We start from the raw sequence: 56,813 nt of genomic DNA on the forward strand, positions 1-56,813 counted from the left end.
GATCGGGGTCGGGGTTTGGTATCCCACCGCCGCCACCGCCTCCTGAATCCGCGGGTCCAACTTAAAATCTACAAATTGCACTGATACTCCTGATAGGTGTTGATGGCACACAAAGACCCCAAAGGCGCGAAAGGCCCGTGGGGTCCTTGACGTAAACTGGCCTCACTGTAGCACAGTCTGACCGGACAGTGACAGTTTTATTTACCGCTCCGCGGTCCCGGCGGCTCTCTCAACGCGGCAATTTCCCGTGCAAACTGTGTCATAACCTTGTAAAAAGCAAGGAATTGGCGGGGTTGCCCACCTCTTTGATGGCGGTTTTTCTTCAGCTGTGCTAATAACAGGAAAGACCGCTCCGACCTTCTTGAGGGCCCTGTGAAGATAATGATCAAGTACCGCCTTTTCATCGCCATGCTCGCCGCCACCGGCGCCGCCGTCATCTGCATGTTCCTGATCATGCAATGGAGCATCGGGCGCGGCTTTCTCGCCTACGTGAACACCATGGAAAAGGAGCGGATGGACCGCCTCGCCGAGATCCTGGTGCATAGTTACACCGAGCACGGCAACTGGCAGTTTTTGAAGGATTCTCCCGAGACCTGGTTCCGGATCGTTGCGGGCACCCGGGGAGTCATCGAAATGGAGCGGCTGGGGCAGCGGGACCGGACCGTCGAGCGGGACCGGGACGCAGATCGCACCGGGGCCGCCGAACGCGAGGAGTTCCTCATTCGGCAGGCGCGCCGTTTCGCCAACCACAGCGGTGCCTTCCCGCAGCGGCTCGCGCACCGTTTCGAGATGCGGGTGATCCTGCTCGACGCGCAGCATCAGAAGGTAATGGGCCCCCCCGAACAGGCGAGGCCGTACCGGGACGCGGCCTTCCAAAAGCTCCTGGTGGGGGGAAAGGTGGTCGGCTACCTCGGCATGCTGCCGCGCCTGCACCTCACCGACCAGCACCAGCTCCTCTTCGTGAAGCGGCAAAAGGTCGCCATGGGGATGATCGCGGCGGTGATGCTCCTCGTGTCGGCGGCGCTTTCCATGCCGCTGGCGAACCGGCTGGTCTCCCCGATCAAGCTCCTGGCCTCCTCGATGCACCGGCTCGCCTCCGGGAAGTTCGACACCCGGGTCGAGATAAATTCCGCCGACGAACTGGGGCAACTCGGGGCCGACTTCAACACCCTGGCCCTCACCCTGGAGAAAAACGAAGCGGCGCGCCGCCACTGGGTCGCCGACATCTCCCACGAGCTGCGCACCCCGCTGGCGGTCCTGCGCGGCGAGATCGAGGCGATCCAGGACGGGATCCGCCTGCCGACCGCGGATTCGATGCGCTCCCTCCACGGCGAGGTGATGCAGCTGAGCCGCCTGGTCGACGACCTCTACCAGCTCTCCCTGCATGACATCGGGGGGCTCAACTACCGCAAGGTGGACATGGACCTGAAGGAGGCGCTTTGCGACGCGCTGGACCTGTTCCGGTCCGAATTCGCCCAGAAGGGGATCCGGCTCTCCGAGAGTTTCTCCGACAGCTGCCATTTCCCGCTCTTCGCCGATCCGGAAAGGCTGCACCAGCTCTTCGACAACCTCCTGGAGAACTCGTTGAAGTACACCGACCCCCAAGGGGAGCTCGCGGTGCGCCTGGAGCGGCACGGGCAAAGGGCCACGCTCCATCTGGAGGACACCGCACCCGGCGTCCCGGAGGCGGACCTGGAGCGGCTCTTCGACCGGCTCTACCGCGTGGAGAATTCCCGGAACCGGGCCCTGGGCGGAGCCGGGCTGGGACTCTCCCTGTGCAAGAACATCGTGGAAGCCCACGAAGGAACCATTACCGCGCATCCCTCTCCGCTGGGAGGGGTGCAGATCCGCATCGATCTGCCATTGAGAAGGAGCTGATATGGGCGCCAACGTACTTATCGTAGAAGACGAGGAAAAACTTGCCGCAGTGCTCGGGGAATACCTGACCCAGGCCGGGTTCGACTGGACCAGCCTTACCGACGGGACCCAGGTCCTGTCCCAGGTCAGGGAGCGGATGCCCGACCTCATCCTGCTCGACCTGATGCTCCCGGGACGCAACGGCCTGGACATCTGCAAGGAGATCCGGACCTTCTCCCAGGTCCCGATCATCATGATCACCGCGCGGGTCGAAGAGATCGACCGGCTGCTCGGCCTGGAGCTCGGTGCCGACGATTACATCTGCAAACCGTTCAGCCCGCGCGAGGTGGTGGCCCGGGTGAAGACCGTGCTGCGCCGGGCCGTCGACAAGCAGGAAGGGGCCACGGGGGGGCTGACGCTCGACCCGGACCGCTATCGGGCCGTCCTGAACGGGCAGGAACTGGACCTGACCGCGGTGGAATTCAACCTGCTCCTCTTTTTGTTCCGCAACCCGGGAAGGATCTACTCCCGGGCCCAGCTGATGGACCGGATCTACCCGGACCAGCGGGTGGTGAGCGACCGTACCATCGACAGCCACATCAAGAAGCTGCGCAAGAAGATCGCCGCAGTCGCCCCGGATGTGGAGCTGATCCATTCCATCTACGGGGTCGGCTACAAGTTCGAAGCCCCCTGACGTTCCCAGAAACGGCAGCTTCCCCCTCGGCAGGGGCCGCGGCTTGACCGCAGCGGCCCCTGCGCCTTTTCCGGCCCAGCGGCGCGCGACCGCTTGGGCCCGGCCCGGCCCCGCCCCACCCCGCCACAGAAGTGTGACAAAATCCGTATTTTCTAAAGTACCCTCTTCCCCCCTCCGAAGACGAGCCATAACGCACATGCACGAAACGTGACTTTCAACGGGGGTTTTCATGCTTAAGAATTTGAGGATCGGCACGAGGTTGACCCTGGCCAACGGGCTATTGCTGCTCATCATGATCGCGCTCATCGGGACCGGGATCTCCGCCATGGGGAGAATCCAGGAACACCTGGAGCGGATCGTCTCGGTGAACAACGCACGCGCCTTCCACGGCACCGAAATGCAGACCTGCGTCTCGGAAGTGTCGATCAACCTGCGCAACATCCTGATCGACACCGATCCGCACAAGCGCGAGGAGTACGTGAAGCGCATCGCCGATTTTCGCGAGAAGTACGGGGAACACCTGAAGAAGATCGTCGAGCTGACCCCGAAGGATGACACCAAGGGACTGGAACTTCTGGCCAAGGTGGGCACCGCCGCCGAGACGGCGCGGCCGCTCAACACCAAGGTGATGGAACTGGCCCTGCAACACAAAGATGGCGAAGCTATCGCCCTTTTGAACCGGGACGCCCGCCCCGCGGTCCGGAGCTGGCTGACCGGCATCGCACAGCTGAACGCCTACCAGGAAGAGCGCTCCAAGGCGCGCTACGTGGAAGCCGAAGGTGACTACCGGCACGCCCGCGACCTCATGCTCGGCCTCGGCGCACTCTCCATCGCGCTGGCGGTCGGGATCACCCTCTTTCTCACCCGGAGCATCACGGTACCGCTCGCCAAGGCGGTGGACGCCGCCAACAGCCTGGCCCAGGGGGATCTGACCATCGAGGTCCGCGCCGAGAGCACCGACGAGACCGGGCTTTTGCTGTCGGCGATGGAGGCAATGATCTCCCAGCTCCGCGCCATCGTAACCGAGGTGACGGCGGCGGCGGACAACGTGGCGACCGGCGCGACCGAGCTTTCGGCAAGTGCCGAGACGATGTCGCAGGGGGCAACCGAGCAGGCCGCTGCGGCCGAGGAAGCCTCGTCATCCATGGAAGAGATGACCGCCAACATCCGCCAGAACGCCGACAACGCCCTGCAGACCGAAAAGACCGCGGTGCAGACGGCTACCGACGCCAAGGAGGGGGGTGATTCGGTGGAGCAGACGGTTGCCGCGATGAAGGAGATCGCGGTCAAGATCAACATCATCGAGGAGATCGCCCGGCAGACCAACCTCCTCGCCTTGAACGCGGCCATCGAGGCGGCCCGCGCCGGGGAGCACGGCAAAGGCTTTGCGGTGGTGGCAAGCGAGGTGCGCAAGCTCGCCGAGCGGAGCCAGCAGGCGGCGGCCGGGATTCTGCAGCTTTCCCGGTCCAGCGTCGACATCGCCGAGACCGCGGGGAGGATGTTATCCAAGATGGTCCCGGACATCCAGAAGACCGCGGGACTGGTACAGGAGATCAGCGCCTCCAGCCGCGAACAGGATGCCGGGGCGGAACAGATCAACAAGGCGATCCAGCAGTTGGACCAGGTAATCCAGCAAAACGCCTCGGCCGCCGAGGAGATGGCCTCCACCGCCGAGGAGCTTTCCAGCCAGTCCGAGCAGTTGCAGGCGACGGTGGCCTTCTTCAAGGTGGGCAACCTCCGCAGAGGTTCGGTTGCGGTCCGCACGCCGGCGGCGAAGGGGAAGCCGAAGACCATTCCGCACCAGGTCAAGCCCCGGCAAGCTCAATCCGCCGGCGTCGAGATGGACCTCGGTGCGGGGGGCGCGGACCTCACCGACGACAGTTTCACCCGGTACTGACCGCGCGGGTCGCTGGCCGGCGTTATGAAAAGAGAAAGGGCGCCTTTCCCATCAGGAAGCGGCGCCCTTTCTTTTTGATCTCTATGTATCGAGGAGTGACACACCGGTCGCGATGCAGGACAGATGACGGCGGGATACCGGGCGCCCCCCTGCTTTCCATTCTCCCAACGCACCTCTCCAATCGCTCCGCGGCCGCGTCGTTTCACGCCGAGTTTATTCATTTTTTATAATAAAAAAATTACTTTATATCGTTCCACTTGCGCCGATAAGAACCTCGCGCGCATCGGGATTTTCCTATTCCGTCACCACCTGGGTCTGCTTCCTTCGCTTCTCCACGACAAGTAAACCGTCATGAAAAAAACTGGCAGTTGGTAGGGGGTGTCCGATGAACTGGTTCAATGATCTCAAAGTCAGGACGAGGCTTCTCTCCGCGTTTCTGGTCATGTCGATCATCACTGCGGTGGTCGGCTTGGTCGGCATCAGGAACATGGCGACCATGAACGAACGGGCGGACGACATGTTCCGGAAGGAGCTCATGGGGGTCGCCCACATCAAGGAGGCGAGCATCAACCTCCTGCGCATGGTGCGGGCGGAAAAGAACCTCCTTCTGGCGGCAACCGACGCCGAAAGGAAGAAGTTCGTGGAAGATCACGAGCAAGCCGAAAAGGCGGTGAACGAGGATATCGGGAAAGCCTCCCCGCTCTTTTACTCCGAGAAGGGTAAGGAGCTGATTGGTCACGTGAACAGCTCCTGGCACCAGTACCAGCCGATCGGCAAGAACATCATGGAAGTGGCTCTTTCCGAGGAGCTCCAGCAAGCCAGGAAATCCGTGGCGCTTTCCACCGGGATCGGCCGGGAAAAGGTGACGGAGTTAAACAAAATCATTCAGGAAGCTACCGAGCTGAAGGAATCAAACGCCAAGAAAATCGCCGAGGAGAACCTGGCGTTGTACCATCAGGGGCGGCTGTTCATGATCCTCCTCATCGTCGGAAGCGTCTGTTTCGGGATCACCATCGGGGTCCTGATCACCGCAGGCCTCACCAGGCAGATCGGCGGCGAGCCCGGCCAGATTGCCGACATCGCCGAGAAGGTCGCCAACGGCGACCTCACCATGAAGTTCGAGTCGAACGGCAAGGCCGAAACCGGCATCTATGCGGCACTGAAGTCGATGGTGGCCAAGCTGCAGGATGTGGTGGGAGAAGTCACGAGCGCGGCTGAAAACGTGGCAGCCGGCAGTGAGGAACTTTCGGCGACGACCGAGACCATGTCCCAGGGGGCTACCGAACAAGCGGCTGCTGCCGAGGAGGCGTCCTCCTCCATGGAGGAGATGTCCTCCAATATCAGGCAGAACGCCGATAACGCCCTGCAGACGGAGAAGACGGCCGCCAAAGCCGCCAACAACGCAATCGAAGGCGGAAAAGCGGTCGCCCAGACCGTTGCTGCGATGAAGGAGATCGCGGGGAAAATCAATATCATCGAAGAAATCTCCCGGCAGACCAACCTCCTCGCCCTGAACGCCGCCATCGAGGCGGCACGGGCCGGCGAGCACGGCAAGGGATTTGCGGTGGTGGCAAGCGAGGTGAGAAAGCTCGCCGAACGGAGCCAGCTCGCGGCTTCCGAGATCTCCAAGCTCTCCACGAGCAGTGTCGAGGTCGCAGAGGCCGCCGGGGAAATGCTGACCCTGATGGTTCCCGACATCCAAAAGACCTCCGAACTGGTACAGGAGATCAGTGCCGCCTGCCGGGAGCAGGACACCGGCGCGGAACAGATCAACAAGGCAATGCAGCAGTTGGACCAGGTGATCCAGCAGAACGCCTCGGCCGCCGAAGAGATGTCATCTACGGCAGAGGAGCTTTCCAGCCAGGCTGAGCAATTGCAGGCGAGCATCGCTTTTTTCAAGGTGGGAGGGGTCCATGGGCAGAATCGTGCCCTGCAGTACCAACCGGTAAAAACCCAAGTTAGAAAGCCCGCCTTGGCAAAGGTGAACCCAATCCCCCAGGGGGCCGGTGCAGGGGTATCCCTCGAGATGGCCCACGCGAGCGACGACTTGTTTGAGCGTTTCTGAGGGAGAACAAGGGAAGATGTGAGGTTATCCTGCCTGAACAGTAAAAAAGGACTCATCCGGTAACGGTTGAGTCCTTTTTTTAAACCTGGATCCCAAGCCCGTCATGCCACCTCGGCACGGGGCGCCCCACCCGTCATAGAAGCTGCACCTCGCTTACCCGCACGATCAGCACTTCCTGCCGAAAGGTCGCCGCGAGCTCGCTGCGATAGGCGCCCCACCATTCCCGGTCCAGCTCATCGCACATGATCTCGAAGATCACGATATCGTCGGAAACCGTGGAGGTGCTGGTTTCCTTCCAGAGCCCCCGGGCCGGGGAACGCATGTAGGTCGTGATGCCGCCGAAACGCTCGGAGAGCTCGTCCCGCAGGCGGTTGTACTCCTCGTAGGGAAACGGGTTCCCGAGGTTGTCGTAGAGCGGCAGCAGTATCTGGATCAGGTACATGGTGCAACCCTCAGGCGGGGCTATTTCGCCGCTCCCCGCGTCTCTTCCAGCGCCGAGCTTTCCCGCGCGTTGGCCTTCTTGAACATCCCCAGGACCTTTTGCTTCATCCCCAGGGTCCCCTCGACCAGGTGCTCCGCATAGCTTTTGTACAGAAACACCGATACCCCGAGGAAAAATACCAGGTAGATCACCTTGGCCAGTTGCGCCGAGACGAGGTTGCGCGTCAGGCGCAGCACGATGAAAAATCCCGCCGCCAGACCGACCAGCACCAATACCGGCGTCACCCAGCCGCGCCGCCCCGCGTCGGCCGTTGCCTTGGGTGGCGCGGCAGACGGTGCGGCCTCCTGGGCGGCCCCCATTTCCACGCTCGATGCCGTGGGGAGCTGAGGCGCCGCTTTCGGCTCCTCCCGCGTCACCTTCATGGTCGCGCGGTATTTCTTCGGGACGGAATCGAGCTTGTCGGTGACCGTGACCACGCCGTTGCGGTCGGTGTACTGGTAAAGGTCGGCGAAAGCGGTACTCCCGGCAAGCAGGAGCAACCCCGCCAGGAGCAAAAAGATGAGAGCGCTGCCGGAAACTTTGGTCATGGGACCTCCCCAACATTCATGCCGATCAGGGTCAATTCTCAGTGAGACCATTACCCTCCTCTCCTTCAAGGAGAGGGCCGGGGTGAGGATGGGGTTAGGTCGCCGATTCAGACCCCTCCATCCCCCACCTCGTTGCACGCCGCGCTTACCGCGCCCCCTTGAAGGGGAAAGGAGTAGTTTACTGAAGATTGACGCTCGTCGCCATATTCATTAACAGCGGAAAAAGAAGACTCAATGATAGTGGAGCGCTGCAGAAAAGCAACGGGATGGCAACGGAGGAGCGCCCTGCCGGGCGCGATTTTTTGGCCGGCAGGGCGCCTCTTCTCTATCGGGTGGCGAAGCGGTGCGCCCGGCCCCCTATGCGTGGTTCCGTAGCGCGAGTTCCTCGGGAACCGGCGAAAGGTACAGCTGCCGGCTCAGGTACGTGTTCTCGAACTTCAGGCAGTAATGCCTGAGCATGGTAACCGGCACGATGTGGGGGACGAGGTGGTTGTGATACTTCCGGATCAGATCCAGGAGCTCCTCCTTCTCCTCCCGGGTGAGCACCGATTTGAAGTACCCCATGATGTGCATCAGGACGTCGGTGTGCTTCTTCACCGTCGCGCACATCGACATCGCCATCATGAGCAGTTCACCGTAGCGGAGGAACAGCTCCCCTTCCGGAAGTTCCGCCCCCTTCCCCACCAGGGCTCCCAGTTCCCGGTAGAGAGTCGGGCTGTGGGCCATGATCAGCAGTTTGTGGGCGGCGTGGAATTCCACGAGGTCGCCAAGGGTCGGCTCGGCGCGGAGAAAAGCCTTCCATCGGGAGTAGGTAAAGACCCGCTCGATGAAGTTTTCCCGGTGGATCGGGTCGTGCAGCCGGCTGTCTTCCTCCACGGGGAGAAAGGGGAACCGTTTGCATACCGCGTCGGCAAAAAGCCCCCTCCCCTTGTGTACCGTGACATGGCTTTTGGAGATCCCGTCCTTGGCCGGAACCGAGGTATAGACCTTGACCCGGTAGAGGCCGGAGCTGGGGGAATCCTTCTTGAAGATGAAGCCGCAGAGCTCCTCCCGCTCGAGCGCCTCGACCTTCTCCCAGCAAAACGACTCCATCTGTTCGGTCAGGTCGACGCGGCTTTTGATCGTCATCAGCCGGGGCTGTTCCGGATCTCCTTCCAGGCGCATCGGTTCGCGGGGGATCGGCATCCCGCTCCCCACCTCCGGGCAGACCGGGACGAAACGGAAGTACTTGCCCAGGGTATCGGTAATGTAGTGGTCGTGGCGGTGCCCGCCGTCGTAGCGGACCGCCTCTCCCAAAAGGCAGGAGCTGACGCCGAGGGCGATCTGGGAACTGCTCATGAAATCTCCTTGGTTGCGGTTCAGGCGGTTGCGGCGGGAAGGAGCCCGTCGACCAATTCGAGTATGGCCTCATCGCGGTTGAGCGTGTAGATGTGGACCCCGGGAACGCCGGCGGCCAAAAGTTCCTGCACCTGGCGCCGGGCGTAGGCGATGCCCAATTTCTGCACCGCGGCCGCCCCGCCCCGCGCATCGGCTGCCTCCAGCTCGGCGAGATACGCCGGGGGGAGATCGGAACCGCACAGCGACACGATGCGGCGGATCACCTTGAGGCTCACCACCGGGAGGATTCCCGGGATGATCGGTTTTATGACCCCGATCTTACGGGCGCGGGCAACGAAGTCGAAATAGCGTTGGTTTTCGAAGAAAAGCTGCGTGATGGCGAACTCGCCGCCCAGGTCGAGCTTGAGCTTCAGGTAGTCCAGATCCGACTCCGGCGAGACCGCCTCCGGGTGGGTCTCCGGGTATCCCGCGACGCCGAGACCGATCTCGGGGTGGGCGGCCCGAATGAAGCTGACCAGGTCCGAGGCGTGGCGCAGCGGTCGGCACTCGGGAAGCTGGGGAGTGTCCTGGGGAAGATCCCCCCGCAGGGCCAGGACGTTGTGCACCCCGGCACCGGAAAGTTCCGCGAGGAAGCGTTCCAGCTCGTTCGGGTCGGAACCGACGCAGGTAAGGTGCGCCATCGTTTCCAGGCCGTAATCCTTCTTGAGACGGGTCACGATTTCCAGCGTATCGCCACGGGTGCTTCCCCCGGCCCCGTAGGTAACCGAGGCGAAGAGCGGATTGAGCCGCGACAGCCTTTCGGCGACGGCAAAGAAGGCCGGCCATTCCGTTTTTTCCTTGGGGGGAAAGAACTCCAGGGAAACGAACTGTTCACCCCGGCTCATCAAATCTGCAATTTTCACAAAACCTCCTCAACGCCCGTCACCGGGCGCGCATAGCCCTTATCGGCAAGACCTCACCTTGCCATAAGCCCAAACGAAATAAAACTACTTTTTGTAAACAAAACGGAGGGTTCCCCCTGTTCAAAAGAGGCTTGAGTGCTGGACGAGGGGGAGGGAGAGGAAGCGCTGCTCGAGGCAGGCTCGCATCGTCAAGAGCCAGCAGCTTCCTACCCTGTGGGAGCGCCTTTCCAGGCGTGAATAATCGAACCAGTCGTCGCCGCCTGCGGCGGTTCGCGCCAGAAATGGCGCTCCCACAGGAGGGCGGGGGATTTTACCGGCCCGCCGCGTCATCCGTACCCGGCAAAAATGTTCGAGGTACCCTTCGAAACATTTATGACCGGAGAAGAATGTCTGAGGCTGCGGCAAACGGGCATGGGATAGGCGAGAATTGCGTGAGGTCGCGACAAAAATGCTGGAAAGAGGACAGAAATGCATTTTGTCGAGGCAAAAATGTTTTCGAGGCGGGAATAATCCGCGAGGTCGCTCTAAAAAGATTGGGAAGGCGGCAAAATTGCACGAGGTCGCGGCAAAAAGTTTAACAAGAGGGCAACCTGCCATTATGTCGCTATAAAAAAGAAAACAAGGCGGCAAAAATCCGCAAGGTCGCGGCCAACACGAAAAGACGAAGGCAAAATGTTTTAGAAGACTCCCAAAACGTAAAAAAAGGCGGCAATGTTGTCTGAGGGGGTTCCCCAAACGCACCGAAGACGGCAAAGTTGTTTGGGAAGCCCCCCAAAACGGCACGGGGGGGGCAACACGGCAGAGAAGAGACCAATACGGCAAAAGGCAGATCGCACACCGTCCGAGCGGCGTCAAGATTGCTTGTCAAAGGTGTACACGGGTCTTCAAAGGAGCACCTACCCTGTGGGAGCGCCTTTCCAGGCGCGAATAAATCCAACCAGTCGTCGCCGCCTGCGGCGGTTCGCGGGTCTTCAAAGGAGCACCGGGGTTGCCGCTTTATCCATAGGGGCGCGGCATGCTGGCAAGTTCGAGTCCCCCCTGAGCGAAGAGCCGCGACCGCCGCAAGCAACTTAACGGTTGCCGCGGGATCGCTAAACATGCTATACAGAGTAGTTCTTCGGAAACCACAGGCCGCGCCCTGTGGTTTTTTCATTTTTTTCGCACAGGAGCAGCTTCATGATCAGCGCATCAAACGTCACCCTCGGCTACGGCAAGAGGGTTCTCTTCAAGGACGTCAACATAAAGTTCACCCCGGGGAACTGCTACGGTCTCATCGGCGCCAACGGCGCCGGGAAATCGACCTTCCTCAAGATCCTCGCCGGCGAGATCGACCCGGACAAGGGGGAGATCAACGTCGGGCCCCGCGAACGGATCGCGGTCCTCAAGCAGGACCAGTTCGCCTTTGACGAACACACCGTCTTCAACACCGTCATCATGGGGCACAAGAAGCTCTACGAGATCATGGCGGAGCGCGAGGCGATCTACTCCAAGGCGGAATTCAGCGAGGAAGACGGGATCCGTTCCGCCGAGCTCGAGGCGGAGTTCGCCGAGATGAACGGCTACGAGGCCGAATCCGAGGCGGCGGTCCTGCTGAACGGGCTCGGGATTCCGGAAGAGATGCGCAGCATGCAGATGAAGGAGCTCGAAGGGGGCGACAAGGTCCGCGTCCTGCTCGCCCAGGCGCTCTTCGGCAACCCGGACGTCCTGCTCCTCGACGAGCCGACCAACCACCTGGACCTGAAATCGATCACCTGGCTGGAGGATTTCCTCTACCGGTTCCAGAACACGGTGATCGTCGTCTCCCACGACCGTCACTTCCTGAACCAGGTCTGCACCCACATCGCCGACATCGATTTCAGCCGCATCCAGGTCTACGTCGGCAACTACGATTTCTGGTACCAGGCGAGCCAGCTCAATGTGAAGCAGCGCCAGGACGAAAACCGGAAGGTGGCGGACAAGGCCGCCGAACTGAAGGAATTCATCCAGCGCTTCAGCTCCAACGCATCCAAGGCGCGCCAGGCGACCTCGCGCAAGAAGCTTCTGGAAAAGCTCACCGTCGAGGAGATGCCGGTCTCTTCCCGCAAGTACCCGTGGATCGTTTTCAAGCCGGAACGCCCCTGCGGCGACGTGATCCTGGAAGTGCAGGGGCTCTGCAAGACGGTGGACGGGGTCCAGGTGCTGAAGGACTTCGACCTGATCATGCGCAAAGGGGACAAGATCGCCTTCGTGGGCGGTAACTCGCTGGCGAAGACCACCCTTTTCCAGATCCTGGCAGGAGAACTGGAGCCGGACGCGGGAACCTTCCGCTGGGGAATTACCATCACCACCGCCTACTTCCCCAAAGAAAACGGCGACTACTTCAAGAACGACTACAACCTGATCGAGTGGCTGCTCCAGTACTCCCCGCCGACCGAGGGGGAAAGCTTCGCGCGCGGCTTCCTGGGGCGGATGCTCTTCTCCGGCGACGAGGCGACCAAGAAGACGAAGGTCCTTTCCGGAGGCGAGCGGGTTCGCTGCATGCTGTCCCGGATGATGCTCACCGGCGCGAACGCGCTGATCTTCGACGAGCCGACCAACCACCTCGACCTGGAGTCGATCACCGCCCTCAACAACGGGCTGATCGCCTACCCGGAGGTGGTGCTTTTCACCTCGCACGACCACGAGTTCGTATCCACCGTGGCGAACCGGATCATCGAGATCACCCCGGGTGGTACCATCGACCGGGTCATGAGCTTCGACGAGTACCTGGAAGCCGACGATGTGAATGCGGAAAGGGAGAAGCTCTGCAACGGACAGGTCGCACTGACCCTGTAGCGGCGGGACTGGAGCCGGGGGCTGGGAAACAAGGCCCTTAGTTTCGCGAAGAGAAAATAAAAAGGGCGCCTTCCATGTAATTGGAGGCGCCCTTTTCTTTATTCAACTGATCGTTCCCCAGCTGGAGCTTGGGATTGAGGAGTGAGAAGATCGAGGATTTCCCTAGCCCCTCGTCCCCAGCCCCTAGCCCCTGCCGTTACATCGTCATGACGATCTTGCCGAAGTGCTTGTCGGCTTCCATCATGCCATGGGCATCGACCACCTGGTCGAGGGTGAACGACTTCTCGATGATCGGGACGATGGTACGGTCGGCGAACTTGGGGAGGGCGCGTCTGGTGAACTCGGCCACGATCTCGCCCTTCTCGGAAACCGGACGGGAGCGGAGCACGCTGCCGATGATCTGCTGCCGCTTGACCATCATGAGGGCCAGGTTCAGCTCGGCCTTGATGCCGGAAATGACGCCGATGATGACCAGCCGCCCCTTGTAACCGAGGGAGTTCATGTTGGGTGCCAGGTACTTCGCCCCCACGTGATCCAGGATCACGTCGACCCCTTTCTTGTTGGTGAACTCCTTGACGGCCTCGCTGAAGTCCGGGGTCTCCTTGAAGTTGATCACCAGGTCCGCACCCAGCTCCTTCACGCGGTCCATCTTCTCCGGAGAAGCGGTGACGATCAGCTTGGTGTTCGGGGTAAGCGCCTTGCAGAGCTGGATCGCCGCGGTGTTGACCCCGCCGCCGCCACCGTGCAGGATAGCGGTCTGACCGTCCTGCAGCCCGCCGATCATGAAGACGTTCAAAAACGCGGTGATGTAGGATTCGCAGACGCAGGCCGCTTCCTCGAAGCTCATCGACTCGGGGATCTTCATCAGGTGGTTCGCGTAGGCCACGGCGTACTCGGCGTAGCCGCCCCCGCCGACCAGCGACATGACACGGTCGCCCTTCTGCCAGCCGGTCACTGCCGAGCCGACCTCTTCGATGACACCGGCCACCTCGAGGCCGAGAATTTCCGAATCACCCGGCGGGGGGGGATATTTCCCTTCGCGCTGCACCAGGTCCGGGCGGTTGATCGAGGTGGCATGCACCCGCACCAGAACCTCGTTCTCCTTGGGAGAAGGACGCTCCACTTCGCCTACCTTCAAAACATCCAGCCCACCGAAACCATCCAGCAATACAGCCTTCATCGATCAACCTCCTATGGTTTGATATCATTCCATCCTTTTTCTTAACCGATTGACCAACACTCTCGCCCCAGCGTCCCCTCTCCTTCAGGGGGTGCGTGCGCAAGCACGGCTTGCAACGGACAGGGTGAGGATGGGGGGCCGCTGCACGCATCACAACGAGAGAACTGGTCCACGCACGAGCCTTCCCTCACCCCAACGGAGGGAGTTGGAGCTGCGACACGAAAAAGCCCCGCCTCCTGCGATTGTGTATACGGACGCACACTATCGCAGAAATGCGGGGCAATTATCAACGTAATTCTTATAAAGACGTTATAAACGGCTAACGGCGAGGGGCCGAGTTCAGATCCAGGGGCTATGGATTTTAATGCATCGGCCAGGAACGGAAAGGGGCCAGGAGAGTGGCCTGGCGAAATACCTTTCCCTAGCCCCCAGTCCCCAGCCCCTAGCCCCGGTTTACGTGTGCTCGCCTACCGGAACTTGATCGCCACCCCTTTGGCCTTCATTTCGCTGGAGGGGAACAGGATGTAATGCTCGGTCTCCACCGACAGCTGGGGGAACATCACCGCGTCGGCTCCGATGCGGGCGGCCTCGCGGCGCAGCGCGTCGTACCCCCAGGCGTAGTCTTCCGGTGAGATGTCGGAGGGAGCGCCCATCCGCTCGCGCCGGACTTCCAGGTCCGCCACCTTCTGGTAAGGACGCAGCAGCTCGTCCTGGGCCAGGATCGGCGGGAGATCGCCGGTATAGGTCTTGGTGGTGGCACAGCCGCCGGCCAGAAGCAGCGCGCCCAGCAGCGTCAGGGGCAGGATGACCCGCAAAAGTCGGTAACTACTTTTTATCATTGATCCTCCCAGGAATGGAACGTTCGCGGTGTTGGAATTCGGCATAGTTTAGCTGTCATTTTCTGACTTTACAATACTCTTTTGGCCGTGATAGTATTCGGCATTTTTGTAGCAACAATCACGACCCGTTGAAAGGATGGATCTATGTCAGGTCATAATAAATGGAGCACCATTAAGCACAAGAAGGGCGCCGCTGACGCCAAGCGCGGCAAGGTATTCACCAAGCTCATCAAAGAGATCACCGTCGCCGCCAAACTGGGCGGAGGGGACCCGGACGGCAACCCCCGTTTGAGGACGGCTATCGATAAAGCAAAAGCAGAGAACATGCCCAAGGACAACGTCGAGCGCGCCATCAAGAAAGGGGTCGGCGGTCTGGAAGGGGTCAACTACGAGGAGATCACCTACGAGGGGTACGGCCCCGGCGGCACCGCGGTCCTGGTCGAGGTCATGACCGACAACCGCAACCGCACCGTCTCCGACGTTCGCAGCATCTTCAGCAAGTGCAACGGCAACATGGGCGAGACCGGCTGCGTCTCCTGGCTCTTCAACCAGAGAGGGCTCCTCGTTTTCCCGGAAGGGACCGATTTCGACAAGCTCTTTGAAGCCGCGATCGAAGCCGGCGCCGATGACGTCACCGACGAAGGGGACCAGATCGAAGTCCAGACCGAGCCCTCCTCTTTCAACGACGTTAAAACCGCCCTCGAAGCGGCCGGCTTCAAGGCCGAGTCCGCCGAGGTCACCATGATTCCGCAGACCATGGTGAAGCTCGAAGGGAAGCAGGCCGAGCAGATGCTGCGCCTGATGGACCGCATGGAAGACAACGACGACGTCCAGAACGTCTACGCAAACTTCGACATCTCCGAAGACGAGATGGAGAAGATGATGTAATCAGTACCGAGCGTCGCGCGGCACCGTGCGACAGTCGGCTTAGAGGCACCGGCGCGGAGGCGCGGAAGTCAGCAACCCAGCTTCCGCCCCTCCGCGCTTTCTTTTTTAACACCTGCCGGTTATACCCTCTCTTTTCGGGAGAGGATGGCCGAAGGCCGGGTGAGGGTAGCTGCAATCTGCGTGGATGCTTCCCTCACCCCAGCCCTCTCCCGAAGGGAGAGGGGGTAAAACGAGGCACCATGGTAATTCTCGGCATCGACCCCGGCTCCCGGATCACCGGTTACGGCATCATCTCCAAGCAGGGCAACCGGTTGATCCACATCGACAACGGAGCGATCTTCACCCAGAGCGCAAAGGACTTCCCGCAGCGCCTGGACAAGATCTACCGCGGCCTGTCCGACATCATCGCCGAGTTCCGCCCCCAGGCGATTGCCGTGGAAAACGTCTTTCTTGCCAAGAACGCGCAGAGTGCGCTTAAGCTGGGCCAGGCGCGCGGCGCCGCGATCGTCGCGGCGGTAAGCGTGGGACTGCCGGTCTTCGAATACACCGCGCTCCAGGTCAAGCAGGCCGTCGTCGGCACCGGCCGCGCCGAAAAGACCCAGGTGCAGCAGATGATCAAGGCGCTCCTGAACCTTCCCGAAGTCGCCCAGGAAGACGCCTCCGACGCCCTGGCCGTCGCCGTCTGCCATGCGCATTCAGCTAATCTAAAGGCCGTTCTAGGTTCAATGTTCAACGTTCAACGCTAAAACCCAGCGGTCCTTAACTAACGTTCAACGCTAAAACCCAGCGGTCCTTAACTAACGTTGAACGTAGAACGTTGAACGTTGAACCGAGGTCTTATGATCGCCCTTCTCACCGGAAAGCTCGCCCACAAGTCTCCCGATTACATCATCGTCGACGTCAACGGCGTCGGATACCGGGTCCAGATCCCCTTCTCGACCTACTACGTCCTCCCCGCCGAAGGAACAACGGTCTCGCTGCAGATCTACACCTCCGTCAAGGAAGACGCCATCAACCTCTATGGCTTCACCACCCCCGAGGAGAAGGAACTGTTCCAGCTCCTGATCGGCGTTTCCGGGGTGGGCCCCAAGCTCGCCAACAGCATCCTCTCCAACAGCGCCCCGGAGGAACTCTCCCAATCGCTGGTCCGCGGCGACATCGCCCGCCTCTCCGCCATCCCCGGTATCGGCAAGAAGACTGCCGAGCGCCTGGTCCTGGAACTCAAGGAAAAGGTGAAGAAGCTCTCCATCGCCCCGTCCGAGCAGGCCGCCGCCCCGGCGCCGAGCGACGACGTGATGCGCGACGACGTCGTCTCCGCACTCATCAACCTCGGCTACAAGGAGTCCGTGGTTCAGAAGGCCGTGGCAGAAATTTCCTTCGCCAAAGAGACCACCGTCGAGGCCGCCCTCAAGCAAGCACTCAAAATCCTGATGAAGTAAGCAGCATCGCCCCGCCCTGCGACCGTGGACTTGGACAGCGCAAAGAGACCCTTGTATAATGGGGTGTCTGAAAAAAGGGGAGCAATTATGAGCATCTACCTGACTGCCATCTACAAAAAGGTCGTCCACGGCTATATCGGCTTCATCGAAGAGCTTCCAGGTGCCAATTCCCAGGGCGCAACGATTGAAGAGGTAAGGTCGAATCTTGCCGAAGCTGCGGCGCTCATCATCGAAGCAAACAGAGCTCTCGCACAGGAGGAGGTCGTCGGACAAGACGTCATTCGCGAACCTATTCAAATCGAAATAGCGCCGTGAACCGGAAAAAGCTCATCCGACACCTTGAGCAGAACCAATGGTGTACTCCTCCGCGAGGGTGCCAACCACACCATCTATCTGAACCCCACGAAAAGACGTGTCTCCACCGTTCCCCGCCCCCCGCGAGATCGATGACTTTCTCGCCCGAAAGATCTGTCGAGACCTGGAAATTCCCGAACCGTAACCTCGGCATCACCATGCCGGAGGGCGGCCACCCTCTCCTCGCCAGCGGCCCGCCTGGGCACGGCGCGCCGCCCCTGCACGACCCCAGGAAACGCCTTTCCGAAGGCGGAGAAATCCCCCCTTCCCTCCCTGCTTGACCTTTGTCCCCAACTGTTATAACGTGGCTCACTCTTTGGATTTGAGAGCTGCATTACGGAGAAGTATGACCCGCACCATCGCCCCGGAAAAAACGGATGAGGATCTCTTTGAAGCCAGCCTGCGCCCCCGCGCCCTGAAGGATTACGTCGGCCAGGAAAAAGCGAAAGGCAACCTCGGGCTGTTCATCGACGCGGCCCGCGGCCGCAGCGAGGCGCTGGACCACGTCCTGCTCTACGGCCCCCCGGGCCTCGGCAAGACGACCCTCGCCAACATCATCGCCTGCGAGATGGGGGTGAACATCAAGTCGACCTCCGGGCCGGTCATCGAACGCCCCGGCGACCTCGCCGCCATCCTCACCAACCTGGAGCAGCACGACGTCCTCTTCATCGACGAGATCCACCGGCTCTCCCACGTGGTGGAAGAGATCCTCTATCCGGCGATGGAGGACTTCCAGCTCGACATCATCATCGGCCAAGGCCCCAGCGCCCGCACCATCAAGCTCGACCTCCCCAAGTTCACCCTGGTGGGCGCCACCACCCGCGCCGGCCTGCTTTCCTCTCCGCTGCGCGACCGCTTCGGCGTCATCTCGCGCCTGGAGTTCTATTCCCACGAAGAGCTCGCCTTCATCGTCACCCGCTCGGCCCGCATCCTCGGGATGGAGATCGAGGAGAACGGGGCGATGGAACTCGCCCGCCGCAGCCGCGGAACCCCCAGGATCGCGAACCGCCTGCTGCGCCGGGTCCGGGATTTCGCCCAGGTGCGCGCCGATGGCATCATCACCCAGAAGGTCGCCGACGAGGCGCTTTCCCTTTTGGAAATCGACGAAATGGGTTTCGACCACATGGACCGGATGATCCTTTTGACCATCATCGACAAGTTCGGCGGCGGCCCGGTCGGCCTCGACACCATCGCCGCGGCGATCAGCGAGGAGAGCGACACCATCGAGGACGTCTACGAACCCTTCCTGATCCAAAACGGCTTTCTCAACCGCACCCCGCGCGGCCGCGTGGCCACCCCTGCCGCTTACCGGCACTTCAACAGGATCGCGCCGGAACCGCCCCAGGGCAGGCTCTTCTGAGCCCAGCGGACGCCATCCCATGCAACTCATCTTCGACTTTCCCGTAGTATCCCGCTACAGCTTTGAAAACTTCGTCGTCTGCGGCGGGAACCGCACCGCCTACCACTTCGCCACCCGACTTGCGTCCGAAGACGGAACGGAGAACCTCCTTTACATTTACGGGCCGGAAGGGTGCGGAAAAACCCACCTCCTCACCGCCATCTGCGACCGGATCGGGGCGAACTACTTCTCCTTCCGGGACGCGAAGGAACTCTACGCCGCGGACGTTGCCACCGAAGGATCGATGTCCCTGGCGGAAAGGGTCGGCGACGCCACCGCCCTGGTCCTCGACGACCTCCACCTCCTCCCGGACCGGCAGGATTTCCGCGTCGAGCTGTGGGAGCTTTTCAACCGCTTCTATACCGCGGGGAAAAAGATCGTGATGGCGGGTCTCATGCATCCCAAGGAGCTGCCGCACCTGGACGGGCACCTGACCAGCCGCCTTTTGTGGGGACTGGTCGCGGGGATGGACGTCTCCGACGACGAGTCGCGCCGGATGATCCTGAAAAAGCTCGCCGAGGACCGGCACATGCTGCTGTCCGACGAGGTGGTGGACCAGATGCTTTTGCGGGTGCGGCGGGACATTCCTTCGCTTTTGTATGCGCTGGAAGGAATCAACCGCCTCGCGATCGCAACCAAACGGAAAATCACCCTGAAGCTGGCGAAAGAAGCGCTGGATCAGTAGTCAGTGCGCAGACTCACGGTGCAGTAATCAGTCGCAAGAACATACTATTTACGGCAGTCCTGACTCCCCCTTTTGAGAAGGGGGCTGCGGGTTTGCCGTTCGAGGATATCAACCATGCCCAAAGCATGTATCGTAGGTTCCGAATCGGTACGGATGATCGAACTGGGGCATCCCTGGATCATCGCCGATGCCTATACCAAGCGCTGGCCGGCCGGCGAAGCGGGCGAGCTGGTAGATTTAACCGATGCCTCCGGGCGCTTTCTCGCCACGGCGCTTCTCGATCCGAAGGAGCGCATCGTGGCGCGGGTGCTTTCCCGCGAACGGGTGCAGCTCGACCGGAACTGGCTCAAGAAAAGGCTGGAGCGGGCGATCGCCCTGAGAAACGACCATGCCGATCTGGCGGACTCCAACGCCTATCGGCTGGTGAACGCCGAGGGTGACGGTCTTCCCGGGCTGACCGTGGATCGCTACGGCGACTTCCTGATGGTCCAGATCTATTGCAACGGATGGAAACGTCATCTGAAACTCGTGACGCAGGCGCTGGACGAGCTCCTTTCCCCGGTCGGGATCTACGAGAAGGGGCGGCCGCAAAAAACGAGGGAGCTGGAGGCCGAGAGCGACTCCAAGAAGTACGGGCGGCTCTTGACCGGACGCCCGGCGCCCGATCCGCTCATCGTGCGGGAAAACGGCCTGGACTTCGAGGTAAGTCTGGAGCGGGGACTTAATACCGGGCTGTTCCTGGATCAGCGCAAAAACCGGCGCGACCTCATGAATCGGGTCAAGGGGAAGCGCTTTTTGAACCTGTTTTCCTATACTGGGGCGTTCTCCGTCGCCGCGGCGGCGGCCGGAGCGAGTCTCGTCACCAGCGTGGATGCCTCCCCTTCCTACATGGAGATCGCCCGCGCCAATTTCCGCGCCAATAAGCTGGACGCCAAGCGGCACGAATTCCTCAACGGCGACTGCTTTGCGGTCCTGGAGGAGATGGGGCGGCAGCGGAAAAGCTACGACATCATCCTGATGGACCCGCCTTCCTTCTCGACCACCGCGAAAAGCCGCTTCACCACCCGCGGGGGGACTTCGGACCTGGTCGCCGCGGCAGTGAAGCTCCTCAAGGCAGGCGGGCTCTTGATCACCTCCTCCAACCACCAGAAGGTCGACGTGGCCGAGTACCTGAAGGAGCTGCGCCGCGGGGCGCTGCAGGCGGAAAGCTCGCTGCAGGTGATCTCTCTGGGCGGACAGCCGGAAGATTTCCCCTACCCGGTCACCTTCCCGGAAGGGCGCTACCTGAAGTACGCGATCTGCGTCAAAGGGTGACGGGACGGCGCGCCGCCCCTCGATACCGTAGGAACGCAACGAAAAAAGCCCCTTGTTGAAGGGGCTTTTTTCGTTTTACCCGCCCGGAGGGGGTGACCCGGCTACCGCTGGGAACCTACTGGAAGTTGTTATGACAGCTGTTGCACGCCGGCCCGCTTAAGAAGACCCCCTTGAGATCGGTCCCGTGGCATACCGCCGTGGCGCAGGCGCTGGATTGGTAGTTGGCGCCGTAACCGGCATGGAGCGAGACGATGTCGCTGTTCCAGGCTTGGGGATGGGCCGAAGTCGGGCCGCCAAGATGACAGCTGGAGCACGAAGGTCCGCTGCCGGAGACACCGTTGAGATCGGTGCCGTGGCACGAGGCGACGGCGCAGCTCGCCGTCCCGTTTTGTTTGACGAATTGGCTGTGCAGGGCATAGGCATAGGCCCCCCACTGCGCCGGGTGGATCTGGCGCTCGCTCCCGAGGTGGCAGTTGGTGCAGGCAACCCGGGAAATGCCGCCCCCCAGGTCCTCACCGTGACACTCGGTGCAACTGGCACCGTGGTCCTGGGCCGCGACGGTGTGCCCGCCCGGGAGCCACCCCGGGGCATGCTTTCCGGTAGCCGGATCGAGGTCCGCCTGGGAGTTGCGATCGCCGCACCCCGTGAGCACCGCCACCGGCGCCAAGAGAAGAACTGCCAGCAATGCTCGTATTATCTGTGGCATCGTTTGCACCCCTCATTGTTTTGCCTTCCGTGGCACGCGACGCAGGAAGCGGGATCGACCCGGCCGTCGATCTTGTGCTGGGCCAGATAGTCGCCGCGGTGCGGCAGGAAGCGCTCCGGAGCGTCCTTGTACTTGTCGCTCGGCTTGATCTCTTCCTTGTGGGCGTGACAGTCGGCGCAGAACGCCTCCGCGTGGCACGACGCACAGGCCTGCCGGGAGTTCGCGAAGACCTTGTGCTTCAGCATGAAGTCGGGGGCCTTGTGGTTGAAGGCGCCCCAGGAGTCCTGATGGCACTCGGTGCAGTCCGGCATGCCGGTCACCGCTTCCGGGTGGACCCGCGCCACCGTCGTGGTGCCGGCGCAGGCAACGAGGCTCCCCGCGGTCGCCAGGGCAGCCAGTAAGATGAGCAGCTTGCTATTTTTCACTCTTTCCCCTCCCTTCCAAAGCGGCGTCGAAGCTGACCACCGCCTTCAGCATCCCTTTCACCTCGTTGTCGAAGTCGGGGTTCTTCGAGTAGTCGACGTCCGCGGCGAGGGTCACGCTGCGGGTGACGCGGTAGGCCCCCGCGGCGGTCACCACGAAGACGTTCCGGACGTTGTTGGTGCTCAGCGTGCTGTCGTAGTTCACGTCGATGAAATCGAGGGTGAGATCCGCCGGTCCGAACGACTTGGAGGCATAGACGCGGTACTCCAGGTACCGCAGCGGGTCGCTCCCCCCGTCCATCCGGTGCACCGATCCGCCGGCGGCGAACTTCTCCGGAAAGGAAAGGGCGACCTTGCCGCCGTAATAGTGCGCCTCGCGGGCGATCTCGTAGTCGTGGTGGCGGTAGTCGGCCGTCAGGGTGACCCCCTTCACGGGGGTGAAGCCGATTCCGCCCCCCAGCGCCAGATCGCGCTCGCCAGGGTCGATGAGCCGGTCCTGGAAGGTCAGCGCCGTGGTGGTCACGCGGTAGAAGAAGTCGCGGTAGTTGACCTGCCGGAGATCGGCGAAAAGCTGCAACTTGTCGGTGGGGCGCAACGACATGGTATAGGCGTGTTCCATCCACCCCTCGGTGACCGAGTTGTAGGAGGAACGTCCGGTCACGTCCAACTGGCGCACCGGGCTGAGCCACAGATCCACCCCTTCCTCTTCCCGGTAGCGCGTGCTCCCGGCATTGGAGCGCAGGGCACTCACGCCCAGGGTGTAGTACTTCGCTGCGCTGTGGGTGACCCGCCCGCCGAAGACGAAGTCGTCGGCCTTGACGTTGGGCTCGGTGTTCACCGGGGAACCGACGAATGCCGCGGCGGCAAAGCCGGCCCCGAGGTCGCTGCGCAGGTAGAGGCCGTCCAGCCGCTGCGTCGCCACCCCTTCGGTGACGAACTGCCTCCCGGCGTTGGCGACGGCGTTGTTGCGCCCCCAGCGGTAGCTCAGGAAGCCGTACTGCAGGTCGCCGTCCGTGTAGCGGTCGTTGAACGACTTGTCGCCCAGATCCCCCCTCCCCCAGCCGCCGAAGTACAGCGACAGAGAATTCCCCTTCGTTTCGGCGCCGGTGAGGGAGAGATGCAGGTACTCGTACAGGGGGTAAAGGTCCTTGCTGCCGGGGAAATCGGTGTTCCCCAGGCGCAGGATGGTGGTCGACTCCGCCGAAACCTCCGGAGCCGCCCAGGCTCCCGCGGGAAATGAAATCAGGAGGGCGCCGGCGGCAAGACCTCCGGCCCAGGCAAGAACCCGGCCGGCGGCCGCACGCAGCGACCTACACGAGTGATGGCTATTCAAGATGGCCTCCTCTCTACAACTTCTCTATTTTTGCCTCGCGCTTGAGCTGTTCCTCGAATTGGCGGTAAGCCTCCGCGACCTTCTGTTCCCGTAGCCGATTGCGGATGGTCCCCGCTACGCTTTCCAGGTCGCTGTGGGCATTCTTGCGGGCCTCGTACCTTTTGAAGAGGTAGAACCCGGTCTCCTTCATGGAGAGCACTCCGCTCACCTCGCCCGGGCGCAACCGGTAGACCGCGTCCACGAAGTCGAAGGGGATCTGGTCCCAGGCGGTGTACCCGATGTCCCAAGGTTTGGCCGCAATCGGAGCGCTGTGCGCCCCGGGAAGCGGAACGGTGCTCGCCACCGTCTCGAAGCTCGCTCCGGAGCGAACCTTTTGCAGCGCTTCCTCGGCCGCCTGCCGGGTGGTGAAGGTCACCATGCCCAGGTGCAGCTCGGTGCCCACCTTCTCCGCGTTGCGGTCGTAGTAGGCCTTCACCTCCTGCGAGGTTACGTCGATCTTGGAGGTGATCTGGGTATTGAAGACCCGGCGCGTCATCTCGATCCGCTTCAGGTTGGCCAGCTGCCGTTCCAGCTTTTCGATCTGGGTACGGTAGCCCGGGTCGTTGCCGAGCCCGAGTTGCATCCCCTTCTGGTACAAAAGCTCTTCCTTGATGACGTCGTCGAGGGTCCGGGAGACGTCCTCCCCCGCCATACCGTGGGTCTTGCTGATCCGGAAGGCCACGTCCTGGTCGGTGATGGGGACCCCGTTGACCTTGGCGAGCACCTTCACGCCCTCGGCATTCCCTTGGGCCGGCGCTTTCTTGGCCTCCTGGCAGCCGGCCAGCAGGCAGGTGAGCAGCAAAGTGGCGATTACGCCACGAGATTCGCATCGCATGATCGATCCTTCTTTGTGAGTTTGAGGCCTCGGGCCCCGTAGGCCGGCGGGCCGTTGCCGGCCCGCCGGGTTTCAGGTGAAAGGTTACGGAGTCCAGGTCCCTACGTGAGCGTAGGTGTTGTCGAGGACTTCAAAGGCGAAGGCCGGGTTGTGCACCCCGCGGCTGGCGTCGTCCTGCACCAGGACGGTGTTCCAAAGGGCCTTGGCGAGGATGCCGTTCACGCCGGTGGCGGTCACGGCCGCGTTGGCGTTGAAGGTCACGGACAGGGCGCCGGAGAGGTAGCCGGTGCAGTTGGCGGTGCCGTCCGTGTTGGCGACGCACCCCTGGACCAGGGCGTTGCCGTTGTTCGGGTCTTCCAGGAAGGCGTCCTGGTTCGCCTTGTCGTTGATGAACCAACGGCGGGTGACGCCACCGCTGGTGACGTCGACCATGCCGGAGCGGTTGGCGACGAGGACGGCGGACCCGGTCGGGGCGGTCGTGTTCTGCTTGACCTGCAGGATGGCGGTGCCGATCTGCCGCTTCACCGCGAGCAGCTTCGCGTCGAAGGTGGTCTGGACCGCTTCGGCGCTGTAGGCGGTGTGGCACTTGTTGCAGACGTCGGTGGTCGCCTTGAAGTCGTGACGGGTCTGGCCGGCCTCGGAAAGCGACAGGTTCAGGGTGGTCAGCTCCATGTGGCAGGTCACGCAGGTATCGGCGATGTAGGAGTGCTTGGAACGGGTCTGGGCGCTGTTGTAGCGGGTGGTCCCCATCCAGTAGGCGTTACGCCCCATGAGCACGTCGCCCTGGCAGGCCTCGTGCGGCGCGCCGTAGCTCGCCAGCGTGCCGAATTTGAAGTCGCCGTCCTCGTGGAGGTACGGACCGGAGGAGTAGCCCTGGCGGCTGTTGTGGCAGGCGATGCAGAGGGCGCCCTTGCCTACGCCGTTGGCGGCGAAGCCGGAGGGGAGCATGTAGGTGCTGCCGCTGTCGGGGCCGACGCTGGCGAGGTTGGCGAAGTTGACGTCGTTGTAGGTGTTGGCTCCGCCCTGGGATTTCCCTTCGTTGTGGGAATCGTGGCAGGCGGCACAGGTGATCGGTTCCGCGTTGCTCAGCCGCAGGCTGGCGGGGAGCGCGGTGAGGCTGCGGTTGCCGTTCGCGGTCGGCAGGATCTTCAGGTAAGCCCGGAAGCCCTGAGCGGAGTGGCAGCAGGCGCAGCTGTTGGCGAGGGTCCCGTCCGCGTTGGAGTTGAAGGTCGTGGTCGCCATCGAAGCGTGCCCGCTGGATTTCCACTGCGAGAAGCGGCCGTGCTTGGGCGCCCTGGCGTGGCAGGTCGCGCAGACGTTGGCGGAGAAGCTGATCCGGGAGTTAAGCGAGATGTTGTCCGGGTCGGAGGTGACCTGGTGCTGACCGCTGTTGGCCTGCGGGCCATGGCAGTTTTCGCACTGGACCCCGGCCAGACGGGCCGACTGCGGGTTGCTCGCCCAGAAGGCGCTTTCAGCGTTGTTGTTCCCCTGCAGGCTGGCAAAGCTGGTCAGTCCTTCGGCGGCGGCGGCGTCGACGAAGCCGTTGGAGCCGCGGGCGCCCTGGCCGACGGTGTGGCAGGGGGTGCAGGTCATGGCGTAGTGGCCGTCCGGGAGCGGCTCACGGATACCGGCATAGAGGACGTCCTTGTGGCCGGTCTGCAGCCAGGTGGTCATCTTGTCGTTGTGGCAGCCGTTGCACGCCGGGTCGGGAGTGGCAACGCCGGTCATCATGCCGACGTAAGTACCGGCATAGACGGTCAGGACCGGGCTGCTGCCGCCATTGACGGTCTCGTAGACGGAGTAGGTCCCCGGGGCGGTCGGGGTGAAATCGGGATAAGCGGTGGTGGCGTCGTTCACGGTAACCGCGCCGCTGGGGCCGGTGACCGACCAGTTCCAGGAGGTATACGGGGTGAACATGTAGGAGCCGTCCGCGTTCTTGAAGGGGAACTGCCCCTGGAGCACGACCGGCTGGTTGACCGGGACGTTGGTCAGCCCGTTGGACGGGACGGCCGGAAGTTTGGCGGCCACGGCTACGTTGGAGGTATAGGACTTCCCGCCGATGGTGGCGGTTACCTTCAGCGTGGTGGTGTTCCCCTGGGTGCTCGCCTGCTCGTAGGAGAAGGGAACGATCTGGTAGCGGTCCACGTTGACCGGCGGCTCGTCCGCATTCGGCTTGTAGAGCGGGGTGGAAAGTTCGACCAGGTACTTCTTGAAGGCCGCCGAGTTGGCCAGGGTGACCGTCGGGGTGGCGGAGTTGGCATTGTCGATGGCGACCGCCGGACCGGAAACCACGCTCCAGGTGTAGGTCGGGGTCTGGCCGGCCAGGGCGGGATCGAAGGTCAGCACCTTCGCCTTGAGCGCAATCTGGGTCCCGGGAACCACCGGGCTCGTGGTATCGGTCCGGCTCGCCATGACCGCCGCCGCGCCGGTCGGGTTCAGCGTGACGTTGAGGGTCGACGCCTTGCCCGGTACGCATTCATAGGACTGGGCATAGCTGTTGTAGCCGCTGGCGGCAAAGGAAAGGGTGCGGGCGCCCGCCGGCAGCGACAGGGTATAGGCCCCGGAGGCGTCGGTGGTCGCGCTGGCCGGATCGCCGCCGACGGTGGTCGAGACCGTGGCGCCGGCTACGTTGTTGCCGTAGGTATCCACCACCTTGCCGCTGACGGAGCCGAAGGCGTTGGCATTGGTGCCGTTGTCGCCGGAGCAACCGAAGAGCGCTGCCTGAAGCAGCAGTAGGAAACAAAGGGCCGAGTAGGTAATGAGTTTTCGAGCATGATCACTTCTCATCTCTTTCTCCTTTGATTGATTGATGCGTGCTGTACTACCCTGATACTGCTGACCTTTTGAACTTTTTCCTCCCTCTTTGGTTGATTTGGGACTGCGGGCGCAACGGTGACGTTACCCGCGGCAATAACTGCCGGGGCGCTTTAAGCGCGCAGGACGAGCGGGACCGGTGCAGACCGGAAATGTCAGCGAAATGAAAGCGGCAGCGGGTGGAAGGGGATCAGGCTGGTGGTGCGCGGTCGGGGTGGTCGTCGAGGTACTGGGGAGATGGCATCGACGGAGTCGAGGGTAAGATGGGGCGAAGCGGCTGGGACGCGGAGTGCGGCCGCACAAGAACGGTCGCCAAGGCGATGAGCGGGCTGACCTCCTGCGCTGCCTGGTGGGCGGTCTGCGCCTTCTTAATCCGGGCGAGATTTACCGTGGTGAAGCTGTGACGGGGATCGTGCCGGTCGTAGTAGGAGTTGGCGACGTGCTGATGGTTTCCGGAGACGCCGACCAATATCTGCAGGACGAGAAACGGCAGCAGCAACAAGGCTCTGCACTTATTCAGTCTCATCAGCAGAATGCAGTACATGGCAACCATCTCCTCAGGTTATGGCTTCTCAGGCATCAAACCGGATTTACGACCTTTCCATCTCCTACCCGTCCAGCTCTTGCAGTATTAAATTTCCCTTCATTATGATGCTGTTGTCACACTTTTGTGACTCTAATTCATCTCCATGTGACAGTGAATCTCTCAGAAGGTAGTATTGGTGTCATTATCGTCAGTTACGGCGCAGACTTTAGTAAAAAATTACTTTCCCATTACTTTTTCATTACCTTAATTGTATACAGTACGTAACTTCCCGATTCATAAAAAGAAGAATGTTCATTATTACTTGCTTAATATGCCATTGTATTTCTTCCATCAGTCAGATTCCGGGTACGGCGGACTGTCTGCGACCGCCCCGGAAAACGAAAAGGGGAGCCTGGAAATAACTCCAGCTCCCCTTGCCATGCTTACCCTCTGCTCAACGTTAATTCACTGCGCCTTTTTGGTCTCAAGCTCTTCCCAGCGCTGGTAGTCCGACGCAAGCGCGGCCTCGAGCGTGCTGTACCTCGCGGAGATGGCCGCGATGCCGCCATCTACCGACCCGTACGATGCCGGGTCGGCCAGCATCGCCTCGACCTCGGCAAGCTCCCGCTCTTTCACCTCGATCTCCCCTTCCAGGCGCTCCAGCTCTATCTTCTCTGCGTAATTCAGCCCCTTCCTGGGCCGCTCCGTTTTCGCCGCAGCCTCCCGTTTCTCGGGCTTGGCTTCGGCGGCCTCCGCTTTCAGCGCCTCTTTGCGCTCCCGGTAGCTCGTGTAATTCCCTTCGTAGAAGATGGCTTTCCCACCCCCTTCGAAGGCGAGGATGCCGGTGGCGACCTTGTCCAGGAAGAAACGGTCGTGGGTGACCATCAGCACGCAGCCGGGAAACGAGGCGAGCGATGCATCCAGAAGCTGCAGGGTCGGAATGTCCAGGTCGTTGGTGGGCTCGTCCAGCACCAGGAGGTTGGCATCCTGCAGCATGAGCCGGGCCAGGATCAGGCGGCTCTTCTCGCCGCCGGAAAGCGTTCCGATCGGGCGCCGCCGGTCTTCCGGGGCGAACAGGAACTCCTCCAGGTACCCCATCTTGTGCCGCTTCTGTCCGGCGCAGGTCACGTAGTCCCCTTCCCCGAGAAAGTCGTAGATGGTCTCGGAGGGATCGATCACCTCGCGCAACTGGTCGAAGTACGAAATGCGGGTCTTCTTGCCGACCACGATCTCGCCCTGGTCCGGCTCTGCCTCCCCCATGATCATCCGGATCAGGGTCGTCTTGCCGCAGCCGTTGGGACCGATGATGCCGATCCGGTCCCCCCGTTTCATGCCGAAGGAAAGCGGCGTCAGGAGCGTCTTGTCGTATGCCTTGGCCACCGCCTTGAGTTCCAGGATGGTCCCCCCGAGCCCCTCTTCGGTGTTGAATCCGAGGGAAAGGTTCCGCTGCACCGAGACGTCGCACTCCTCCTTGAGGTCCTGGTAGCGGTCGATACGGGCCTTCTGCTTGGTGGAACGCGCCTTGGCGCCGCGCCGGATCCAGGCGGTTTCGTTGCGGAGCAGGTTGAGGAGCCGGGAACGGCTCCGGGCCTCCCCCATCAGCCGTTCCTCCCGCTGCTCCAGGTACAGCGTGTATCCCCCCTGGTACGAGGTCATCGCCCCGTCCTCCAGTTCCAGCATGCGCGTCACCACCTCGTCCAGGAAGTAGCGGTCGTGGGTGATCAGCATGACGGCGCCGGGATAGCGCTTGAGGTGCTCCTGAAGCCATTGGGTCGTGTCGGCATCGAGGTGGTTGGTCGGCTCGTCGAGCAGGAGAAGTTCGGGCGCCTCGAGCAGGAGCCGCGCCAGGGCGACCCGGCGCTTGGTCCCGCCGGAGAGGGTGCCGATCTTCTGGTTCGGATCGGGGAGGTTGAGATGGGTCATCATCTCGGCGACGCGGTGGTCGGTATTCCAGCCGCCGTGGTGCTCGATCCAGACCGAAAGCTCGCCCTGGCGCGCCAGCAGCCGGTCCACGTCCGGCGGGTTGCCGGCGAGTTTCTCCGAGATCTCGTTGAACGCGGCCATGGCGCTGCGGATTTCGCGCAGCCCCCCCTCGATTTCGCGCGCCACCGTCGACTCTTCGTCCAGAACCGGGTCCTGGCAGAGGTACCCCACCGAGGCGCCGCGCTTCATGACGATGGAGCCCCCGTCGCGATCCTCCATCCCGGAGAGGATCCCGAACAAGGTCGATTTCCCGGCACCGTTGGCGCCGATGATGCCCACCCGGTCGTCCTCGCCGATGGCGAAGGTCACGTCATCCAGGATTTTCCTGGCACCGAAGCTCTTGGAAAGCCCCATCACATCTACCACGTTCATTCAATGCTCCGCTTTTGGAATAGAATCTCAAAATCGCGGCAGGAATGGCGCTCCGGGCACCGGCATTGGCCGAAGCTGTAGGAGCGGCATTCCTGCCGCGATCGTACCTACCGCTTATTTGGTTACTGCCCCAGGCCGAGGATATCCTTCATTTTCCCCAGGTAGTAGGAAGGGCGATACTGCCTGGGAATCCGGTAGGTACCCTTCCGGTCGATCGGGACCGTCATGTGCCCCACCGGGGTATCGAGGTCCAGTCCCGCGCGCAGCCGGTAGGGGACGTGGTCCGGGTCGGGATCGCGCTGCAACAGCGAGATCAAATCCCCGTAGGCGATCCGCACCGGGATGTTGAACTCGGTGGCCTCCTTCGGGGCGAAGGTGACCTCGTCGCGGGCGCCGCCTTTGGTCAGCGGGATGCCGCTTACCTCGAGGTCATAGCTGTAGCCCAGCAGGCGGATGTTGTAGCCGTTTTCGTTTTCGACCACCAGGTTCAGCTCCATCTGGGCCCCCCCGGCGTCGACGCCGACCATCTTGACGTCCTTCACGGTCACCACCGGCTGTTTGACGAAGGAGGTGCAGCCGGGAAGCAGGGTTACTACCACCAACAGCAGGAAAAGATAGTTTCGCAACAATATGAGCTCCTAAAATGGCTGTGCCTTAGTACCGCGACCATGCCGTTCTCCGTGGGACTCGAAACATAAGAAAAGCGGGTCCCGGAACCGGAACCCGCACAATATAACATAAATCGAATCACAAAAACCAAAGAGTTATTATCGTCTTGCGAGCGTCACGCGCTCCTTTTTCTCGAGCTCGGCCAGGATCTCCTGCCGATACACCCGACGCTGTGCTTCGTAGATGCGCGCTGCGCGCCCACCACCACAGTACAGCCTTTTTGCCCGTGCCAGGTTTCCCTTGGCTATTCTCAGTTTTTCATGCAGCTCGCTCACCGCGGCCTGGGCGCATTTCTCATCGTCGCGCATCTCCCACGGCATGAATCCGTGGCTCAGTGCACGCTCGGGCATCAATTGCCAAACACCCATGGCTCCTTTGGGCGAGGTCGCCTTCGAGGAGAGGCGGAAAGGGCCCGTTTCCGCAAGTGCAATTTCGGCAAGGTCCAGGGGGGAAAACATCGTCCCCTGGGTTGCCCGGTAGCAGATCTCCGCCAGCCATTTCGCCCGTTCGGACGAGGTCCGCTTGGCAAAGGTTTCGGTAATGGCGGGTATCAGTTTCTTTCTCCCCTCGAGAATCGCGTCCTTGGGCTCATCCACCACGACGAACGGGTGGGAAGGAAGCTCGGTCCCCTGGGGTTCCCCCTTTGAATAAATCCCCAGATCCATCGCCGAACTCGCCGGACTTACCGGCACCTCGGCCTGCTGGAAATGGGACTGGTCGCACGACACGATGAAAAACAGCAGTGCGATCAGCAAAACAGTAGTTTTGGTCATAGACGGTCACTAGATGGCTTCTGCCGGCTCTTTAGGTAGTTTGTTACGTAAATGTCGGTAAAGCCTGCGCCAATCATCTCCTTTCATTGGATTAAGCTCCGCTTAGAATGCGGAACAGTGTACTCAAATAAGAGCCAATTGCAAGCATTAACATTAGAAATTTTAAATTTACTTTTAATTTCACGGGCGTATCGCCCCGTCCCGATACCGAGCGCACCTCAAGACGCAATTCGGGTAAGGAATGAGTGAAAAGCCTGCCGGGGGCGGCATATGTGCCGTCGCGAATCGGTCTCAAAGGCGGCCTAGGCCGCAGCAAAAAGATCGCCCGTAGGTTGTTGGAGGAAAGGGCTGGAGGTGGTGGAAGTCGTAGGAAGGGTAGTTCCGGAAGAATTCGCGACAACGTCAGTCAAGGAAGAGGAAGAGGGTCCGATCCAGGCGGCCCGCTTCACTATTTTGTTTTTAATGCTGAATCACTGGCCGAAGCCTCTACAGTTGAACCCCCATGCGCTCGGCAACGGTATGGATATCCTTGTCGCCCCGGCCGGAGAGGCAGACGACGATGGTCTCCTCACGGCCCAGGGTCGGCGCCAGCCGGATGGCGTGCGCCACAGCATGCGACGATTCCAGAGCAGGTATGATGCCCTCCTCGAGAGTGAGGGTTTGGAACGCATCCATCGCTTCGTCGTCGGTGACCGAGACGTAGCTGGCCCGGCCGCTGTCCTTCAACCAGGCGTGCTCGGGACCGACACCGGGATAATCCAACCCGGCGGAGATGGAGTGGGCGTGGGCGATCTGGCCGAACTGATCCTGCAGCAGGTACGTCTTGTTCCCGTGCAGGACGCCGACCGTGCCGGCGCAAAGCGGTGCCGCATGCTTGCCGGTCTCGATCCCAAACCCAGCCGCCTCGACTCCGATCATCCGGACCGAGGCGTCGTTCATGAAAGCGTGGAACAGTCCGATGGCATTACTGCCGCCGCCGACCGCCGCCACGAGATAATCGGGTAGTCTACCCTCGGCCTCGAGATGTTGCGCTCGTGCCTCCTCCCCGATGATCGATTGAAAATCGCGCACCATGAGCGGGTAAGGATGCGGTCCCGCCACGGTGCCGATGATGTAAAAGGTGTTCTCCACGTAGGTAACCCAGTGACGCAGCGCTTCGTTCATCGCGTCCTTGAGCGTTGCGGTCCCCGAAGTTACCGGCGTCACCTTGGCCCCCAGGAGTTTCATCCGGAAGACGTTGAGCGACTGGCGCCGGATGTCCTCCTCCCCCATGAAGACTTCGCACTCCATCCCGAAGAGCGCGGCCACGGTCGCGGTCGCGACGCCGTGCTGGCCGGCGCCGGTTTCGGCGATGACCCTTTTTTTCCCCATTCTCCTGGCGAGGAGCCCCTGACCGATGGTGTTGTTGACCTTGTGGGCGCCGGTGTGGTTCAGATCCTCCCGCTTGAGATAGATCTTCGCCCCCCCCAGTTTCTTGCTGAGCTTCTCGGCATAGTAAAGGGGGTTGGGACGCCCAACGTACTGACGCAGGTAGTACGCGAACTCCTCCTTGAACTCCTTGTCGTTGCGGAAATGCTCGTAAGCCTTTTCCAGCTCCTGGAGTGCAGGGATCAGCGTCTCGGAGACGTAGCGTCCGCCGAAAGGTCCGAAATGTCCGCTGTGGTCAGGTTGGGTCAAAACTTCCTCCGTGGTGTCAGTGGGATGGTCATCATAGCCCCTACCCCGGCAAATTGCAAGCACAGCAAAAGAAACCACAGTATTTACGGGCAGATACAACAGCTAAAATTGCATTTTCGCCCTTTTTGAGATAGAACAGGGAATCTTCTTTCCAGTACCACCGCATCGCAGATGGGAAGAAGTTCCCACAACCTTTTCTCTGTGCCAAGGCAGGTACGGTCCGGCACGGTCCGGGAGGAAGGAAAAACCGTCAGGAGTGTCCAAAATGTCTGTAGCAATGCCTTTCCATATCGTCCTCGTCGAGCCGGAAATCCCCCCCAATACCGGCAATATCGCCCGTCTCTGCGGCGCGACCGGGACGGTTTTGCATCTGGTGGGAAAGCTCGGGTTTTCCACCGACGACCGCTATCTCAAGCGGGCCGGCCTCGACTATTGGAGCGAGGTGGAGATCCATTACTGGGAAAACCTGGAGGAGCTGGCCAAGGCGTATCCCGGGGCCCGCTTCATCTACACGAGCAAGAAGGCGGCGAAAAGCCATGTGGCGATGGAATTCAAGGAGGGCGATTTCATCGTGTTCGGGAAGGAAACCAGGGGGTTGCCCGAGGAGCTGATCGACGCGAATCCGGAAACCTCGGTACGGATCCCGATCTTGGGAAAGGTGCGCAGCCTCAACCTCTCCACCTCGGCAGGTATCGTACTGTACGAGGCGCTGAGACAGACGGGAAAACTGACGGGACAATGAGACAGTGAAACGTCGAAACCAATAAGGCTGCGGATCCTGTGGGGGCGCCCTGCGAGGTTGATTGCCAACCGTCGGTGAGGCCTGGCGCCAGGCAAAAAAAAAGCGCCGGTAGGAAGGAGGACTCCCAGCCAGCGCAAAATGGGTTGATGCGCTCTCAAGCATCGATCTTCTTACTACAACAACAATGCCAAAGTCACAGGCGCACCCATTTCTCTCATAAGCCATTGAATCAGCGGCACTAATCAGATATAAAATTTCACCAATCCAGAACCTGCCACTGCAACTTCTTGAACAACTGCTCCCCCCATTGTCTTCTGGTCCTGGCATAACCCTGCGCCGCATCACGCAAATCCTGCATTTGTCCTTTTCTTGCACAGCGTCCCTGATTTTGAACAGGGACAACAGACAAGCAACAGGTCATCGCCGCAGCATTGCCGCTGCTACCGTTGCCCCCAATTCCATCTATCGTGAAGAAGGTCAACTACAGGTAGGGGCGCAGCATGCTGGGCCCATCCATCCTTGACCTACTCCCTCTCCCCGAGTGCGGGGGGTGGTACCGCCAAGGAAAACAAAAGGGGCTTCCTGATCGGAGCCCCTTTTGTTTTCCTGCCTGAACCGCTGCGGCACTTATTTCTGATTTATCGCCGCCAGCCTCCAGGGATTGTTTCCCACCGGCCGGGTGAAGGTCCAGTACTCTTCGAACTTCACCGGATCGGTCTTGCTCCCGGCTACCACCGCACCGGTGGCGTCCTCGGTCGTGTAGTCGAGGAGGTTCGCGTAGATCAGGGCGGTGATGAAATCCTTCCCTTCCTCCTGCCACGCCTCGGATACCTCCACGGTGCGCACCGCGATGTTCTCCAGGCGGTTCACCCGCCCCTGGCTCTTCAGATCGTCGATGTCGCGCTGGAAGATGCCGCGCATCTCCTCGGTGAGCAACCCATTCACGCTGCTCAGGTCGCGGTTCATCCACGCCCCCTGGATCTTGAAGAAGATGTCCATGACGTTGTCGTTGAACCGTTGTTCGTCGAAGCCGGGGTCCATCTGCCGGATGTAGGAAAGCCCTTCCTCCAGCTCGCTCGGGCCCTGGGTGCCGCCGTAGCCCTGATTCTGGTACTCGTTCATCTGGATCACGTTCCCCTGGCCGTTGCGCCCGCTGTCCTGGTAATAAGGCTCCGAGCTCCGTTTTCTGGTCACGAAGCGGTAGATCAGGTACCCGATCCCGGCCAGGAGCAGGATTTCGAACAGCCCGATTCCCCCGCCGCCACCGTAACCGCCGCCAAAGCCCAAGGAGCGGAAGAGCATGCCGCCCAGGAAGCCGCCCGCCATCCCCCCCAGCATGCTGCGGAAGAAACCGCCCGCCGGGCGCGGCTGCTGAAAGGGTTGCTGATACGGCTGCTGAGTGGGCGACGGGGCGTACTGGCGCGACGGTGCCTGGGAGGGCGGCGCAACCGGACGGCTGTAGCTGCGGGAGCCGCGGCTCCCCATCGAGCGTCCTCCACCGGCGCGCGCATCGGCATCGCCTGCGGTAACCGTCATCCCGACCACCGAAAGTGCCGCCAATAGTGCGAAGAGTCTCAAGTATCTCTGCATGTTGTTGCTCCTTTTGCCCTGAACGGTTGTGGCCCCGGCCCCCATGGGGACCGCGGTCCGGGGCTGTCTACGTTGACTGAGCCTGCCGGCGCAATGTAAGCATCGCTTCGGCAATTTTCAACCCATTATTTCATTTTCACCGCGACGCCTCGTTTTTCCCCAGCCGAGCCTCGAGGAAATCCTGCAAATGGGCAACTGCCCCCAACACCTCGGGAGCGTCCGGCAGGGTTGCCGCGATCTGATCGATGATCTTGCGCTCGCGGACCAGCGCCAGTGTCGCCTTGAAGTTGATGTCGTAAAGCCAGGAGAGCTGCAGCATCTTGAAGTCGTCCAGGGTCTTAAGCTGGGTGAGACGGACGATCTCTCCGGCGTGAACCGTTGCCACCACCTCCGGCGAGCACCCCGGCACTTCGGGAAGCCCGAGTGCGGCCGCGGAAGCGCGTTCCTCCGGCGGGGCCTGGTAGTACTCGATGAACACGCGCCAGATGTCGAGCTTGTCGGCGTCGCGCACCAGGAGCAGGAGGTCGCGGCTTTGCGGATCGAGCCCTTGGGGGATGCTGAACACGTTGTGGAGCCGGACGGCGGTATGGATGCTGGCGGCCTCGCCGGCCGGGAGGGAGCGCAGCAGATCGCTTTCGGAAAGGATCTGCGCGGAGAGGTGGGCGTGATTGACGGAATCGCTGTCGCGAAAGGTGCCGTAGCTGCGGTACTGGGGGAAACGGCCGAGATCGTGGCAAAGCGCAGTGATCCCGGCAAGGAAACGACGACGCTCGTCTCCCTCCGCCGCGATCAGCAAAATACCTTCCAAAACCTTCCGGGTGTGCAGCTCCTTCAGGTCGTAGTTGCGCTGGTCGTCGGGATTGTCGCTACGGTAAGAACGGCAGTAGGTCTCGAACCACTCCAGAAAAGGAGCCAGGTCGTTCGCCAGGTTCATTACTCGCCTTTTTGGGGAGTCTCGATCTTCTTGCGCACGTAGTCGGCGAACTCGGTCAGTACCTGGGTCACGTCTCCCATCTGGTAGGAGATGACGCTGCGCAGGTGCGCAAAGGAATCGATGTCCATCTTTTCGAAAATGCAGCCGAGCCCCGTCTCTTCGCAACGCGCGACCGAACCGCTCACGTTGATCACGATCGGATCGGCGGCGGAGAGGTAGATGGTGATCTCGACGGGAGTTCCGACCGGCAGTTTCTCTTCAGTCTGCACGAAGATGCCGTGCATGCTGATGTCCTTCACCTCACCCTTAAGAGTGACTCCGTCGGCCTGGAGCAGCGCCGAAACCTTGAATGATACCCGGGAAAAGTCCCTCTTGTCTTGCATGGCAACACCTCTTTGCCTTGGTTAAAAAAAGGGGGCCTGGGGCCCCCTTTCGGTTCTACCGTCCACTACCAGACTGCAACAGACAGGATCAGTCTTCGAAATTGCCGGCGGGACCCTTGTCGCGGGAAAGCCCCTGGGCCTGCTTGGCGAGCATCTCGCGGGTCCAGTCCGCCGGGTTCTCGATCCGTTTCCCTTTGGCGCCGAGATCGTACGAGCCGGCGGCGAGGATCGCGGCAATCGCCAAGGGCGCGGTGTCGGCGGAATTGAAGACCTTGGTGATCAGCTCGTAGGCGAACGCCTCGACCCGGGCCGCCATCCGCTCGCGGATCTCGCGCGGCTGGGCCAAAAGCTTGTTCTCGAAGGGGAGGTTGAGGTTCTTGTAATCCCCCTTCTTCCACCCCTTGGATTCGGCGAAGGCGACCATCTCGCCCCACAGCTCCTCGCTCATCCCTTCGCCCTTGACCTTGATGAAGTTGCCGTTGGCGTCGAGGTTGGCGTTGCCGTACTCGTTCACCTCGAGCCCCCAGGAGACGAACTGCAGCGCGGTCGCGACGTTGGCTTTGGTGGTGCGGGTCTTGGTGGCGATGGCGCGGAGCCGGTCGTAGGAGTTGCCGGAGGTCCCGTGCTGGGCCCCGTTCACCCCGTACTGCTTGATCGCCTCGTGGATCTCGGCGGTCAGCTCGACCTGGATACCGGCGTCGCTCGCCTCGATCCCATGGGTGGTGCCGTTGTTGAGGGCGATCCAGTCCGGGAAGATGTCGTGGGCGTTGAGCCCGCGGATCAGGAAGAGCGCCTCGTCCACGGTGGAGAGCCCCTCTTTCCCTTTGATCTCGCCGACCTCGGTCTCAAGGCTCGCCCAGGCCGGGATGAAGCTGTTCAGCTCGAGGTTGGCCAGGAGATTCTCTTCGTCCGGCAGGTGCGAAGCGTCGATGGCGATCGAGGTGATGCCGGCATCGAACATGCTCGGGATCTCGACCTTCGCGGAGGCGATGTCGCCGGCGTTCTTGATGCCGTAGTGGTCGGCGTGAATGGCAACCGGGATGGTGATGCCCAGTTCGTTGCATACCGCGTCCACCTGGCGCGCCATATTCCAGTAGTTCACCGGGCAGTAGGCCTTCTGGCCCCCCTCGGATTTCGCTATCTCGATGATGACGGCGGCGTTCGCCCGCTGGGCGGCGGCCAGTACGCCACGGATCACGAAATGGTTCCTGCCGTTGGCGGCCAGCGCCAGGGCATGCCCTTTCGCGTTCATCGCCCGGTCGATCGCCTTGCCGCTCACCAGCAGCGCTTTCGAATTCGGGAACAGCCGTCCGATGTTGGGGGGGCGGCCGACCTCAAGCGCCTTCACGTAGTCAGAATTTGCTGCCGACATATCTCCTCCTTGTGCTGGAAAATTAAAAACCGCCATCTCACGCAAAAATGAGGACCTTATAACATTTTAATTCTTAAAAGGCAAGGACTGATCGTCTCATTTGCCAAACACCATTTCACCTGCGTTTCCGCCGGCATAGAGGATGCTGCCGAGGTATTCGCCGCGCCAATAGCCCGACGCGATCCCCGGCGCCAGCCCCGCTGCCGTATCGCGGAAGGTGAAGGAGAGGGCCGGATGAGGCGCCTCGCGGTAGGTCACCTTTTCCACGGCGAGCGGGCGGCGCCACAGGACCGGGAATTCATCGTCGACCGCCAGCGGATGCGGCGCCGCCGCCAGATTGCCGGGAGCGACCAGGTAGCGGGTACCCTTCTCGCGGGAGGGAAGCCGGGCATGGAGCAGAAGCTCCCCCTCGCCGGGACCGTTGAGCCGGAAATCGTAGCTGGGGGTCCAGGAAACGCCGTCCCGCAGGTAGGAGATCCGGGTCCGTTTTCCGGTGGTCCAGACCCGCACCAGCGCCTCGCCCTTGCGCGCCTTCCGGATCTCGTCTTCGACCGATTTGAGCGCCCCCTGGGCCTTCTTCTTCGCCCGGTGGACCTGGTCCAGCTGCCCCAGGGCATAGTCGGCGCCCTGCCGGATCTGCCCCATGGGATCGGGGTTGTTCTTGCTCTTGCGCGGCGCCCGGCTGGTGTGCGATTTAGCCGCAGCGGCGAAGATCTCCTCGCGCAGCTCCAGCGACTCGATCCGCTCCAGGAGCGCACCTTTCCGTTCCTCGAGCCGGGCCAGCTCCGAAGCCGGCCGCGGATCGTGCTCCGCCGGGACGACCTCGACCCGCTGCACCGTTCCACCCAGCGGCTTCACCCGCAGCGAATCCTTGCGAAACGATTCCGGCAGCGGGAGTTCCAGGTAGCCGCCGGAAGCGGTGACCTCCTGCTCGACCCGGGCTCCGTCCAGGTAGAGGATCACCTGCTTTTGCGCCGCCTCGACCGAGGATACCGAAAGAAGAACGACCACCGCCCAGAGCATCTTTCGCATGGAGCCACCTCCCGAAGGTTCGTTTTGACCGCGAAAGAGTCAAATGTAACCACCGGAAGGCCTTTTGCAACGACGTCGGCAACTCAGTCGGAAGCGATTCATTGGTAGGAGCGGCATTCCTGCCGTGACCGGCAGTTGCGAATCGCGGCAGGAAGGCCGCTCCTGCAGAGAATGGCGCCCGCGCCCCGGTTACTGGGCTGCGTCGAGCAGTTCAACCTCGAAGATGAGGGTGGCGTTGGGGGGGATGACCCCGCCGGCGCCCGCGGCGCCGTAGCCGAGCTGCGGCGGGATGATCAGCTTCCGCTTGCCGCCGACTTTCATGCCCATGACCCCTTCGTCCCAGCCCGGAATGACCTGGCCGGCGCCGATGGTGAACTTGAACGGCTCGCCGCGGTCTACCGAGCTGTCGAACTTGGTCCCGTTCACCAGCCAGCCGGTGTAGTGCACCGTCACGACCTTGCCCGCCACGGGAGAGGCGCCTTTGCCCTGGACCAGATCCACATAGGCGAGCCCGGACGGCGTCTTCACCTCACTGCCGGCGGCGGTAACGGGTGCTTCGCCCGGCCCCTTCACCTCTTTCTGCGAGCAGGCGGGAATGGCGATAGCTGCAATCAGCAGCAGCGCGACGATGAACTTCTCAACATTACGCATCGAAACAAACCTCCTTTTGAGTCTCTTCTCAATCGGTTGCGGCGGTCTGAGCGGTGTATACATCCGCACTCTTCGACCCAGAACCGCGATTCTTTAATGTAAATGTTCTGTTTGGCGAAGTTTTCTTGCTTTTGCCGGACAATGTCATCCGCGATGGCTCGGGAGTGCCCCCCCTAGCGCCCCTCTCCCTCCGGGAGAGGGAGAAAGCGCCTAATCCAGCATGTGGATGAACAACCCGCTGCGCAGCTTCGGCTCGAACCAGGTCGATTTCGGCGGCATGATCTTGTCCTGGTCCGCCAGCGACATGAGCTCCTCCATCGAGGTCGGGAAGAGGGAGAACGCGACCTGGTACTCGCCCGAGTCCACCACCCGCTCCAGCTCTTCGATGCCCCGGATCCCGCCGACGAAGTGGATCCGCTGGTCGGTGCGCGGGTTGCGGATCCCCAGGACCGGGCTCAAGAGGTTGTCCTGCAGGATGGAGACGTCCAGCGCCCCGACCGGGTCCCCCTCGACAAAGGTCCCCTCGCGCGGGACCAGCTCATACCATTTCCCGGCGAGGTACATGCCGTACTGGTGCCGCTGGGTGGGGCTCAGCTTCCCGGCCACCGGGGTCACCAGGAAACGCTCGGCCACCTGCGCCATGAACTCGGCCACGCTCCGGTCGTTGAGGTCCTTCACCACCCGGTTGTAGGGCATGATGTTCATTTCGTTGTCCGGGAAGATGACGGTGAGGAAGAAGTTGTACTCCTCAGTACCGTTGTGGGCCGGGTTGGCCGCCTTGCGCAGTTCGCGCACCCGGCTCGCCGCGGCGCTCCGGTGGTGGCCGTCGGCGACGTAGAGGGTCGGGATGGCGGCAAAGCGCGCGGTGAGCTCGGCCACCAGCGCCGGATCGGCAGCCGCCCACAGGGTGTGGGAGACGCCGTCGTCGGTGACGAAGTCGTAGAGCGGTGCCCCGGCGGTAACCGAGTCGACCAGCGCGGTGATGGCCGGATCGTGGCGGTAGGTGTAGAAAACCGGTTCGTCGTTGGCATCGAGGGTATCGATGTGGCGGACGCGGTCCTCTTCCTTGTCGGCGCGGGTAAGTTCGTGCTTCTTGATCGCACCGCTCTGGTAGTCGTCCACCCCGGCGCAGACGACGAGCCCGGTCTGGGTGATGTTCCCCATCCGCTGCTTGTAGACGTAGTAGCGGTCGGTCTCGTCCTGCAGCAGCACGCCCGTCTTCAGGAAGCGCTCGAGGTTTTCGTGCCCGCGGCGGTACACCTGATCGCTGTGCTCGTCGGTGCCGAGGGGGAAGTCGATCTCCGGACGGGAGATGTGGAGAAAGCTCACCTCGTTCCCCTCGGCCATCCGGATCGCCTCCTTCGTGTTCATCACGTCATAGGGAAGCGAAGCGACCTTTTCGGCCAGTTCCTTTACCGGGCGCACGCCCTTGAAAGGTTTGATAAATGCCATCGTGTTCTCCCAATTGAGTTTCTTCCCCCGCCGGACTGCTCCGACCGATCCGTCGGATCGGACCGATCGGTCGGATCCGACCCGGCGGGGAAGCAATTGCTAAAAATACCTTTTCGCGCCGACAAAGCGCTTCTGGAAATACCCTTCGTCGATGGTGGAAACCTTGATGTCGTCACCGCGCTTCGGCGCGTGGACGAAACGGCCCCCCCCCACGAAAATGCCCACATGGGTGATCTGGTCCTCGGAAGCCCCGAAGAAGACCAGGTCGCCATCCTTCAACTCGTCCTTGCCGACCGCATCGCCCACCCGGAACTGCTCCCGGGAGGTCCGCGGGATGTTCACCCCGCACAGGTTGTAGACGGCGCGGACGAATCCGGAACAGTCCATCCCGTCGACGACGGTGTCGCCGCCCCAACGGTAGGGGATTCCGACGAAACGCTCGGCGGTGCGGGCCGCAATGAACCCCATGTCGTTGCGGTCCTTGCGTGCCTCCACCTCCCGACGGCGGTGCTCCTGCTCACGCGGCTCCTGCTCCTTGCGGGGCTCGACCTTCGCCTGCCGCTCCGGCGGCGCCTTGCGCAGCGACGGTGCCGGCGCCTTTTCCAGGACCGGCTCCATCCGGCGCCCCTCCGGCCTGGGAGCGGCGATGAAATACGGGCCGATCACCCGCTCCGAAACCAGCTTCCGGGCCGCCCGGCTCGCCTCTTCCTTTCGCTCGAAGTCGCCGAAGCGCACGGCGTAGATACCGTTCTCCTTCTTGAAATAGAAGGCCTCGATCCCCTTTTTCTGCAGCTTCGCGGTCAGCCGCTCCGCGTTTCTCACGTCGGAGAACGCACCCACCTGGATGGCGAAACCGAGGTTCCTGATCCCGGCCTTCTGGGCGGCGCACCCGGTCGCCACCGGCACCAGCAGGCAAAAGGCGATCGTAGCCGCTTTCAACTTCCTAAACATCCTGAGTCTCCCGGCGAACCCCCATCAGATACGGGACCACGAAATCCTCGAGGTCACCGTCCAGGACCGCGTCGGGGTTGCCGCTCTCCACGCCGGTCCGCAGATCTTTCACCATCTTGTAAGGATGCAGGACGTAGGAGCGGATCTGGCTCCCCCACCCGATCTCCTTCTTCTCGCCGGCGATGGCGCTGGCGCTCGCCTCGCGCTCCCGAAGTTCCATCTCGTACAGCTTGGAACGGAGCACCTTCAGGGCGGTCGCCTTGTTCATGTGCTGGCTCCGCTCGCTCTGGCAGGCGACCACGATCCCGGTCGGGATGTGGGTGATGCGGACCGCGGAGTCGGTGGTGTTGACGTGCTGGCCGCCGGCACCGCTGGAGCGGTAGGTGTCTACCCTTAGGTCGCTCTCGACGATCTTGATGTCGATGTCCTCTTCCTCGATGACCGGGAAGACGAAGACCGACGCGAACGAGGTGTGCCGCCGGGCGTTGCTGTCGAAGGGCGAAATCCGGACCAGGCGGTGGATGCCCGCTTCGGCCTTGAGGTAGCCGTAGGCGAACTCGCCGGTGGCCGCGAAGGTGCACCCTTTGACCCCGGCCTCCTCACCGGCCTGGTAGTCGGTGATCTCGGTCTTCCACCCTTTCTTCTCGCAGTAGCGCAGGTACATGCGCAGGAGCATCTCGGCCCAGTCCTGGCTTTCGGTGCCGCCCGCCCCCGCGTTGATGGAAACGAAGGAGGAGCTCGCGTCGTGGGGACCGGAGAGCATCCGCTTGAACTCGGCGCGGGTGACCCCCTCCTCCAGCTTGGCATTCAGCGCGGCGACCTCGGCGAGCGTCTCCTCGTCCTCGGCCTCGCTGCCGAGCTCGATGAGGATCCGCACGTCCTCCAGCTCGCGGCTCAACCGCTGCCACTCCTCGACGTCCTTCTCCATGGAGGTCCGCTCCTTCAGGACCTGCTGCGCCTTGTCCGCGTTGTCCCAGAAATCGGGACGGGCAATCGCCTCCTCGAGTTCCTGGATCGACTCCTTCTTGCGATCTACGTCAAAGAGACCCCCGGAGCTTGGCAATGCGCTCGGCAAGATCATCTACTTTGGCGATTTCTTCTCTGAACATCTGGTGACTCCTTTATGTTTACCGGGCTGCTCGATGGTGGAGCAGCTCGTTATTAACCGGTGGACCGTTGCAACCTTGAACCTACTTTTTCTTCGTTTTCCCCTTCGCCGACGTCTTGAGCGGGTACCCCGCGCAGACCGCGGCGCCGCAGAGACAAAGAATCGCAAAGACGTCGCCGAAGCGGTTGTAGAAGGTCCCCCCCTTGCCGGGATGGACCTTGGCCGCCAGGGTGGCCTCCTCGAAGAGCGGGGTCATCCCGTCGATGTGCCCCCTGCTGTCGATGGCCGAGGTGATCCCCGTGTTGGCGGCACGCACCAGCGGGACCCGGTTCTCCACCGCGCGGAACACCATCATGGAAAGGTGCTGGTACGGCGCCGAAGAGCGCCCGAACCAGGCATCGTTGGTGATGTTCACCAGCACGTTGGCCCCCGCCGCCACGTAGGAGCGGGCAACTTCCGGGAAGATCCCCTCGAAGCAGACCAGCACCCCCAGCCGGGCGCCGTCGGTCTGGAGCGGCACCGCGCTTTTGCCCGGGGAGAAATCGCCGATCCCGGCAACCATCTTGTTCACGAACGGGAGGAGTTTGGCCAGCGGCACGTACTCCCCGAACGGCACCAGGTGCAGCTTGTCGCTGCGCCCGACCACCGCGCCCTGCGGCGAGATCAGGTAGGCGCTGTTGAGATAGCGTACCAAGCCGTCTTCTTTCTCGACGGCCGGGCTCCCGGTCAAAAGCGGGCTCTTCAGTTCGGCCGCCAGAGCCCTCACCCGCGCCGCGTAGACCGGTTCGGCCTGAAAGAAAAACGGCAGCGCGCTCTCGGGCCAGACCACCAGGGTCCCCGGCTCCCGGCAACCGAGCCGGGTCAGCCGCTCGTAGGTCGCGACGGTCGATTCCTGGAAGGCCGGGTCCCATTTCACGTCCTGCGGGATGTTCCCCTGGACCAGGAGCACCTGCTGCTCGGGGCCGCTTTCCGGCCGGCTCAGGACGCCAAAGCCATAGGCGACGGTGAGCGCCATGAGGACCAGCAGCGCAATCAGCCCGCGCACCGGATAGGTCGCCCCCTTGCGGGACACCGAAAGGAGTACCCGGAAAATCACCACGTTGGCCAGGGCGATCAGGAAACTTAAACCGTAGACCCCGGTCAGGTCCGCGATCTGGATCAACGGCAGGGTGCGGTACTGGGAGTACCCCAGGGATTCCCACGGGAAGCCGGTAAGGAGAAACGAGCGGACGAACTCCAGTCCGGTCCAGATGACCGGAAAGGAGACCAGCGCGGAGATCCCCGCGTTCTCCCCCCGGCGCACCAGCCAAAGCGTTACCGCCGGGTACAGCGCCAGGTAGGCGCAAAGGAACATATAGAGGGCGAAGCTTACCGAGAGGGGGAGCTTGCCGTAGGTGGTCATGACGATGTTCACCCAGTAGAGCATCCCGGCGTAGCCGGCGAGCCCTGCGGTGAACGCGAGGTTGAAAGCCTTGCCGGGAGCCGCTCCGTCGGTCGCTTTGAAAAGCGGCACGAAGGCGCACCAGGCCAGGATGGAGAGTCCGGGAATCGGGAACGAGAGCGCCAGGAAGACGCCGCTGAGCAGCGCCCACAGATAGCCGGCGCGGGACGACATTTTCATTGTCTTCGCGGTCACGGGGTTTCCGGCTCCTGCTCGTCCGGCTGCCGGCGCACCACGCGTACCTTGCCGATGCGGCGCTCGTCCGCTTCCAAAACGGTGAGGGAGAGGGTGTCGGTCTCCACGATCTCGCCGACCTGCGGGATGCGGCCGGTGACGTGGAAGATGAGCCCTCCCACCGTCTCGAACTTGTCCCGTTCGATGGCCACGTCGAAATGTTCTTCCAGTTCCTCGACCGGAAGCCGCCCCTCGGCGACGATGGCGCCGTCCGCCTCGACCGAAAGCTTCTCCTGCTCCAGGTCGTACTCGTCCTGGATGTCCCCGACGATCTGTTCGAGCAGGTCCTCGATGGTGACCAGTCCCGCCGTTCCGCCGTACTCGTCGATGACCACCGCCATGTGGACCCGGCGCTTCTTGAAGTCGTGCAGCAGGGCCTCGAGGTTCTTGGTCTCCGGGACGAAGAAGGGGGGGCGGATGATGCTTTTCAGCTCGATGGCCGAGTTCTCCGTCCCCCAGTAGCGGAGGAGGTCCTTGGCATAGATGAGGCCGACGATGTTGTCGATGGTCCCCTGGTAGACGGGGAGCCGCGAATGGCCGCAGGCGATCACCGCCTCCAGGACATCGCTGATCTCCGATTCGATGGAGACGCACGCCATGCCGGTGCGCGGCAGCATGATCTCGCGGACGACGGTATCCCTAAGGGCGAGGATGGAACGGATCATCGCGTTCTCCTCCTCGTTGATCAGCCCTTCCTCCTCGCCGGCATCCATGACCTCCTGGATCTCCGCCTCGGTCACCCGCTTTCTTCCGTACAGCAGCCTGGAGATCGACTCCAAAAGCCCCTGTCCCTTTTTTCCGTTCTCCTCTTCCAAGGATTAACTCCCTTATTCCATGATAAGGATTTGAATTTTTCCAGCTGCGCCGGCGATGTTCCTCGTTTCCCAAGGTCCACCTTGGGAACGCATACCGACCATCAGAGTTCCAGCTTTGTCACACGAGCGAAGCTGGAGCTTCGCGTCTAGCCGGCCGTTCCCCAGCCGCAGCTTGGGAACGAGAATTTCATTACGGTCTACCCCACGAAATGAAACAGCGTCGACACCCCGGCGGCCAGCGCCGTGCCGACCATCGCCCCGAAGATGACCTCCCGCAAGGTGTGGATCCGCAGCAGGAGCCGGGAATGGCTCACCATGATCGCCAACAGGTAACAAAGGAGCGAGATCAGCGGTTCCTGCGTGTTCAAGGTGATGGAGGTGGCGATGGCAAAGGCGACCGCGGCGTGCCCGCTGGGGACTCCACCGTGCAACGGCGTTCCCTTCCCGGTGACTGCCTTGAGAATGATCACCACGATGACGACAAGGAGGACCGAGACGATCGTCCCCATCTCCGAACTGGTTCCCACCACCGACAGCCCCTCCCGGTACAGCGGAAAAATATATTTGGCGAGCACCAGGTACCCCAGGACCGCCGCCCCGAAGGAGGCGACCAGAACGGCACCGGCGGCGACGTCTTTGGCGATCTTGGCGAGCGGATGGTACTCCGGGGTGATCATGTCCACCGCCGTCTCCACCGCCGTGTTCAAAAGCTCGGCGAAGAGGACGAAGGAGACCGACAGGGAAAGGAGCATGAACTCGACCGGGGTCACCCGGAAAAGGAGCGCCGCCAGCAAGAGCACCAGCGCGGCCAGGAAGTGCCAGCGCATGTGCTTTTGGGTGCGCACCGTGTAGATGATCCCCTGGACGGCGCAATTGACCGAATCGATGAAGCGGGTCGGCTTCACTCCCCCCTCTCCATGCTAGAGCTCAAGCAGCCCCTCCCCCTTGAGCACGGTGAAGATCTCCTGCTCGCGCTTTTCCATCCGGCGCGCTTCCTCCTCGCCGCTGCGCTCGTGGTCGTACCCGGTGATATGCAGGATGCCGTGCAACAGCAGGAAACAGAGCCTGGAGAAGAACGGCTCTCCCCCCTCCTCCGCCTCGCGGGCCGCGGTGTCCGCGGAAACCACGACGTCGCCCAGGACGTCCGGGTTCACCTGGCCGAACTCCCCTTCCTGCATGGCAAAGGAGATGACGTTGGTCGCCTTGTCCCGCCCCAGGTACTCGCGGTTGATCTGGCGGATGGTGCGGTCCCCGACGATGCTGATCGACAGCTCCGCCTCAGGACATCCCAAGTCGTCTAAGATCCTCTGCGCCACCTTTCGCAACGCCGTCGTCCCGACCGGCCTCCGTTTTTGGCGGTTCGTTATCGCTATCTTCTGGCTTCTTGGCGGCAACGCTCTTCTCCTTGTAGGCGGGTTCCGGGTAGTCGATCCGGTGGTGGTAGATCCCGGAGAGGATCTTGTTGAAGCTCTTGGCGATTTCGTGCAGGTTCTTCAGGGTCAGCTCGCATTCGTCGAGCTGCCCGTCGATGAAGATGTTGTTGATGATCTTCTGCACCATCCCCTGGATGCGCGCCGGGGTCGGATCGGTAAGGGTGCGCGAGGCCGCCTCGACGCAGTCGGCAAGGAGCACCAGGCCCGCCTCGCGGGTCTGCGGCTTGGGCCCGGGGTAGCGGAAGTCCCGCTCGTCCACCCCCAGCGTGCCCGGCGGCTCCGCCGCCTTCGCCTTCTGGTAGAAGAAGGTGATCAGCGAGGTGCCGTGGGACTGGCGGATGATCTCGATGATGGGAAGGCCGAGCCGGTGTTCCCGGGCCAGTTCCACCCCTTCCTTCACGTGCGAGATCAGGATCAGTGCGCTCATGCTCGGGGAGAGCTTGTCGTGCTTGTTCTCGCACTCGCGGAGGTTCTCGATGAAGTACTGGGGCTTCTTCAGCTTGCCCACGTCGTGGTAGTAGGCGGCGACCCGGGCCAGGAGCGGATTGGCGCTGATCGCCTCGGCGCCGGCCTCGACCAGGTTCCCGACCAGGACGCTGTGGTGGTAGGTGCCCGGGGCCCGGATCATCAGTTCGCGCAAAAGCGGCGCGTTCAGGTTGGCCAGTTCGAGCAGCTTTACGTCGGTCGTGTACTGGAAGAGCGCCTCGACCAGGGGGACCATGCCGGAGACGTACACGGCGTTGATGATGCCGCTGGCAAAGGCGAACATCATGCAGTAGACCGTCTGCAGCGAGATGAGCTGTCCTTCGCCGTAGATGTGGAAGCAAAACGCCACCGCCATGTTGGCGACGCTCACCTTGAGTCCGGCATTGAAGATCGTGCCCCGCTCCTTGCATTGCCGTACCCCGTGGGCGCCGATGATCCCCCCGACCAGGGCGTACACCACGACCTGGAGCGAGCCGTTGTACATCATCCCGATCAGCGGCGCGCAGACCGCGCAGTATACCAGGGCGACCTCGGAGTTGAGGATGATCCGGACGATGATGACGCTCGCGGCGAAGGGGAAGAGGTAGAAGTAGCCGGAGGTCTCGATGGTGGGGAAGACCCCGCCCAGCGCCGAGGAGACGGCGAAAAGGAGCTTCAAAAGGGCAAAGTGCGCCACGGTGAGCAGCGACAGAAGGAGGATGTCTTTGTTGGTCGGATTGAACTTGCGGATGTTCTTCCGGGCGAACCGGTAGGGGAGATAGACGAGGACCAGGATCAGCCCGCAGATCCCCAGGGCGGTCAGCACCGGGGTGAGGCTTTGGGACTTGTTGACCCGGGCGAGCTTCATCGCCTGGTCGGCGGTGACCCGCTCCCCGACCCTCACGATCATCTCGCCCCGTTTCATCCGGAACAGGACCGGGCGGACCGCGTTTCGGGCCTCGGACTTCTTGTGGTCGGTGGCGTCGCGGTCGAAGGAGAGGTTGGGGGTGACCATGCGGAGCAGGAGCCCCTTGATGGTTTCCAGGTCGCGCGGCGAGGCGCCTTGGGTGAGCCGGATGCCGGCGAGAGATCTTTTGACGAAGGGGAGTCCGACGCAGGACGAAAAATCGCCGGCGATCTCCTGCCGGGTCTCGGGGTCGAGCACCTGGATGCCGTGGGCGCGGTCCGCCTCGAAGCTCTCCCGCTCGGCTACGATCTTCTGCCGATAGTACGGGGCGAGGTTCTTGCCGATCTCGGAGAGGAGGATCCGCTCCTGCTTCACCCGCGCCAGGGCACCGAATTCCGGCGCGGAAAGCTCCATCCCGAGGACCTTGGCCGCCTGCAGCCGTCCCCCTTCCGCCTCCGGGTTGCGCGCAATGGAAATAGCCTGCTCCAGGCGCCGCACGATCTCGATGTTCGCGGTGGGGTCCAGGTCATAGATGTAAGGAGCCGCCGCCTCCGCCTCGGCCTTCTTCTTTTCCGTCAGCAGGAGGTCCTCGATGAGGTAGTCCTGGCTGGCGCGGATGTCGGAGGTGGCAATGTCCCCCTCACGGTAGGTGACCGCGAGGAACTGCGGGCTGGGCATGACGGCCAGGGTAAGCAGCACCGCCGTCACCAGCAGCACGAGGTAACGGCTCCGGCGCTCGTAGCGCTCCGCCGTCAGTCCCCGCTGGGCCGACTCCAACCAGCAGTAGCAGAGCCTGAGTAGCGGGCTCTGCTGAGTATGTTTATCGCCGCTTTCGCTGGGCATGTATATTCCGAAGTCCCCACTCTCACGAGGCAAGGGTGCTAAGTTTACCGTAAGGAGTGAATATATTCTGTTTGCCGCGCCACTGTCAATGGAAACTGGGGCAGGACGGCGCTTCCCGGATTAGTGTTAGCAAAAATTTAAGAAAGGGCTTGCCCTTTGCCGGGAAATATTGTTATAAGACGACAATCCAATAAACGGGCGAACCTGCCCGTTACATTTTATGCAAGCGGGGGTAAAAGATGAGCCAGATTACCGAGGTTTACGCCAGAGAAATCCTTGATTCGAGGGGGAATCCTACCCTGGAAGTCGAAGTCTTCCTTGATTCGGGCGTCATGGGGAGGGCTGCGGTTCCCTCCGGCGCGTCCACCGGCGAGCGCGAGGCGCTCGAACTGCGTGACGGCGACAAGGGGCGCTATCTCGGTAAGGGGGTCCTTACCGCCGTTTCCAACGTCAACGACATCATCGGACCGGAAGTCATCGGCCTGGACGCCACCGACCAGGCGGGGATCGACAAGAAGATGCTCGACCTCGACGGGACCGAGTTCAAGAGCAAGCTCGGCGCCAACGCCATCCTCGGCGTCTCGCTGGCGGTAGCCCACGCCGCGGCTGAAGAAGTCGGCGTCCCCCTGTACCAGTACATCGGCGGCGCCAACGCCAAGGAACTGCCGCTGCCGATGATGAACATCATCAACGGCGGGGCCCACGCCGACAACAACGTCGATATCCAGGAATTCATGATCATGCCGGCCGGCGCGAAGAACTTCCGCGAGGCGCTGCGCATGGGTGCCGAAATCTTCCACGCGCTGAAGGGTGTTCTGAAAGGCAAAGGCTACAACACCGCCGTCGGCGACGAGGGTGGCTTCGCTCCGAACCTCAAGTCCAATGAGGAAGCGCTCCAGGTGATCATGGAAGCCATCGAGAAGGCCGGCTACAAGCCGGGCGAGGAAGTGCTGCTCGCGCTCGACGTCGCCTCCTCCGAGCTCTTCGAAAACGGCATCTATACCCTGGAGAACGAGGCCAAGCCGAAAAAGACCCCGGCGGAACTGGTCGACTTCTACGAGAACCTGGTCAACAAGTACCCGATCATCTCCATCGAAGACGGCATGGCGGAAAACGACTGGGAAGGGTGGAAACTCCTCACCGAGCGCCTCGGCAAGCGGATCCAGATCGTCGGCGACGACCTCTTCGTCACCAACCCGAAGATCCTCAAGGAAGGGATCCAGAAAGGGATCGCCAACTCCATCCTGATCAAGCTGAACCAGATCGGGACCCTGACCGAGACCCTCGACGCCATCGAAATGGCCAAGCGCGCCGGTTACACCTGCGTCATCTCCCACCGCTCCGGCGAGACCGAGGACACCACCCTCGCCGACCTCTCCGTCGCGGTCAACGCAGGCCAGATCAAGACCGGTTCGCTTTGCCGCACCGACCGCGTCTGCAAGTACAACCAGCTTCTGCGCATCGAGGACGAGCTCGACGAAGTCGCGCTGTTCCGGGGCAAGGAAGTCTTCTACAACATCAAGAAGTAACGCTCCGATCAGCGGAGTCAGTTGCCGCATGATAAAAGGCGCACCGGAATTTCCGGTGCGCCTTTTCTATTTGGCTATCTATCAAGCCCCCTTGCCCGCAGAACTCTCTCTACCGGCGGCAATTCCCTAATTCCCCCGACTTTGAGCTACTAAGCTATAATGCTAGATATGGAGCAGCCACGACCTGCAGCATCAGCTCATCCGGCAAAAACTCCATAATGCTATAACGTGGAGCCACCACAAAGCCTCAAGGGAGATACCGCCATGGAAGAATGCAAAGATCAGAACCACAAAGAGCATATCTGCGCGCTGACTGCAAAGGGGGATATCTCGCAGGTCCACAGGCTTTCGCTGCATCCGGAATACGAATGCAACCGGTGCGGAGCCCGGGTGCACGATCTGGATCGCGTCTGCGACCCGCGGGACCTTCCTGACATCGGCGATTTCGGCGACGGCGCCGACGTGAAATCCTGATCCGCGCCGTTTTGCCCACCCGCCGGGTTTCTCCTGCCCGGCGGGGCCATCCCCGTCACCTTCCCTTCCGCGTTCCAAAAGCCCGCCGGCAAATTACCCCCGGTTCTGCAACAAAGACCGCTTGCTTCACCAACGCCGCAGCAGGTATACTCCGCCCCATGCTTACCTACACCATACAAGCGGAAGATCACCTGCGGCGGGCGGACAGCTTTTTGCGCAACCTTCTCCCGAAGGCCCCCCTGTCGTACATCAAGAAACTTTTGAGCGCCGGCCACGTCAAGGTCAACGGCAACCCGGCCGCCGCCTCGGACCGGCTGCGGATCGACGACCAGGTCACCGTCAAGGAAAGCGGCAAGACCGCGGCGATGCTGGAGCGCCCGCGCTTCATGCTCGACATCCTCTACGAAGACAGCTGGATCGTCTCATTCAACAAGCCGGCCGGCCTCGCGGTGCACCGCACCGAAAATGCGGCCGAGCCGAACCTCGTTGAGCTGGGGGAAAAGTTTCTGGCCCAGCGCGGCGAGCCGCTGAAACTGCGACCGGTGAACCGCCTCGACAAGGGGACCTCCGGGGCGATCATCATGGCCAAGAACGGCGTCGCGGCAGGGATGTTCGGGAGAATGGTGAAAGAGGAAGGGCTGGGGAAACTCTACCTGGCACTCGTGGAAGGGACGGTCGAGGAGCAGGGGGTGATCGATCTCCCCCTGGAAGGGAAGGAATCGCAGACCCGGTACCGGAGGCTTTTGCAAGGAAGTGAAGGAGCTTTTCTGGCGGTCTATCCGCTGACCGGCCGGATGCACCAGATCCGCCAGCACCTGCGGGCGATCGGGCGGCCGATCTTGGGCGACTTACGCTACGGCGGAGCCGGGGTGGACGGATTTACCGGTCATGCGCTGCACTCGTTCACCACCCGGCTCACCCATCCGGCGACCGAGGAAGCGCTGCAGATCACCGCGCCGCTCCCCGGCGATTTCCTGGACCTGCTGATGACCTTGACCGGCATCGAAGAAAAAGAAGCGGTGCAGCTGTTGGAAGGTTCCGAAGAGAAGTAGCCGCAAGGGCCTGATAAACGTCATGCTGATCAGGGTCAATCTTCATACCGAAGCGCCTGAGCCTCCCTCTCCCTCCGGGAGAGGGTCGGGGTGAGGGGATTTCCCCTGGAGAACCTTCCCTCCCCCCCTTCGGGCACCCCCCCCGGAGGGAGAGGAACCACCGGGAAGTCGACGCTGGTCAGATTGTTCATTGCTTCCACCCCTGTTCCCCCACCAAAGGGACGAACCGGACCGCGCAGAGCTCCTCGGTCCGGATTTCGGTCTCACCTGCCCGCCGCACCCGCACCAGCTCCTGGGACAGGGGCGAGCGCCCCACCGGTATCACGAGCCTTCCCCCCAGCGCAAGTTGCCGCACCAACGCATCCGGAACGCTCGGCGCCCCCGCGGTCACGATCATGGCATCGTACGGGGCGTGTTCCGGAAGCCCCAGGGTACCGTCGGAGCAAAAGACGGTGACGTTGTCGATCCCCAGCCGCCGCAGCCGCTCCCGTGCCTGATCGGCCAGAAGCGGGAGCCGTTCCACCGAATAGACGCGGTGCACGATCCGGCTCAGGACGGCGGCCTGGTAACCGGACCCGGTGCCGATTTCCAGGACCCGGTCCTCCGCTTTGAGCTGCAACTCCTGAGTCATGTAGGCGACGATGTACGGCTGGGAGATCGTCTGGCCTTCGTCGATCGGCAGCGGGTAATCGTCGTAGGCAGAGGCCTCCAGACCGGGCGAAACGAACTCCTCGCGAGGCACCTCCCGCATGGCCCGCAGAACCGCCGCATCGTCGATCCCCCGCCCCATCAGGTGAACGAGGATCATGTGCTCCTTTTTCTCCGCTAAATCCCGCGTCCTGTCGTTTCTCATGGGCGACCTCCGGGAAAAAACCTAACAATGCTACCACGCTAGGCCCCCTCCGCAATCATTAAAACGCGTAAGTATTGACACTAGCGTCGTTTTCCTGCTAAATAGAGGCACCTCCAACCCGAAAATAAAACATGGAAGGGGCGCAATTTGACTGATCGCAGATGGGACCGCCGCACGTTCTTCAAGGCTTCGATGCTCTTTGCTGCAACGCTCTTCACGGAAAAAACGGCTTTCGCACGGCTGCCGAATCTCCAGGGAGCCCCCGAGGGAAAGCTCTCCCTCCACAACATCCACTCCAACGAACGACTGACCGTAACCTACCGCAACAGTCTCGGCGAGTATGACCCGGAGGCGCTCAAGGCGCTCAACTGGCTCCTGCGCTGCCACTACACCAACCAAGCCACCAAGATGGACCTGAGGGTGATCGAGTACCTGAACCAGGTCGACAAGAACCTCGGTGGCGGCAACGAGATCCAGATCATCTCCGGCTACCGCTCCCCCGCCTACAACTCCGAACTGCGCCGCGAAGGGCACGGTGGGGTGGCGAAACACAGCCTGCATACCAAGGGGAAGGCGCTCGACATCGCCGTTCCGGGGGTCGGGCTCAAGACGGTGCGCCGGACCGCGCTCGCCCTGGCCTACGGTGGGGTCGGATACTACTCGCAACCCGGCTTTGTCCACATCGATTCCGGCAATTTCAGAGTCTGGGGCAGGTGATCTGTTTCAACACCGGGACCCCCACTGTCAGCACCATCGAATGTATTGACTCTCGGAAAGCGTGAGCAGTACAATATAATCGTAAAGAGGAAATGTTCTTTGAACTTCTCTCTGGGGTGCAGGTAACCGGTAGTTTTGAGGCACCTGTCGACAGATCGAACAGGGTACCCAGGTCCAAGCGTGGTGAGCGATCCGGAAGTTCTCAAGATCGCCTGAAACGCTTTCCCGGGTCATACTGGCACAAAGGGCAGTACGCTCAGCACCGGTACGGCACCCCCGGAGCGATAACTGGCGTTTCATGGAGATGAAGCCGACAAGGCCTTGTGTCTCATCCGTCATGCGCGTAAGCACCGCTAGAAAAAGGGGTCGCTTCAAGTCGCACCGTATGCATGGCCCTAAAAGGAGCATGCATCCGCCCTCCTAAAAGCGTTCCACCGACGGATAAGAGAAAAGCGTCTCATATCAATGCCAGTTATCCACCCTCTTTAACAGAAAGCCCGACTTGAAACGTCGGGCTTTTTTGTGCCTGGTGGAGGCCACCGTGGTTGGTGCGAAGCGGGCAGACGAGGCTATACTTTAGCGTCGTCCAATCTGCCAAGGGAGGTACTGTCATGCCACGAGGGATCAGAAGAGCTGAGGAAAAGGGGCTCCGGACCGTGCGGGCTCCCGATGCATATCTGCCGGGAGAGGGGCGGAAGGAAGGCTCGCTGTGCCGGGGATGCGGCATTGTCTATCGCAACAAGCGGTGGCAGCTGGAACCGACCCGGGGCGCAATCTCCTGCGAGGTCCTCTGCCCGGCCTGCCAGCGGATCGAGGACCACAACCCGGGCGGGGTGGTGACCCTTTCCGGACCGTATCTTGCCGCCCACAAGGAGGAGATCCTCAACACGGTCAGGCACATGGAGTCCAAGTCCCGCACCAAAAACCCTTTGGGGCGGATCATGGACATCACCGAGGAAGACGGCCGGGTCGTGGTGACGACGACCGAAGACAAACTGGCCCAGAAACTGGGGCGGGAAGTATTCAAGTCCCAGCGCGGCGAGTTGCACTACCAGTGGAGTCACGAAAACAACCTGGTCCGGGTCGAGTGGATGCGCTGACCGCAAGGGAGGCAGCTTGAATTTCCCGGCGCCGGGACGATCAGCCCACCGGAGGAGCAGCCACCAACAAAAAAGATCCCCCAACGAAAGTCGGGGGATCTTTTTTTTCTGTGCTTCGGGCTGGGGAGTGCCGGCGTTTCAGCGCAGCGGATCGAACAGGTATTCGAGTCCGTTCACCTTCACCTCGTACATGCAACGGAGCAGGTCCCCGAGCTCTCCCCCGGGATACCCTTCCTGGTTCATCCAGACCAGATACGGCTCCGGTAGGTCGACCAGCAAAACTCCGGCGTACTTCCCGTACGGCATGCGGGTCCGCGCCAGCTTCAAAAGGTTGGAGCGCTCGGGAAAAACTTCCTGCAAATCCTACCCCTTGAGCTTCGCCTTGAGCAGATCACCGAGAGTACCCATGGCTTTGGGGGCCTCGGAGACGCTCGCCTTGTAAGCCTGCATGGTCTCGGCCTGCTCTTCCTGGGCGCGGCTCGCCGCAGCCAGCGACAGGGAGATGCGGCGCTGCTCACGGTCGATCCCTTCCACCTTGACCTCGACCTCCTGCCCTTCGGAAAGAACTTCCTTGGGGTGGGCGATCCGCTTGCCGGCGCCCAGCTTGGAGATGTGGATCAGGCCGTCGATCCCTTCCCCCAAGGTGACGAACGCGCCGAACGGGGTGAGCCGTGCCACCTTGCCGTTCTGGTAGGAGCCTTCCGGGAAGGCCTGGGCCGCAGTTTCCCACGGATCGGCCAGAGTGTCCTTCAGGGAGAAGGAGATCCGGTCTTTTTCCCAGTCGATCCCCTTGATGATGACTTCGACCTCGTCGCCGACCGAGAGGACGTCGCTGACGTGTTTCACGCGGGTCCACCCCACCTCGGAGACCGGGAGGAGCCCCTGGACGCTGCCGATGGAAACGAACGCGCCGAAGTCACGCAGGGAAACCACGGTGCCGCGCACGCGGTCGCCGACCTTGAGGGTTTCCTTGAGCGCTTCTTTCTGCTGGCGCTGTTCTTCCTCGAGGATGGCGCGGTGGGAGACGACGATGTTGCGGCCGTTCTCCGAGTATTCGGTGATCCGGAAGGCGAGGTGCTTGCCCACGAAGGCGGCGGCATCGTCGATGCGGCGCAGTGCGATCTGGGAGAACGGGCAGAAGGCGCGCGAACCGGCAACCTTGACCTCGAACCCACCCTTGATCTCCTTCTCCACGGTCCCCTCGACGGGGATCCCGGCGGCATACGCCTCCTGGAGCTGCGCGTTTCCGGCACCCTTGCCGGCCGCGCCGACCTTGGTGGTAAAGCGCATCTCGTTGTTACGGGAGGAGATGAACCAGGCGCTGACCTTGTCCCCCACGTTGACGGTGAGGTTCCCCTCGGCGTCCGTCACTTCCTTTATATCCAGGATCCCCTCGCCTTTTCTCCCGGTGTCGAGAAACACCCAGTCTTTAGCGATCTTGAGGACCGTTGCTTCAACCTTGTCGCCCGGCTCCAGACGCCCTGCGTCCTTCTGGCTCCGCTCGAACAATGCGGCGAAACTCTCTTCGCCGGTTTCCAGTTCTTCCACGTTATCGTTATCCATTAGCCTACCTCTTCGCTGAATTATGCCTTTGGGCATTACGCGAGCATACAGGTGAGGGAGTAGTATTGTCAACTGTCCGTTTGCGCAGCCGGAACTCCAAACGCGCCCGCCGCGACGGGGATTATTGCCGTGCAATAAAAAAATGCTAAAGATCGGCGAAGCACCCTCCGATAACTACCTCCATGACATGACACTGTATTGAGTTTTGGAGGGAAAGATGGGCATTCTGGTTTGTTATGACGAATTTACCTATGACGTAGTCAGCGACTATCACCTCGAGTTCCTTATCAAGTCGAAGTGCATCACCGGATATGTCGAAGACGGCAACT

General features: G+C 61.8%; 53 protein-coding genes (2 of these 53 cut by a window edge). 19 read left to right on the forward strand and 34 right to left on the reverse strand.

What is annotated here, in order from left to right:
- On the reverse strand, window positions 1-81 hold the 5' end (the start) of the coding sequence (locus JFN93_RS19525) for a DEAD/DEAH box helicase (protein ID WP_199385819.1). It extends 1,338 nt beyond the left edge of the window; only the first 81 of its 1,419 coding nucleotides appear in the window; the start codon lies at window positions 79-81; its stop codon lies off the left edge, out of view.
- Window positions 82-381: 300 nt separating this feature from the next.
- On the opposite strand from JFN93_RS19525, the gene JFN93_RS19530 reads away from it, so the two are divergent.
- From JFN93_RS19530 to JFN93_RS19545, 4 genes are all read left to right on the forward strand, one after another.
- Window positions 382-1,878, forward strand: coding sequence for an ATP-binding protein (locus JFN93_RS19530; RefSeq protein WP_215907824.1), 1,497 nt, complete (start codon window positions 382-384; stop codon window positions 1,876-1,878).
- A gap of 1 nt (window position 1,879) precedes the next feature.
- A complete protein-coding gene (locus JFN93_RS19535; protein WP_199385821.1) occupies window positions 1,880-2,551 on the forward strand; it encodes a response regulator in 672 nt (223 codons plus the stop codon).
- A gap of 229 nt (window positions 2,552-2,780) precedes the next feature.
- Complete coding sequence (locus tag JFN93_RS19540; RefSeq protein ID WP_199385822.1) at window positions 2,781-4,448, forward strand: HAMP domain-containing methyl-accepting chemotaxis protein; 1,668 nt, start codon at window positions 2,781-2,783, stop codon at window positions 4,446-4,448.
- A 385-nt stretch (window positions 4,449-4,833) separates the two neighbouring features.
- Window positions 4,834-6,513: a methyl-accepting chemotaxis protein gene (locus JFN93_RS19545; protein ID WP_199385823.1), complete on the forward strand. Its 1,680-nt coding sequence runs from the start codon at window positions 4,834-4,836 to the stop codon at window positions 6,511-6,513.
- Window positions 6,514-6,646: 133 nt separating this feature from the next.
- On the opposite strand, the gene JFN93_RS19550 is transcribed toward JFN93_RS19545, so the two are convergent.
- From JFN93_RS19550 to JFN93_RS19565, 4 genes are all read right to left on the reverse strand, one after another.
- Window positions 6,647-6,955 carry a hypothetical protein gene (locus JFN93_RS19550; RefSeq protein ID WP_199385824.1) on the reverse strand — a complete coding sequence of 103 codons (309 nt, stop codon included), beginning with the start codon at window positions 6,953-6,955 and terminating at the stop codon, window positions 6,647-6,649.
- A 20-nt stretch (window positions 6,956-6,975) separates the two neighbouring features.
- The gene (locus JFN93_RS19555) at window positions 6,976-7,542 is read right to left on the reverse strand and encodes a DUF4124 domain-containing protein (protein ID WP_199385825.1); all 567 of its coding nucleotides are present in this window, start codon (window positions 7,540-7,542) and stop codon (window positions 6,976-6,978) included.
- Window positions 7,543-7,899: 357 nt separating this feature from the next.
- Entirely contained in the window at window positions 7,900-8,880 is a 981-nt protein-coding gene (locus tag JFN93_RS19560; RefSeq protein WP_199385826.1) for a YbgA family protein, read from the reverse strand.
- Window positions 8,881-8,900: 20 nt separating this feature from the next.
- Window positions 8,901-9,782, reverse strand: coding sequence for a methylenetetrahydrofolate reductase (locus JFN93_RS19565; RefSeq protein ID WP_199385827.1), 882 nt, complete (start codon window positions 9,780-9,782; stop codon window positions 8,901-8,903).
- A gap of 1,176 nt (window positions 9,783-10,958) precedes the next feature.
- Between JFN93_RS19565 and JFN93_RS19570 the strand changes: the two genes are divergently transcribed.
- Window positions 10,959-12,596, forward strand: a complete 1,638-nt coding sequence (locus JFN93_RS19570) for an ABC-F family ATP-binding cassette domain-containing protein (protein ID WP_199385828.1) — start codon at window positions 10,959-10,961, stop codon at window positions 12,594-12,596.
- Between the two features lie 196 nt (window positions 12,597-12,792).
- Here the strand turns inward: JFN93_RS19570 and JFN93_RS19575 are convergent, their stop codons facing one another.
- Both JFN93_RS19575 and JFN93_RS19580 read right to left on the reverse strand, forming a co-directional pair.
- Window positions 12,793-13,776 (reverse strand): NAD(P)H-quinone oxidoreductase, encoded by a 984-nt coding sequence (locus JFN93_RS19575; protein ID WP_199385829.1) that lies wholly within the window; start codon window positions 13,774-13,776, stop codon window positions 12,793-12,795.
- A 467-nt stretch (window positions 13,777-14,243) separates the two neighbouring features.
- On the reverse strand, window positions 14,244-14,615 hold the full coding sequence (locus JFN93_RS19580) for a beta/alpha barrel domain-containing protein (protein ID WP_199385830.1): 372 nt from the start codon (window positions 14,613-14,615) through the stop codon (window positions 14,244-14,246).
- 144 nt (window positions 14,616-14,759) lie between these two features.
- Here JFN93_RS19580 and JFN93_RS19585 point away from each other — a divergent pair, with 144 nt between their 5' ends.
- The 7 genes from JFN93_RS19585 (at window position 14,760) to JFN93_RS19615 (ending at window position 20,694) form a co-directional block, all read left to right on the forward strand.
- Window positions 14,760-15,503, forward strand: coding sequence for a YebC/PmpR family DNA-binding transcriptional regulator (locus tag JFN93_RS19585; protein WP_199385831.1), 744 nt, complete (start codon window positions 14,760-14,762; stop codon window positions 15,501-15,503).
- 239 nt (window positions 15,504-15,742) lie between these two features.
- The gene (ruvC, locus tag JFN93_RS19590; protein WP_199385832.1) at window positions 15,743-16,249 is read left to right on the forward strand and encodes a crossover junction endodeoxyribonuclease RuvC; all 507 of its coding nucleotides are present in this window, start codon (window positions 15,743-15,745) and stop codon (window positions 16,247-16,249) included.
- Window positions 16,250-16,342: 93 nt separating this feature from the next.
- On the forward strand, window positions 16,343-16,942 hold the full coding sequence (ruvA, locus tag JFN93_RS19595; RefSeq protein WP_199385833.1) for a Holliday junction branch migration protein RuvA: 600 nt from the start codon (window positions 16,343-16,345) through the stop codon (window positions 16,940-16,942).
- Between the two features lie 87 nt (window positions 16,943-17,029).
- On the forward strand, window positions 17,030-17,257 hold the full coding sequence (locus JFN93_RS19600; protein WP_199385834.1) for a type II toxin-antitoxin system HicB family antitoxin: 228 nt from the start codon (window positions 17,030-17,032) through the stop codon (window positions 17,255-17,257).
- Window positions 17,258-17,642: 385 nt separating this feature from the next.
- Window positions 17,643-18,656 (forward strand): Holliday junction branch migration DNA helicase RuvB, encoded by a 1,014-nt coding sequence (gene ruvB, locus JFN93_RS19605; protein WP_199385835.1) that lies wholly within the window; start codon window positions 17,643-17,645, stop codon window positions 18,654-18,656.
- A gap of 19 nt (window positions 18,657-18,675) precedes the next feature.
- The gene (locus JFN93_RS19610; RefSeq protein ID WP_199385836.1) at window positions 18,676-19,380 is read left to right on the forward strand and encodes a DnaA/Hda family protein; all 705 of its coding nucleotides are present in this window, start codon (window positions 18,676-18,678) and stop codon (window positions 19,378-19,380) included.
- A 114-nt stretch (window positions 19,381-19,494) separates the two neighbouring features.
- Window positions 19,495-20,694: a class I SAM-dependent rRNA methyltransferase gene (locus tag JFN93_RS19615; protein ID WP_199385837.1), complete on the forward strand. Its 1,200-nt coding sequence runs from the start codon at window positions 19,495-19,497 to the stop codon at window positions 20,692-20,694.
- Between the two features lie 115 nt (window positions 20,695-20,809).
- On the opposite strand, the gene JFN93_RS19620 is transcribed toward JFN93_RS19615, so the two are convergent.
- The 10 genes from JFN93_RS19620 to trpB all read right to left on the reverse strand — a co-directional run bounded on the left by JFN93_RS19620 (window position 20,810) and on the right by trpB (window position 32,843).
- Window positions 20,810-21,400, reverse strand: coding sequence for a hypothetical protein (locus JFN93_RS19620; protein WP_199385838.1), 591 nt, complete (start codon window positions 21,398-21,400; stop codon window positions 20,810-20,812).
- Complete coding sequence (locus JFN93_RS19625) at window positions 21,388-21,825, reverse strand: cytochrome C (RefSeq protein ID WP_328754391.1); 438 nt, start codon at window positions 21,823-21,825, stop codon at window positions 21,388-21,390. The genes JFN93_RS19620 and JFN93_RS19625 overlap by 13 nt, the downstream gene beginning before the upstream one ends.
- On the reverse strand, window positions 21,815-23,155 hold the full coding sequence (locus JFN93_RS19630) for a hypothetical protein (protein WP_199385839.1): 1,341 nt from the start codon (window positions 23,153-23,155) through the stop codon (window positions 21,815-21,817). The genes JFN93_RS19625 and JFN93_RS19630 overlap by 11 nt, the downstream gene beginning before the upstream one ends.
- 13 nt (window positions 23,156-23,168) lie before the next feature.
- Window positions 23,169-24,029, reverse strand: a complete 861-nt coding sequence (locus JFN93_RS19635; RefSeq protein ID WP_199385840.1) for a peptidylprolyl isomerase — start codon at window positions 24,027-24,029, stop codon at window positions 23,169-23,171.
- Window positions 24,030-24,113: 84 nt separating this feature from the next.
- Window positions 24,114-26,816, reverse strand: coding sequence for a carboxypeptidase-like regulatory domain-containing protein (locus JFN93_RS19640; protein ID WP_199385841.1), 2,703 nt, complete (start codon window positions 26,814-26,816; stop codon window positions 24,114-24,116).
- Between the two features lie 217 nt (window positions 26,817-27,033).
- The gene (locus JFN93_RS19645) at window positions 27,034-27,387 is read right to left on the reverse strand and encodes a hypothetical protein (protein WP_199385842.1); all 354 of its coding nucleotides are present in this window, start codon (window positions 27,385-27,387) and stop codon (window positions 27,034-27,036) included.
- Between the two features lie 447 nt (window positions 27,388-27,834).
- A complete protein-coding gene (locus JFN93_RS19650) occupies window positions 27,835-29,724 on the reverse strand; it encodes an ABC-F family ATP-binding cassette domain-containing protein (RefSeq protein WP_199385843.1) in 1,890 nt (629 codons plus the stop codon).
- 122 nt (window positions 29,725-29,846) lie between these two features.
- Window positions 29,847-30,350 (reverse strand): LEA type 2 family protein, encoded by a 504-nt coding sequence (locus JFN93_RS19655; protein ID WP_199385844.1) that lies wholly within the window; start codon window positions 30,348-30,350, stop codon window positions 29,847-29,849.
- A gap of 141 nt (window positions 30,351-30,491) precedes the next feature.
- The gene (locus tag JFN93_RS19660; RefSeq protein ID WP_199385845.1) at window positions 30,492-31,166 is read right to left on the reverse strand and encodes a transglycosylase SLT domain-containing protein; all 675 of its coding nucleotides are present in this window, start codon (window positions 31,164-31,166) and stop codon (window positions 30,492-30,494) included.
- Between the two features lie 486 nt (window positions 31,167-31,652).
- On the reverse strand, window positions 31,653-32,843 hold the full coding sequence (gene trpB, locus JFN93_RS19665; RefSeq protein WP_199385846.1) for a tryptophan synthase subunit beta: 1,191 nt from the start codon (window positions 32,841-32,843) through the stop codon (window positions 31,653-31,655).
- 265 nt (window positions 32,844-33,108) lie between these two features.
- Between trpB and JFN93_RS19670 the strand changes: the two genes are divergently transcribed.
- Entirely contained in the window at window positions 33,109-33,585 is a 477-nt protein-coding gene (locus JFN93_RS19670; protein WP_199385847.1) for a tRNA (cytidine(34)-2'-O)-methyltransferase, read from the forward strand.
- Between the two features lie 627 nt (window positions 33,586-34,212).
- Here the strand turns inward: JFN93_RS19670 and JFN93_RS19675 are convergent.
- The 14 genes from JFN93_RS19675 to JFN93_RS19740 all read right to left on the reverse strand — a co-directional run bounded on the left by JFN93_RS19675 (window position 34,213) and on the right by JFN93_RS19740 (window position 49,196).
- Complete coding sequence (locus tag JFN93_RS19675; protein ID WP_199385848.1) at window positions 34,213-35,175, reverse strand: Tim44 domain-containing protein; 963 nt, start codon at window positions 35,173-35,175, stop codon at window positions 34,213-34,215.
- Window positions 35,176-35,311: 136 nt separating this feature from the next.
- Window positions 35,312-36,109 carry an HD domain-containing protein gene (locus tag JFN93_RS19680; RefSeq protein ID WP_199385849.1) on the reverse strand — a complete coding sequence of 266 codons (798 nt, stop codon included), beginning with the start codon at window positions 36,107-36,109 and terminating at the stop codon, window positions 35,312-35,314.
- Window positions 36,109-36,492: a PilZ domain-containing protein gene (locus JFN93_RS19685; protein ID WP_199385850.1), complete on the reverse strand. Its 384-nt coding sequence runs from the start codon at window positions 36,490-36,492 to the stop codon at window positions 36,109-36,111. The genes JFN93_RS19680 and JFN93_RS19685 overlap by 1 nt, the downstream gene beginning before the upstream one ends.
- Before the next feature lie 88 nt (window positions 36,493-36,580).
- Entirely contained in the window at window positions 36,581-37,864 is a 1,284-nt protein-coding gene (locus tag JFN93_RS19690) for a class II fructose-bisphosphate aldolase (RefSeq protein ID WP_199385851.1), read from the reverse strand.
- 96 nt (window positions 37,865-37,960) lie between these two features.
- Window positions 37,961-38,896, reverse strand: coding sequence for a hypothetical protein (locus JFN93_RS19695; protein WP_199385852.1), 936 nt, complete (start codon window positions 38,894-38,896; stop codon window positions 37,961-37,963).
- 189 nt (window positions 38,897-39,085) lie between these two features.
- The gene (locus JFN93_RS19700; protein ID WP_199385853.1) at window positions 39,086-39,547 is read right to left on the reverse strand and encodes an FKBP-type peptidyl-prolyl cis-trans isomerase; all 462 of its coding nucleotides are present in this window, start codon (window positions 39,545-39,547) and stop codon (window positions 39,086-39,088) included.
- Window positions 39,548-39,757: 210 nt separating this feature from the next.
- On the reverse strand, window positions 39,758-40,999 hold the full coding sequence (locus tag JFN93_RS19705) for a DUF1015 domain-containing protein (RefSeq protein ID WP_199385854.1): 1,242 nt from the start codon (window positions 40,997-40,999) through the stop codon (window positions 39,758-39,760).
- 99 nt (window positions 41,000-41,098) lie between these two features.
- A complete protein-coding gene (locus JFN93_RS19710) occupies window positions 41,099-41,950 on the reverse strand; it encodes an NlpC/P60 family protein (protein ID WP_199385855.1) in 852 nt (283 codons plus the stop codon).
- Window positions 41,943-43,059, reverse strand: a protein-coding gene (gene prfB / locus JFN93_RS19715; protein WP_199385856.1) for a peptide chain release factor 2 whose coding sequence is annotated in 2 segments (ribosomal slippage) — window positions 41,943-42,989 and window positions 42,991-43,059 — 1,116 coding nt in all. Because the reading frame shifts where the segments join, the coding sequence is not laid out codon by codon here. The genes JFN93_RS19710 and prfB overlap by 8 nt, the downstream gene beginning before the upstream one ends.
- A gap of 81 nt (window positions 43,060-43,140) precedes the next feature.
- On the reverse strand, window positions 43,141-44,679 hold the full coding sequence (lnt, locus tag JFN93_RS19720; RefSeq protein WP_199385885.1) for an apolipoprotein N-acyltransferase: 1,539 nt from the start codon (window positions 44,677-44,679) through the stop codon (window positions 43,141-43,143).
- Between the two features lie 11 nt (window positions 44,680-44,690).
- Entirely contained in the window at window positions 44,691-45,548 is an 858-nt protein-coding gene (locus JFN93_RS19725; protein WP_199385857.1) for a hemolysin family protein, read from the reverse strand.
- A 197-nt stretch (window positions 45,549-45,745) separates the two neighbouring features.
- The gene (locus tag JFN93_RS19730) at window positions 45,746-46,453 is read right to left on the reverse strand and encodes a diacylglycerol kinase (RefSeq protein WP_199385858.1); all 708 of its coding nucleotides are present in this window, start codon (window positions 46,451-46,453) and stop codon (window positions 45,746-45,748) included.
- Window positions 46,454-46,468: 15 nt separating this feature from the next.
- Window positions 46,469-46,840, reverse strand: coding sequence for an rRNA maturation RNase YbeY (ybeY, locus tag JFN93_RS19735; RefSeq protein WP_236021837.1), 372 nt, complete (start codon window positions 46,838-46,840; stop codon window positions 46,469-46,471).
- Window positions 46,827-49,196, reverse strand: a complete 2,370-nt coding sequence (locus JFN93_RS19740) for an HD family phosphohydrolase (protein ID WP_199385860.1) — start codon at window positions 49,194-49,196, stop codon at window positions 46,827-46,829. The genes ybeY and JFN93_RS19740 overlap by 14 nt, the downstream gene beginning before the upstream one ends.
- Before the next feature lie 239 nt (window positions 49,197-49,435).
- Here JFN93_RS19740 and eno point away from each other — a divergent pair, with 239 nt between their 5' ends.
- The 3 genes from eno (at window position 49,436) to JFN93_RS19755 (ending at window position 52,251) form a co-directional block, all read left to right on the forward strand.
- Complete coding sequence (gene eno / locus JFN93_RS19745; protein ID WP_199385861.1) at window positions 49,436-50,725, forward strand: phosphopyruvate hydratase; 1,290 nt, start codon at window positions 49,436-49,438, stop codon at window positions 50,723-50,725.
- Window positions 50,726-50,989: 264 nt separating this feature from the next.
- A complete protein-coding gene (locus JFN93_RS19750) occupies window positions 50,990-51,199 on the forward strand; it encodes a hypothetical protein (RefSeq protein WP_199385862.1) in 210 nt (69 codons plus the stop codon).
- Window positions 51,200-51,357: 158 nt separating this feature from the next.
- Window positions 51,358-52,251, forward strand: coding sequence for an RluA family pseudouridine synthase (locus tag JFN93_RS19755; protein ID WP_199385863.1), 894 nt, complete (start codon window positions 51,358-51,360; stop codon window positions 52,249-52,251).
- A gap of 187 nt (window positions 52,252-52,438) precedes the next feature.
- Here JFN93_RS19755 and JFN93_RS19760 read toward each other — a convergent pair whose 3' ends face one another.
- Window positions 52,439-53,104, reverse strand: a complete 666-nt coding sequence (locus JFN93_RS19760) for a protein-L-isoaspartate(D-aspartate) O-methyltransferase (protein WP_199385864.1) — start codon at window positions 53,102-53,104, stop codon at window positions 52,439-52,441.
- A gap of 147 nt (window positions 53,105-53,251) precedes the next feature.
- On the opposite strand from JFN93_RS19760, the gene JFN93_RS19765 reads away from it, so the two are divergent.
- Together JFN93_RS19765 and JFN93_RS19770 are read left to right on the forward strand one after the other, a co-directional pair.
- A complete protein-coding gene (locus tag JFN93_RS19765) occupies window positions 53,252-53,821 on the forward strand; it encodes a YcbK family protein (protein WP_236021838.1) in 570 nt (189 codons plus the stop codon).
- A gap of 611 nt (window positions 53,822-54,432) precedes the next feature.
- Complete coding sequence (locus tag JFN93_RS19770) at window positions 54,433-54,921, forward strand: BCAM0308 family protein (protein ID WP_199385865.1); 489 nt, start codon at window positions 54,433-54,435, stop codon at window positions 54,919-54,921.
- A 138-nt stretch (window positions 54,922-55,059) separates the two neighbouring features.
- On the opposite strand, the gene JFN93_RS19775 is transcribed toward JFN93_RS19770, so the two are convergent.
- A complete protein-coding gene (locus tag JFN93_RS19775; RefSeq protein ID WP_199385866.1) occupies window positions 55,060-55,281 on the reverse strand; it encodes a DUF3820 family protein in 222 nt (73 codons plus the stop codon).
- Window positions 55,282-55,284: 3 nt separating this feature from the next.
- On the reverse strand, window positions 55,285-56,484 hold the full coding sequence (gene rpsA, locus JFN93_RS19780; protein ID WP_199385867.1) for a 30S ribosomal protein S1: 1,200 nt from the start codon (window positions 56,482-56,484) through the stop codon (window positions 55,285-55,287).
- A gap of 217 nt (window positions 56,485-56,701) precedes the next feature.
- On the opposite strand from rpsA, the gene JFN93_RS19785 reads away from it, so the two are divergent.
- Window positions 56,702-56,813: the 5' portion of a GSU3473 family protein gene (locus tag JFN93_RS19785; RefSeq protein ID WP_199385868.1), read on the forward strand. The gene runs 101 nt beyond the window's last position; only the first 112 of its 213 coding nucleotides appear in the window; its start codon is at window positions 56,702-56,704; its stop codon lies off the right edge, out of view.

This window comes from Geomesophilobacter sediminis (assembly GCF_016458275.1).
GTDB classification, from domain to species: Bacteria; Desulfobacterota; Desulfuromonadia; order Geobacterales; family Geobacteraceae; genus Geomesophilobacter; species Geomesophilobacter sediminis.

What these genes read in the sequence shown, in the direction of transcription:
- JFN93_RS19530 (WP_215907824.1), top strand. Translation starts at nt 382, where the DNA reads ATGATCAAGTACCGCCTTTTCATCGCCATGCTCGCCGCCACCGGCGCC.
- JFN93_RS19535 (WP_199385821.1), top strand. Translation starts at nt 1,880, where the DNA reads ATGGGCGCCAACGTACTTATCGTAGAAGACGAGGAAAAACTTGCCGCA.
- JFN93_RS19540 (WP_199385822.1), top strand. Translation starts at nt 2,781, where the DNA reads ATGCTTAAGAATTTGAGGATCGGCACGAGGTTGACCCTGGCCAACGGG.
- JFN93_RS19545 (WP_199385823.1), top strand. Translation starts at nt 4,834, where the DNA reads ATGAACTGGTTCAATGATCTCAAAGTCAGGACGAGGCTTCTCTCCGCG.
- JFN93_RS19550 (WP_199385824.1), bottom strand. Translation starts at nt 6,955, where the DNA reads ATGTACCTGATCCAGATACTGCTGCCGCTCTACGACAACCTCGGGAAC.
- JFN93_RS19555 (WP_199385825.1), bottom strand. Translation starts at nt 7,542, where the DNA reads ATGACCAAAGTTTCCGGCAGCGCTCTCATCTTTTTGCTCCTGGCGGGG.
- JFN93_RS19560 (WP_199385826.1), bottom strand. Translation starts at nt 8,880, where the DNA reads ATGAGCAGTTCCCAGATCGCCCTCGGCGTCAGCTCCTGCCTTTTGGGA.
- JFN93_RS19570 (WP_199385828.1), top strand. Translation starts at nt 10,959, where the DNA reads ATGATCAGCGCATCAAACGTCACCCTCGGCTACGGCAAGAGGGTTCTC.
- JFN93_RS19575 (WP_199385829.1), bottom strand. Translation starts at nt 13,776, where the DNA reads ATGAAGGCTGTATTGCTGGATGGTTTCGGTGGGCTGGATGTTTTGAAG.
- JFN93_RS19580 (WP_199385830.1), bottom strand. Translation starts at nt 14,615, where the DNA reads ATGATAAAAAGTAGTTACCGACTTTTGCGGGTCATCCTGCCCCTGACG.
- JFN93_RS19585 (WP_199385831.1), top strand. Translation starts at nt 14,760, where the DNA reads ATGTCAGGTCATAATAAATGGAGCACCATTAAGCACAAGAAGGGCGCC.
- ruvC (WP_199385832.1), top strand. Translation starts at nt 15,743, where the DNA reads ATGGTAATTCTCGGCATCGACCCCGGCTCCCGGATCACCGGTTACGGC.
- ruvA (WP_199385833.1), top strand. Translation starts at nt 16,343, where the DNA reads ATGATCGCCCTTCTCACCGGAAAGCTCGCCCACAAGTCTCCCGATTAC.
- JFN93_RS19600 (WP_199385834.1), top strand. Translation starts at nt 17,030, where the DNA reads ATGAGCATCTACCTGACTGCCATCTACAAAAAGGTCGTCCACGGCTAT.
- ruvB (WP_199385835.1), top strand. Translation starts at nt 17,643, where the DNA reads ATGACCCGCACCATCGCCCCGGAAAAAACGGATGAGGATCTCTTTGAA.
- JFN93_RS19610 (WP_199385836.1), top strand. Translation starts at nt 18,676, where the DNA reads ATGCAACTCATCTTCGACTTTCCCGTAGTATCCCGCTACAGCTTTGAA.
- JFN93_RS19615 (WP_199385837.1), top strand. Translation starts at nt 19,495, where the DNA reads ATGCCCAAAGCATGTATCGTAGGTTCCGAATCGGTACGGATGATCGAA.
- JFN93_RS19620 (WP_199385838.1), bottom strand. Translation starts at nt 21,400, where the DNA reads ATGCCACAGATAATACGAGCATTGCTGGCAGTTCTTCTCTTGGCGCCG.
- JFN93_RS19635 (WP_199385840.1), bottom strand. Translation starts at nt 24,029, where the DNA reads ATGCGATGCGAATCTCGTGGCGTAATCGCCACTTTGCTGCTCACCTGC.
- JFN93_RS19640 (WP_199385841.1), bottom strand. Translation starts at nt 26,816, where the DNA reads ATGAGAAGTGATCATGCTCGAAAACTCATTACCTACTCGGCCCTTTGT.
- JFN93_RS19645 (WP_199385842.1), bottom strand. Translation starts at nt 27,387, where the DNA reads ATGTACTGCATTCTGCTGATGAGACTGAATAAGTGCAGAGCCTTGTTG.
- JFN93_RS19650 (WP_199385843.1), bottom strand. Translation starts at nt 29,724, where the DNA reads ATGAACGTGGTAGATGTGATGGGGCTTTCCAAGAGCTTCGGTGCCAGG.
- JFN93_RS19660 (WP_199385845.1), bottom strand. Translation starts at nt 31,166, where the DNA reads ATGACCAAAACTACTGTTTTGCTGATCGCACTGCTGTTTTTCATCGTG.
- JFN93_RS19670 (WP_199385847.1), top strand. Translation starts at nt 33,109, where the DNA reads ATGTCTGTAGCAATGCCTTTCCATATCGTCCTCGTCGAGCCGGAAATC.
- JFN93_RS19675 (WP_199385848.1), bottom strand. Translation starts at nt 35,175, where the DNA reads ATGCAGAGATACTTGAGACTCTTCGCACTATTGGCGGCACTTTCGGTG.
- JFN93_RS19680 (WP_199385849.1), bottom strand. Translation starts at nt 36,109, where the DNA reads ATGAACCTGGCGAACGACCTGGCTCCTTTTCTGGAGTGGTTCGAGACC.
- JFN93_RS19685 (WP_199385850.1), bottom strand. Translation starts at nt 36,492, where the DNA reads ATGCAAGACAAGAGGGACTTTTCCCGGGTATCATTCAAGGTTTCGGCG.
- JFN93_RS19690 (WP_199385851.1), bottom strand. Translation starts at nt 37,864, where the DNA reads ATGTCGGCAGCAAATTCTGACTACGTGAAGGCGCTTGAGGTCGGCCGC.
- JFN93_RS19695 (WP_199385852.1), bottom strand. Translation starts at nt 38,896, where the DNA reads ATGCGAAAGATGCTCTGGGCGGTGGTCGTTCTTCTTTCGGTATCCTCG.
- JFN93_RS19700 (WP_199385853.1), bottom strand. Translation starts at nt 39,547, where the DNA reads ATGCGTAATGTTGAGAAGTTCATCGTCGCGCTGCTGCTGATTGCAGCT.
- JFN93_RS19705 (WP_199385854.1), bottom strand. Translation starts at nt 40,999, where the DNA reads ATGGCATTTATCAAACCTTTCAAGGGCGTGCGCCCGGTAAAGGAACTG.
- JFN93_RS19710 (WP_199385855.1), bottom strand. Translation starts at nt 41,950, where the DNA reads ATGTTTAGGAAGTTGAAAGCGGCTACGATCGCCTTTTGCCTGCTGGTG.
- lnt (WP_199385885.1), bottom strand. Translation starts at nt 44,679, where the DNA reads ATGAAAATGTCGTCCCGCGCCGGCTATCTGTGGGCGCTGCTCAGCGGC.
- JFN93_RS19740 (WP_199385860.1), bottom strand. Translation starts at nt 49,196, where the DNA reads ATGCCCAGCGAAAGCGGCGATAAACATACTCAGCAGAGCCCGCTACTC.
- eno (WP_199385861.1), top strand. Translation starts at nt 49,436, where the DNA reads ATGAGCCAGATTACCGAGGTTTACGCCAGAGAAATCCTTGATTCGAGG.
- JFN93_RS19750 (WP_199385862.1), top strand. Translation starts at nt 50,990, where the DNA reads ATGGAAGAATGCAAAGATCAGAACCACAAAGAGCATATCTGCGCGCTG.
- JFN93_RS19755 (WP_199385863.1), top strand. Translation starts at nt 51,358, where the DNA reads ATGCTTACCTACACCATACAAGCGGAAGATCACCTGCGGCGGGCGGAC.
- JFN93_RS19760 (WP_199385864.1), bottom strand. Translation starts at nt 53,104, where the DNA reads ATGAGAAACGACAGGACGCGGGATTTAGCGGAGAAAAAGGAGCACATG.
- JFN93_RS19770 (WP_199385865.1), top strand. Translation starts at nt 54,433, where the DNA reads ATGCCACGAGGGATCAGAAGAGCTGAGGAAAAGGGGCTCCGGACCGTG.
- rpsA (WP_199385867.1), bottom strand. Translation starts at nt 56,484, where the DNA reads ATGGATAACGATAACGTGGAAGAACTGGAAACCGGCGAAGAGAGTTTC.